60 protein-coding genes and 2 tRNA genes (2 of these 62 only partly in view) are annotated in these 56,032 nt (G+C 67.7%); 43 read left to right on the forward strand and 19 right to left on the reverse strand.

The window, feature by feature from the left end; genetic code table 11:
- The 8 genes from H0B56_RS00490 to H0B56_RS00525 form a co-directional block, all read left to right on the forward strand.
- Positions 1 to 611, forward strand: the 3' end of a protein-coding gene (locus tag H0B56_RS00490; protein WP_180890935.1) for a DUF6049 family protein. The gene continues 1,621 nt to the left of window position 1, outside the view; the window shows 611 of its 2,232 coding nt (coding positions 1,622–2,232); the start codon falls outside the window, past its left edge; it ends in the stop codon at positions 609 to 611.
- 166 nt (positions 612 to 777) lie between these two features.
- Positions 778 to 2,550, forward strand: coding sequence for a murein biosynthesis integral membrane protein MurJ (gene murJ, locus H0B56_RS00495; protein ID WP_246360801.1), 1,773 nt, complete (start codon positions 778 to 780; stop codon positions 2,548 to 2,550).
- A 108-nt stretch (positions 2,551 to 2,658) separates the two neighbouring features.
- Complete coding sequence (locus H0B56_RS00500; RefSeq protein WP_180890936.1) at positions 2,659 to 4,275, forward strand: protein kinase family protein; 1,617 nt, start codon at positions 2,659 to 2,661, stop codon at positions 4,273 to 4,275.
- A 57-nt stretch (positions 4,276 to 4,332) separates the two neighbouring features.
- Positions 4,333 to 4,992, forward strand: coding sequence for an RNA polymerase sigma factor SigM (gene sigM, locus H0B56_RS00505; RefSeq protein WP_180890937.1), 660 nt, complete (start codon positions 4,333 to 4,335; stop codon positions 4,990 to 4,992).
- A complete protein-coding gene (locus H0B56_RS00510; protein ID WP_180890938.1) occupies positions 4,989 to 5,741 on the forward strand; it encodes a hypothetical protein in 753 nt (250 codons plus the stop codon). The genes sigM and H0B56_RS00510 overlap by 4 nt, the downstream gene beginning before the upstream one ends.
- 217 nt (positions 5,742 to 5,958) lie before the next feature.
- Positions 5,959 to 6,990: a thioredoxin-disulfide reductase gene (gene trxB / locus H0B56_RS00515; RefSeq protein ID WP_180890939.1), complete on the forward strand. Its 1,032-nt coding sequence runs from the start codon at positions 5,959 to 5,961 to the stop codon at positions 6,988 to 6,990.
- 68 nt (positions 6,991 to 7,058) lie between these two features.
- Positions 7,059 to 7,388 carry a thioredoxin gene (gene trxA / locus H0B56_RS00520; protein ID WP_089299461.1) on the forward strand — a complete coding sequence of 110 codons (330 nt, stop codon included), beginning with the start codon at positions 7,059 to 7,061 and terminating at the stop codon, positions 7,386 to 7,388.
- A gap of 247 nt (positions 7,389 to 7,635) precedes the next feature.
- Entirely contained in the window at positions 7,636 to 8,787 is a 1,152-nt protein-coding gene (locus H0B56_RS00525) for an N-acetylmuramoyl-L-alanine amidase (protein ID WP_180890940.1), read from the forward strand.
- A 21-nt stretch (positions 8,788 to 8,808) separates the two neighbouring features.
- Here the strand turns inward: H0B56_RS00525 and H0B56_RS00530 are convergent, their stop codons facing one another.
- Positions 8,809 to 9,465 carry a GNAT family N-acetyltransferase gene (locus tag H0B56_RS00530; protein WP_180890941.1) on the reverse strand — a complete coding sequence of 219 codons (657 nt, stop codon included), beginning with the start codon at positions 9,463 to 9,465 and terminating at the stop codon, positions 8,809 to 8,811.
- Positions 9,466 to 9,711: 246 nt separating this feature from the next.
- Between H0B56_RS00530 and H0B56_RS00535 the strand changes: the two genes are divergently transcribed.
- Positions 9,712 to 11,043: an aminotransferase-like domain-containing protein gene (locus tag H0B56_RS00535; protein WP_180890942.1), complete on the forward strand. Its 1,332-nt coding sequence runs from the start codon at positions 9,712 to 9,714 to the stop codon at positions 11,041 to 11,043.
- Positions 11,044 to 11,184: 141 nt separating this feature from the next.
- Positions 11,185 to 12,150, forward strand: a complete 966-nt coding sequence (locus tag H0B56_RS00540) for a D-alanine--D-alanine ligase (protein ID WP_180890943.1) — start codon at positions 11,185 to 11,187, stop codon at positions 12,148 to 12,150.
- A gap of 88 nt (positions 12,151 to 12,238) precedes the next feature.
- Here H0B56_RS00540 and H0B56_RS00545 read toward each other — a convergent pair whose 3' ends face one another.
- The 3 genes from H0B56_RS00545 to rsmG all read right to left on the reverse strand — a co-directional run bounded on the left by H0B56_RS00545 (position 12,239) and on the right by rsmG (position 15,328).
- The gene (locus tag H0B56_RS00545; RefSeq protein ID WP_180890944.1) at positions 12,239 to 13,279 is read right to left on the reverse strand and encodes a ParB/RepB/Spo0J family partition protein; all 1,041 of its coding nucleotides are present in this window, start codon (positions 13,277 to 13,279) and stop codon (positions 12,239 to 12,241) included.
- A gap of 109 nt (positions 13,280 to 13,388) precedes the next feature.
- Positions 13,389 to 14,300 (reverse strand): ParA family protein, encoded by a 912-nt coding sequence (locus H0B56_RS00550; protein WP_245818469.1) that lies wholly within the window; start codon positions 14,298 to 14,300, stop codon positions 13,389 to 13,391.
- 386 nt (positions 14,301 to 14,686) lie between these two features.
- Positions 14,687 to 15,328, reverse strand: coding sequence for a 16S rRNA (guanine(527)-N(7))-methyltransferase RsmG (gene rsmG / locus H0B56_RS00555; protein ID WP_343063694.1), 642 nt, complete (start codon positions 15,326 to 15,328; stop codon positions 14,687 to 14,689).
- A gap of 885 nt (positions 15,329 to 16,213) precedes the next feature.
- Between rsmG and H0B56_RS00560 the strand changes: the two genes are divergently transcribed.
- Positions 16,214 to 16,495 (forward strand): hypothetical protein, encoded by a 282-nt coding sequence (locus H0B56_RS00560; protein ID WP_180890947.1) that lies wholly within the window; start codon positions 16,214 to 16,216, stop codon positions 16,493 to 16,495.
- Positions 16,496 to 16,599: 104 nt separating this feature from the next.
- Here the strand turns inward: H0B56_RS00560 and H0B56_RS00565 are convergent, their stop codons facing one another.
- From H0B56_RS00565 to rpmH, 5 genes are all read right to left on the reverse strand, one after another.
- On the reverse strand, positions 16,600 to 17,160 hold the full coding sequence (locus H0B56_RS00565) for a Jag family protein (protein WP_180890948.1): 561 nt from the start codon (positions 17,158 to 17,160) through the stop codon (positions 16,600 to 16,602).
- Between the two features lie 45 nt (positions 17,161 to 17,205).
- The gene (yidC, locus tag H0B56_RS00570; RefSeq protein WP_180890949.1) at positions 17,206 to 18,582 is read right to left on the reverse strand and encodes a membrane protein insertase YidC; all 1,377 of its coding nucleotides are present in this window, start codon (positions 18,580 to 18,582) and stop codon (positions 17,206 to 17,208) included.
- Between the two features lie 4 nt (positions 18,583 to 18,586).
- Positions 18,587 to 18,958: a membrane protein insertion efficiency factor YidD gene (gene yidD, locus H0B56_RS00575; RefSeq protein WP_343063696.1), complete on the reverse strand. Its 372-nt coding sequence runs from the start codon at positions 18,956 to 18,958 to the stop codon at positions 18,587 to 18,589.
- A 5-nt stretch (positions 18,959 to 18,963) separates the two neighbouring features.
- The gene (gene rnpA / locus H0B56_RS00580; RefSeq protein WP_180890951.1) at positions 18,964 to 19,341 is read right to left on the reverse strand and encodes a ribonuclease P protein component; all 378 of its coding nucleotides are present in this window, start codon (positions 19,339 to 19,341) and stop codon (positions 18,964 to 18,966) included.
- A 116-nt stretch (positions 19,342 to 19,457) separates the two neighbouring features.
- Positions 19,458 to 19,601 (reverse strand): 50S ribosomal protein L34, encoded by a 144-nt coding sequence (gene rpmH, locus H0B56_RS00585; protein WP_089299472.1) that lies wholly within the window; start codon positions 19,599 to 19,601, stop codon positions 19,458 to 19,460.
- A gap of 661 nt (positions 19,602 to 20,262) precedes the next feature.
- On the opposite strand from rpmH, the gene dnaA reads away from it, so the two are divergent.
- The 4 genes from dnaA to recF all read left to right on the forward strand — a co-directional run bounded on the left by dnaA (position 20,263) and on the right by recF (position 26,034).
- Complete coding sequence (gene dnaA, locus H0B56_RS00590; RefSeq protein ID WP_180890952.1) at positions 20,263 to 21,957, forward strand: chromosomal replication initiator protein DnaA; 1,695 nt, start codon at positions 20,263 to 20,265, stop codon at positions 21,955 to 21,957.
- Between the two features lie 831 nt (positions 21,958 to 22,788).
- A complete protein-coding gene (gene dnaN, locus H0B56_RS00595; RefSeq protein WP_180890953.1) occupies positions 22,789 to 23,928 on the forward strand; it encodes a DNA polymerase III subunit beta in 1,140 nt (379 codons plus the stop codon).
- 23 nt (positions 23,929 to 23,951) lie between these two features.
- Complete coding sequence (gene gnd / locus H0B56_RS00600; RefSeq protein ID WP_180890954.1) at positions 23,952 to 24,881, forward strand: phosphogluconate dehydrogenase (NAD(+)-dependent, decarboxylating); 930 nt, start codon at positions 23,952 to 23,954, stop codon at positions 24,879 to 24,881.
- Entirely contained in the window at positions 24,853 to 26,034 is a 1,182-nt protein-coding gene (recF, locus tag H0B56_RS00605; RefSeq protein WP_180890955.1) for a DNA replication/repair protein RecF, read from the forward strand. Before gnd ends, recF begins: the two co-directional genes overlap by 29 nt.
- Positions 26,035 to 26,176: 142 nt before the next feature.
- Here the strand turns inward: recF and H0B56_RS22645 are convergent, their stop codons facing one another.
- On the reverse strand, positions 26,177 to 26,320 hold the full coding sequence (locus tag H0B56_RS22645) for a hypothetical protein (RefSeq protein ID WP_246360897.1): 144 nt from the start codon (positions 26,318 to 26,320) through the stop codon (positions 26,177 to 26,179).
- A gap of 159 nt (positions 26,321 to 26,479) precedes the next feature.
- Between H0B56_RS22645 and H0B56_RS22650 the strand changes: the two genes are divergently transcribed.
- The 7 genes from H0B56_RS22650 to H0B56_RS00640 all read left to right on the forward strand — a co-directional run bounded on the left by H0B56_RS22650 (position 26,480) and on the right by H0B56_RS00640 (position 34,261).
- Positions 26,480 to 26,809 (forward strand): DciA family protein, encoded by a 330-nt coding sequence (locus tag H0B56_RS22650; RefSeq protein ID WP_425432251.1) that lies wholly within the window; start codon positions 26,480 to 26,482, stop codon positions 26,807 to 26,809.
- 161 nt (positions 26,810 to 26,970) lie between these two features.
- A complete protein-coding gene (gene gyrB, locus H0B56_RS00615; RefSeq protein ID WP_180890957.1) occupies positions 26,971 to 28,938 on the forward strand; it encodes a DNA topoisomerase (ATP-hydrolyzing) subunit B in 1,968 nt (655 codons plus the stop codon).
- A gap of 115 nt (positions 28,939 to 29,053) precedes the next feature.
- A complete protein-coding gene (locus H0B56_RS00620; protein WP_180890958.1) occupies positions 29,054 to 30,043 on the forward strand; it encodes an esterase/lipase family protein in 990 nt (329 codons plus the stop codon).
- A gap of 259 nt (positions 30,044 to 30,302) precedes the next feature.
- The gene (gene gyrA / locus H0B56_RS00625) at positions 30,303 to 32,774 is read left to right on the forward strand and encodes a DNA gyrase subunit A (RefSeq protein WP_180890959.1); all 2,472 of its coding nucleotides are present in this window, start codon (positions 30,303 to 30,305) and stop codon (positions 32,772 to 32,774) included.
- A gap of 83 nt (positions 32,775 to 32,857) precedes the next feature.
- Positions 32,858 to 33,583: a DUF3566 domain-containing protein gene (locus tag H0B56_RS23370; protein WP_343063698.1), complete on the forward strand. Its 726-nt coding sequence runs from the start codon at positions 32,858 to 32,860 to the stop codon at positions 33,581 to 33,583.
- 66 nt (positions 33,584 to 33,649) lie between these two features.
- A tRNA-Ile gene (locus tag H0B56_RS00635) sits at positions 33,650 to 33,726 on the forward strand.
- Positions 33,727 to 33,880: 154 nt separating this feature from the next.
- The gene (locus H0B56_RS00640; RefSeq protein ID WP_180890960.1) at positions 33,881 to 34,261 is read left to right on the forward strand and encodes a VOC family protein; all 381 of its coding nucleotides are present in this window, start codon (positions 33,881 to 33,883) and stop codon (positions 34,259 to 34,261) included.
- Positions 34,262 to 34,312: 51 nt separating this feature from the next.
- On the opposite strand, the gene H0B56_RS00645 is transcribed toward H0B56_RS00640, so the two are convergent.
- Positions 34,313 to 35,647, reverse strand: a complete 1,335-nt coding sequence (locus tag H0B56_RS00645; protein ID WP_180890961.1) for a serine hydrolase domain-containing protein — start codon at positions 35,645 to 35,647, stop codon at positions 34,313 to 34,315.
- A 106-nt stretch (positions 35,648 to 35,753) separates the two neighbouring features.
- Entirely contained in the window at positions 35,754 to 36,296 is a 543-nt protein-coding gene (locus H0B56_RS00650; RefSeq protein ID WP_180890962.1) for a GNAT family N-acetyltransferase, read from the reverse strand.
- Between the two features lie 143 nt (positions 36,297 to 36,439).
- Between H0B56_RS00650 and H0B56_RS00655 the strand changes: the two genes are divergently transcribed.
- The 4 genes from H0B56_RS00655 to H0B56_RS00670 all read left to right on the forward strand — a co-directional run bounded on the left by H0B56_RS00655 (position 36,440) and on the right by H0B56_RS00670 (position 37,793).
- A complete protein-coding gene (locus tag H0B56_RS00655) occupies positions 36,440 to 36,913 on the forward strand; it encodes an SRPBCC family protein (RefSeq protein WP_180890963.1) in 474 nt (157 codons plus the stop codon).
- Positions 36,914 to 37,008: 95 nt separating this feature from the next.
- A complete protein-coding gene (locus H0B56_RS00660; RefSeq protein WP_089299483.1) occupies positions 37,009 to 37,203 on the forward strand; it encodes a DLW-39 family protein in 195 nt (64 codons plus the stop codon).
- Between the two features lie 31 nt (positions 37,204 to 37,234).
- Positions 37,235 to 37,307 (forward strand) — tRNA-Ala (locus tag H0B56_RS00665).
- An 87-nt stretch (positions 37,308 to 37,394) separates the two neighbouring features.
- Positions 37,395 to 37,793, forward strand: a complete 399-nt coding sequence (locus H0B56_RS00670; protein WP_180890964.1) for a hypothetical protein — start codon at positions 37,395 to 37,397, stop codon at positions 37,791 to 37,793.
- An 80-nt stretch (positions 37,794 to 37,873) separates the two neighbouring features.
- Here the strand turns inward: H0B56_RS00670 and H0B56_RS00675 are convergent, their stop codons facing one another.
- The 4 genes from H0B56_RS00675 to H0B56_RS00690 all read right to left on the reverse strand — a co-directional run bounded on the left by H0B56_RS00675 (position 37,874) and on the right by H0B56_RS00690 (position 41,096).
- A complete protein-coding gene (locus H0B56_RS00675) occupies positions 37,874 to 38,665 on the reverse strand; it encodes an ABC transporter permease (protein WP_180890965.1) in 792 nt (263 codons plus the stop codon).
- On the reverse strand, positions 38,662 to 39,624 hold the full coding sequence (locus H0B56_RS00680) for an ATP-binding cassette domain-containing protein (RefSeq protein WP_180890966.1): 963 nt from the start codon (positions 39,622 to 39,624) through the stop codon (positions 38,662 to 38,664). The genes H0B56_RS00675 and H0B56_RS00680 overlap by 4 nt, the downstream gene beginning before the upstream one ends.
- Positions 39,625 to 39,654: 30 nt before the next feature.
- Positions 39,655 to 40,500 (reverse strand): DUF4097 family beta strand repeat-containing protein, encoded by an 846-nt coding sequence (locus H0B56_RS00685; RefSeq protein ID WP_180890967.1) that lies wholly within the window; start codon positions 40,498 to 40,500, stop codon positions 39,655 to 39,657.
- A gap of 77 nt (positions 40,501 to 40,577) precedes the next feature.
- Positions 40,578 to 41,096 carry an Arc family DNA-binding protein gene (locus tag H0B56_RS00690; protein ID WP_180890968.1) on the reverse strand — a complete coding sequence of 173 codons (519 nt, stop codon included), beginning with the start codon at positions 41,094 to 41,096 and terminating at the stop codon, positions 40,578 to 40,580.
- A gap of 820 nt (positions 41,097 to 41,916) precedes the next feature.
- On the opposite strand from H0B56_RS00690, the gene H0B56_RS00695 reads away from it, so the two are divergent.
- The 3 genes from H0B56_RS00695 to H0B56_RS00705 are packed head-to-tail and all read left to right on the forward strand — an operon-like array spanning position 41,917 to position 44,138.
- Positions 41,917 to 43,518, forward strand: coding sequence for a matrixin family metalloprotease (locus H0B56_RS00695; protein WP_180890969.1), 1,602 nt, complete (start codon positions 41,917 to 41,919; stop codon positions 43,516 to 43,518).
- The gene (locus tag H0B56_RS00700) at positions 43,518 to 43,775 is read left to right on the forward strand and encodes a hypothetical protein (protein ID WP_180890970.1); all 258 of its coding nucleotides are present in this window, start codon (positions 43,518 to 43,520) and stop codon (positions 43,773 to 43,775) included. Before H0B56_RS00695 ends, H0B56_RS00700 begins: the two co-directional genes overlap by 1 nt.
- A gap of 12 nt (positions 43,776 to 43,787) precedes the next feature.
- Positions 43,788 to 44,138: a hypothetical protein gene (locus H0B56_RS00705; protein ID WP_180890971.1), complete on the forward strand. Its 351-nt coding sequence runs from the start codon at positions 43,788 to 43,790 to the stop codon at positions 44,136 to 44,138.
- A 120-nt stretch (positions 44,139 to 44,258) separates the two neighbouring features.
- Here the strand turns inward: H0B56_RS00705 and H0B56_RS00710 are convergent, their stop codons facing one another.
- Complete coding sequence (locus tag H0B56_RS00710; RefSeq protein WP_219632064.1) at positions 44,259 to 44,750, reverse strand: DUF6789 family protein; 492 nt, start codon at positions 44,748 to 44,750, stop codon at positions 44,259 to 44,261.
- 89 nt (positions 44,751 to 44,839) lie between these two features.
- Between H0B56_RS00710 and H0B56_RS00715 the strand changes: the two genes are divergently transcribed.
- The 11 genes from H0B56_RS00715 to H0B56_RS00765 all read left to right on the forward strand — a co-directional run bounded on the left by H0B56_RS00715 (position 44,840) and on the right by H0B56_RS00765 (position 52,267).
- On the forward strand, positions 44,840 to 45,256 hold the full coding sequence (locus tag H0B56_RS00715; RefSeq protein WP_180890972.1) for an ArsR/SmtB family transcription factor: 417 nt from the start codon (positions 44,840 to 44,842) through the stop codon (positions 45,254 to 45,256).
- A gap of 58 nt (positions 45,257 to 45,314) precedes the next feature.
- The gene (locus tag H0B56_RS00720; RefSeq protein ID WP_180890973.1) at positions 45,315 to 45,629 is read left to right on the forward strand and encodes a hypothetical protein; all 315 of its coding nucleotides are present in this window, start codon (positions 45,315 to 45,317) and stop codon (positions 45,627 to 45,629) included.
- A gap of 108 nt (positions 45,630 to 45,737) precedes the next feature.
- Positions 45,738 to 45,992 carry a SelT/SelW/SelH family protein gene (locus H0B56_RS00725; protein WP_180890974.1) on the forward strand — a complete coding sequence of 85 codons (255 nt, stop codon included), beginning with the start codon at positions 45,738 to 45,740 and terminating at the stop codon, positions 45,990 to 45,992.
- A 59-nt stretch (positions 45,993 to 46,051) separates the two neighbouring features.
- Entirely contained in the window at positions 46,052 to 46,609 is a 558-nt protein-coding gene (locus H0B56_RS00730) for a hypothetical protein (protein ID WP_180890975.1), read from the forward strand.
- 171 nt (positions 46,610 to 46,780) lie between these two features.
- Positions 46,781 to 48,280: a flavin-containing monooxygenase gene (locus tag H0B56_RS00735; RefSeq protein WP_180890976.1), complete on the forward strand. Its 1,500-nt coding sequence runs from the start codon at positions 46,781 to 46,783 to the stop codon at positions 48,278 to 48,280.
- A 158-nt stretch (positions 48,281 to 48,438) separates the two neighbouring features.
- Complete coding sequence (locus H0B56_RS00740; RefSeq protein ID WP_180890977.1) at positions 48,439 to 49,059, forward strand: NAD(P)-dependent oxidoreductase; 621 nt, start codon at positions 48,439 to 48,441, stop codon at positions 49,057 to 49,059.
- Positions 49,060 to 49,131: 72 nt separating this feature from the next.
- Positions 49,132 to 50,079: an AraC family transcriptional regulator gene (locus tag H0B56_RS00745; RefSeq protein WP_180890978.1), complete on the forward strand. Its 948-nt coding sequence runs from the start codon at positions 49,132 to 49,134 to the stop codon at positions 50,077 to 50,079.
- A gap of 61 nt (positions 50,080 to 50,140) precedes the next feature.
- Positions 50,141 to 50,860 (forward strand): TetR family transcriptional regulator, encoded by a 720-nt coding sequence (locus H0B56_RS00750; protein WP_180890979.1) that lies wholly within the window; start codon positions 50,141 to 50,143, stop codon positions 50,858 to 50,860.
- A gap of 182 nt (positions 50,861 to 51,042) precedes the next feature.
- Positions 51,043 to 51,243: a hypothetical protein gene (locus H0B56_RS00755; RefSeq protein WP_089299498.1), complete on the forward strand. Its 201-nt coding sequence runs from the start codon at positions 51,043 to 51,045 to the stop codon at positions 51,241 to 51,243.
- A 150-nt stretch (positions 51,244 to 51,393) separates the two neighbouring features.
- Entirely contained in the window at positions 51,394 to 51,699 is a 306-nt protein-coding gene (locus tag H0B56_RS00760) for a protein kinase domain-containing protein (protein WP_180890980.1), read from the forward strand.
- 358 nt (positions 51,700 to 52,057) lie between these two features.
- Positions 52,058 to 52,267, forward strand: coding sequence for a hypothetical protein (locus H0B56_RS00765; protein WP_219632066.1), 210 nt, complete (start codon positions 52,058 to 52,060; stop codon positions 52,265 to 52,267).
- Positions 52,268 to 52,326: 59 nt separating this feature from the next.
- Here H0B56_RS00765 and H0B56_RS00770 read toward each other — a convergent pair whose 3' ends face one another.
- Complete coding sequence (locus tag H0B56_RS00770; RefSeq protein WP_180890982.1) at positions 52,327 to 53,151, reverse strand: thioesterase family protein; 825 nt, start codon at positions 53,149 to 53,151, stop codon at positions 52,327 to 52,329.
- Positions 53,152 to 53,270: 119 nt separating this feature from the next.
- Between H0B56_RS00770 and H0B56_RS00775 the strand changes: the two genes are divergently transcribed.
- Complete coding sequence (locus H0B56_RS00775) at positions 53,271 to 54,119, forward strand: helix-turn-helix domain-containing protein (RefSeq protein ID WP_180890983.1); 849 nt, start codon at positions 53,271 to 53,273, stop codon at positions 54,117 to 54,119.
- Between the two features lie 149 nt (positions 54,120 to 54,268).
- A complete protein-coding gene (locus tag H0B56_RS00780) occupies positions 54,269 to 54,718 on the forward strand; it encodes a DUF6918 family protein (RefSeq protein WP_180890984.1) in 450 nt (149 codons plus the stop codon).
- Between the two features lie 122 nt (positions 54,719 to 54,840).
- On the opposite strand, the gene H0B56_RS00785 is transcribed toward H0B56_RS00780, so the two are convergent.
- Positions 54,841 to 55,713 carry a hypothetical protein gene (locus H0B56_RS00785; RefSeq protein ID WP_180890985.1) on the reverse strand — a complete coding sequence of 291 codons (873 nt, stop codon included), beginning with the start codon at positions 55,711 to 55,713 and terminating at the stop codon, positions 54,841 to 54,843.
- 170 nt (positions 55,714 to 55,883) lie between these two features.
- On the opposite strand from H0B56_RS00785, the gene H0B56_RS00790 reads away from it, so the two are divergent.
- On the forward strand, positions 55,884 to 56,032 hold the 5' end (the start) of the coding sequence (locus H0B56_RS00790; protein ID WP_089299502.1) for a peptidylprolyl isomerase. Its footprint extends 400 nt past the window's final position; only the first 149 of its 549 coding nucleotides appear in the window; its start codon is at positions 55,884 to 55,886; the stop codon falls past the right edge of the window.

Here is a 56,032-nt window from a genome sequence, read left to right on the forward strand (position 1 = left end):
TCAACAACCTCGCGTCGGTGATCAACGACCTGGACGCGGCCATGTCCGTGGACACCCCGACGCAGGTGGCACCCAGCGAGCTGCTCCGGCCGCTACGCAGCGGCCTGCTCCGCGCCACGTCGGCTCGCGCGCAGGAGGACCCGGCCCAGGCCGAGCGTGCCGTCGCGAAGGTCTCCACCGAGCTCGACCGCCTCCGCGACATGGTCCGGGTGGAGAACCCCGGGCGGACGATCTCCATGGCTTCGGAGACCTCGCCGCTGCCGGTGGTGGTGCGCAACGAGCTACCGGTCGAGGTGACTGTGCGTATCGGTCTGCACAACACCATCGGGGTGCGACCGGAGCCGGTGTCCGACCTCACCATGCCCGCCAACACGTCCTACACCCAGCAGATTCCCGCGACGGCGCTGCGGGCCGGACGGTTCAGCGTGGATGTCACGCTGAGCACACCCGGCGGCACTGACCTGGGTGAACCCGCGCGACTGGAGCTGGCGTCCACTCAGTACGGCGCGATCACCGTTATCGTGACTGCAACCGCGGCCGGTGCACTGCTGCTGCTGGCCGGGCATCGCATCTACCGCAGGGTGCGGTCCGGCGACACCAACAGCGACTGAGCCGAGACACCGGCCCGCGCGACGACGTTGCACGGTATGGCAGGGGATTGGGCACGCGTTGAGCAACCAGACGCCGGAGCGAGGTAGCGGGCACCGTGGCCCGGGACGACCACGGTCCGATCGAGGCGGCGGGCGAGCTCCGTACGCGCATCCCGGCCAGGCTCCCCTGTGGCCGACGGCCGACCCGGATGCCCTGCGGCCCTACGACGAGCTCACCCGGATGCTGCCGCGGGTCGCCCCACCCGGCCCGCCGGGCCGGGGCGATGCCGCTGCCGAACAGCCATCCCCGGGCGCGGGCGAAGCGCCCGGCGACGCGGACCGCTGGGAGACCCCCGACCAGGCCGAGCCACCGTCCCTCGCGCGCTCCGCGGGCACCATCGCGATCGCTTCGCTGATCAGCAGGATCACCGGGTTCGCGTGGAAGGTCATGCTGGTCTGGGTACTCGGCATCGGCGTGGCCAACGACTCCTTCAACGTCGCGAACACGCTGCCCAATATCGTCTACGAGCTGCTGCTGGGTGGGGTGCTGGCCAGCATCGTGGTCCCGCTGCTCGTGCGCTCCCAGGACGACCCGGATGGCGGCCTGGCCTACACGCAGCGGCTGCTCACCGTGGCGCTGACCACGCTCGCCGCCGCCACGGTGATCGCAGTGGTCACCGCACCGGCGTTCACCGCCATCTACGTCGACTCCTCCACGGATCGGGCCAACTCCGAACTGACCACCGCGTTCGCCTACCTGCTGCTGCCGCAGGTCTTCTTCTACGGTGTCTTCGCCCTGCTGATGGCGATCCTCAACGCGCGGAACGTCTTCGGCCCACCCGCGTGGGCACCGGTGGTCAACAACCTCGTCATCATGACCACGATCGGGGTGTACGCCCTGGTCCCGGGCCAGATCTCGCTGGATCCCGTGAGCATGGGCGACGCCAAGATCCTCACCCTCGGTGTCGGTGTCACGATCGGCATCGTGGCCCAGGCCGCGATGCTGCTGCCCCCGCTGCTGCGCAGCGGCTTCCGGTTCCGCTGGCGGTGGGGCATCGACGAGCGGATGAAGGAGTTCGGCACGCTCGCCGCCTGGATCGTCGGCTACGTGCTGGTCAGCCAGCTCGGCTACATCGTGACCACCCGTGTGCTCACCGCGGGTGCGCCCGGCGGGATGACGGCGTACTACAACGCCTGGCTGCTGTTCCAGTTGCCGTACGGCGTGCTCGGCGTCTCGCTGCTGACCGCGATCATGCCGCGGATGAGCCGGGCCGCGGCCGACGGGGACGACCACGGCCTGATCGGGCACCTCTCGTACGCCTCCCGCATCTCCACCGTCACGCTGCTGCCCATCGCCGCGGTCATGACCGTGGTCGGGTCCTCGGCGGGGATCGCGCTGTACTCGATCGGCCAGGGCGCGGAGGGCGCGGGCGCCGAGCGGCTCGGCCAGGCCTTGGCGATCTCGGCGTTCGGACTGCTGCCCTACGCCCTTGTGATGCTGCAGCTCCGGGTGTTCTACGCGCTCAAGGACGCACGCACCCCCACGCTGATCATGCTGGTGATGACGGCTGTGAAGGTCCCGCTGCTGTACCTGTGCCCCGTGCTGCTGGCGCCGCACCAGATCGTGCTCGGTGCGATGCTGGTCAACTCGCTGACCTTCGTGGTCGGCGCGTTCCTCGGCCAGGTGTGGCTGTGGGCCAGGCTGGGTAACCTGCGCAGCCGACGAGTACTCGGAGTGATCATCTTCACGGTGGCCGCCTGCGCACTCGGAGTCGTCGCGGCGGTGGGAGCCGGCATGCTCGTGCCGGGCACGTTGCCGGAGATCGTCGAAGCGTGGATCAGCTTGTTGGTCCAGTCGATCGTCGGTCTCGGGGTGTCCTTCGGCGCGCTGGCCGCTCTCGGCCTCGAGGAGCTCAAACCGGTCACGTCCCGAGTCAGCGCCCTCGTCCGGCGCGGATGACCGCCACACGGAACGTGACCTCGAACTCGGGTGTCGCGTTGAGCCGGAACTCACGGTATGACTGACGTACGCTCGGAAGGGGACAGCGTTGGAGGTCGCGAGATTGCGGTGAACGACGGGCGAAGCGAGCACGGTGGCGTGCCGAGAACAAGTATCAGGGCGAGCAGAGGCGCCCTCGCACCGGGCGGTGTCGTCGGTGACGGTCGTTATCGCCTGCTCGCGCAGCTGGGTGTGGACGAGCGCGTGGGTGCGCACCTGTGGAGGGCCCGGGACGGTCAGCTCCGCAGGGACGTCGCACTCACCGTTCTCGTCGGTGACCCGGCCGATGTCACGGCCGCGCGCGGGGCACAGCGCACCCTCGAACGCGCCGCGCACGCCTCGCAGTTCGGCCACAGGAACGTGGCACGCGTCCTCGACGTGCTCAGCCTCGGCGACGGGATCGCCTCCACCGAAGGTCTGCTGGGGATCGTGGTCGCCGAGTGGACCAAGGGAACCGATCTTGTCGATATGATCGGTGACGGTCCGGTCGCGCCCGCCACGGCCTGCCGCATGCTCGAACCGCTCGCCGAGGCCGTGGACCGCGCGCACAACCAGGGACTCGTCCTGGGGATAGACCACCCGCAGCGAGTCAGGCGGTCGCCGGACGGCACCGTCCGGCTGGTGTTTCCCGGACCGCTGCCGAACGGGACGCTGCGCGACGACGTCAAGGCACTCGGCGCTTACCTCTACCTGCTGCTGACCGGGTACTGGCCGCTCGAACACGGTCCCGCGGCCATACCGGCCGCACCGACCGGCAAGGACGGTGCGCTGCAGCCCCCGCAGAGCCTCCGGCCGGAGGTTCCGAAGGAGCTGTCCGCACTCGCGGCCCGCACCGTCGAGGACAGCGGTGGCGGGGGCGTGCGCACCAGCGCGGCCTTCCTGCGCGTGCTCAGCCAGATCGCGCAGGATGAGGAACACAAGGCATACCTGCGGCGTACAGGAGCCGAGACGGAGCAACCCGGCTACACCGAGGCCGACGGCACCGTCTGGACCACCCGCCGCCCCGTGACCGACGCGGGCCAGCGCAAGAAGCTGGCTTTCGGCGCGACGGTGCTCGTGGTCGCCGCGGTCGGGATCATCGCATGGATCGGCCTGTCGTTGATCAGCTTCTTCAGCGACGAGGACGCGGCCATCGGCCCGGACTTCAACGTGGCCGAGACGACGCAACAGGACGACGAGGACGAGGACTCCGACGAGACGGGGGAGGGAAACGCGGGCAGTGGTCAGGAACCGCCCGAGCCCTCGCTCGTGGAGATCGACCCCGGACACGTCCAGGGATACAACCCGAAGGGGACGGGAGACCACCCGGACCGCGCACCGAACGCCATCGACGGAAACCCGGACACGTCCTGGGTGACATCGCAGTACAAGCAGCAGCTGCCGGCGTTGAAACCGGGAACCGGGCTGTCACTGACCTTCGAGGAGCCGGTCGAGCTGCACAAGGTCGACGTGCTCAGCGAGAGCACCGGTACCGAGATCGAGGTCCGTACCGCGGATCACCCGAACTCGTACCTGGACAGCACAGAGGTCCTCGGGTCGGGAGAGGTCACCGAACGCGAGACGGGGATCGAGCTCGACGAGCCCACCACGGTGACCTACGTGATGATCTGGATCACCAAGCTCGGCGGTCCCGACGGCGCGTTCGAGTCCGAGATCAACGAGCTCACCTTCTACACCTCCGAGTAGGCCGCGAACCGCTGGCACGGCCATGCCGGCTGGCACGGCGCTAGTAAGCTCCGTCGGGTGACCGTCGCAGCTACTGACGCAGATCTGATCGCTGCCCACGCGCGGGGAGACCCGAACGCATTCGGCGAGATCGTCCTCAGGCACCGGGACCGGATGTGGGCGGTGGCGCTGCGCACGATGCGCAACCACGAAGAGGCCGCGGACGCGCTGCAGGATGCCTTCGTCTCCGCGTACAGGGCAGCGGCCAACTTCCGCGCGGAGTCGCAGGTCAGCACCTGGCTGCACCGGATCGTGGTGAACGCGTGCCTGGACCGCATCCGCAAGCAGCAGGCGCGCCCGACCGTTCCGCTTCCCGAGACCGACGAGTACCGCGAGCCCGCCGCTCCCGGCGACTCCATGGCGCAGCGCGAGACCAACCTGATCATCGCCGACGCGCTTCGCGAACTCCCCGAGGATCAGCGCGTGCCGATCGTGCTCGTGGATGTCGAGGGCTACTCGGTCGCCGAGACGGCCGAGATGCTCGGCATCGCCGATGGCACGGTGAAGAGCCGGTGTGCGCGGGGCCGGGCGAAGCTGGCGCACCTTCTCGGGCATCTACGGAACCCGGATGCGAATGCAAACGTCCCAGCTTCAGGCGGCACGGCGGATGCCGAACGACCTTCGCACCCGAGCGAGCAGGTGCACCCGACGCCGCCACGCCGAACGGAGGGACGATGAGTGACACGCGGAGGGGGGCGGACAGTGCGTGGGGAGGGCCGTGGTCCGTCGACCTGCTCGCCGATCTGCATGCCGGCGTACTCGACGAGGGCGAGGCCGCCGGGTTGTGGGAGCGGGTACGTCATGACAGCGAGGCGATGGACGTCCTCCGGTCGCTGGAGGCCACCACGGACGACCTCGCGCATTTCGGAGCCCAGCGCCCCAAGTCGGTACCGCCCGAGGTCGCCGCACGCATCGACGCCGCACTCGCGCACGAGGGCGCGGTGGCTCCCCCGGCTCCCGTCGTGGATCTGTCCGCTGCCCGCGCCAAGCGAAACAAGCTACTCGGGTGGGCAGGCGGACTGGCCACGACAGCGGCGGCGGCGATCGCCGCGCTGGCCATCCTCATGCCGGAGCAGACCACGACCGGCACCCCCATCGCCTCCGACACCGTGCAGGGCACGGACCGTCCCCCGGTCACGCTGCACGCGGAACGGCCGGAACTCGCCCTGGACAACACCTTCGGTATGTGGGATTACGGGCCGCTGGAGGATCGCGTCACGCTCGACGCGTGCCTCGAGGAGAACGGCATCGACCCCGATGTCCGACCGGCAGGGGTACGGCAAGGCACGGTCGACGGCGAGCAGGCCGTTCTCGTGGTCCTGACCACCGGGAACGTCGCGGAGTACCGGCTGCTGGCGCTCGCGCCGACCTGCGGTCAGAACGGCACAGGGCTGCTCTACGACGAGGTGATCGGCGGCACCGGCTGAATCGGTACGGTCGCGGAAGCCGGGCATGACGCACGCCACGGAACAACGCGTGTGTGTGTTCGTGTTGACGACAGTAGCGGCGATGGCAGAGTGAATCTCGGGCCACACCCGGTCGGGCCACCGGTCCGGCCGGTGCTCTGTGACACTGGAGTGCCTGGCCGTCGAGAACGAGACAGTCATTGCCCATACGCGAGGGGAACGTTAGCGGAGGTACCGGGTGTCAGCGGAAGGCATACGTAACCTGATCATCGTGGGCTCCGGGCCCGCCGGCTATACCGCGGCCGTGTACGCGGCCCGTGCGGACCTGCAACCACTGGTGTTCGAGGGTGCGCAGTTCGGCGGCGCGCTCATGACCACGACCGAGGTGGAGAACTACCCCGGTTTCCAGGACGGTATCCAGGGCCCCGAGCTGATGGACGAGATGCGCAAGCAGGCCGAACGTTTCGGCGCCGAGCTGCGCGCGGAGGATGTGGAGGAAGCCGACCTCACCGGCGATATCAAGTACGTCACCGCCAACGGCACGCGCTACGCGGCACACGCGGTGGTACTGGCGATGGGCGCCGCCCCGCGCTACCTCAACGTTCCCGGCGAGCAGGAGTTGCTGGGCAGGGGAGTTTCCTCCTGCGCGACCTGCGACGGCTTCTTCTTCCGCGACCACGACATCGCCATCGTCGGCGGGGGTGACTCCGCGATGGAGGAAGCCACCTTCCTGACCAAGTTCGCGCGCAGTGTCACGATCATCCACCGCCGCGAGGAGTTCCGCGCATCCAAGATCATGCTCGACCGCGCCAAGGCGAACGAGAAGATCCACTGGAAGCTCAACTCGCAGGTCACCGAGGTGAACGGCGAGGGGACCGTGAAGGGGCTCACGCTCACCGACACCGTGACCGGCGAGCGGTCCGAGCTCGCCGTGACCGGGTTCTTCGTCGCCATCGGCCACGACCCGCACAGCGCGCTGGTCCGGGGCCAGGTGGACACCGACGAGGAGGGCTACGTACTCGTCAAGGGTCGCAGCTCATACACCAATCTCGATGGGGTTTTCGCGTGCGGGGACCTCGTCGACAGCACCTACCGGCAGGCCGTCACCGCTGCCGGTACCGGCTGCACGGCCGCCATCGACGCGGAACGGTGGCTTGCCACCCGCGGCGAGTCCGAGGCCGCGCACCAGGCCGCCGATCTGGTCGGCGGCGGTTACGGCGCACCAGTCACGGCTGGCGCCGGTGGCACCAACCAGGGGTCGGGCGCCTGACGTACGACCCGTCCACCGTACGTACCCGGTGACAGACCCGACCTTCGAACACGATGCAGGGAGACAAGATGGCCGATACGCCAGTCAACGTGACCGACGCCAGCTTCGGCGACGACGTACTCAAGCACGACAAGCCCGTGCTCGTCGACTTCTGGGCAACCTGGTGCGGACCGTGCAAGATGGTGGCGCCGGTGCTGGAAGAGATCGCGGCCGAGCACGGTGACAAGATCACCATCGCCAAGCTCGATATCGACCAGAACCCGGGGACGGCGCGCGACTACCAGGTGATGTCGATCCCTACCCTGATCCTGTTCTCCGGTGGCGAGCCCGTGAAGCAGATCGTCGGCGCCAAGCCCAAGGCTTCGCTGCTGTCCGAGCTCTCCGACGTCATCGGCTGACGCACCCGAGGGCAGCGCTCGCCCGTGCCCGGCCGCGTACCGTGGCCATAGTGGGCGAGCGCTGCCGTACGTTCCTACACCCACCGGGTGAGCCGGATAGCGTACCCTGACCCCGCATCTCGGCACACCCGGACTCCCGGCGCAACCACCGCCCGCTCACAAGGCACAATAGGACTCCCCGGACCCCTCCCGGGGTCGCCCGTCGAGACCGGGTGAAATGTGGTCGGCGAGGAAGAGCGAGGAGTGCATGCGGGTACTCCGCCGCGGTGACGTCGGCGCTGATGTCGCCGAGATCAGATCACTACTCACCGCTGTGAACATGCTGCCCCCAGCGAGCGACTCGACACACACGCCAGGGGACCAGCAGTTCGATGCCGTCGTCGAGGAAGCCGTGCGCACCTTCCAGCAGCACCGTGGACTGATGACCGACGGCGTGGTGGGGCCTGCGACCTATCGCGCGCTGCGTGGCGCCAGCTTCCACCTGGGCAGCAGGCCGCTGGCATACATGATGTCCGCGCAGGTGCACGGCGACGACGTGTTCACCCTCCAGGAGCGGTTGACCGAGCTCGGTTACGACGCGGGCCGTCCCGACGGCGTCTTCGGCCCCCGCACCGAGGCGGCGTTGCGGAACTTCCAGCGGGACTACGGCCTGGTGATCGACGGGATCTGCGGCCCGGGCACGGTCCGCGCGCTCCGCCAGCTCTCCCCGCGCGCGAGCGGCGGTCGCCCCGTGCTGCTCAGGGAGCAGGAAGAGGTCCGCAAGGCAGGACCCCGGTTGCGCGGCAAGCGGATCGTCATCGACCCGGGGCACGGCGGTGAGGACCCCGGCATCGAAGTCCACGGTGTCCGCGAGGCCGATATCGCATGGGACCTCGCGCGCAGGCTCGAAGGTCGCATGGCGGCCACCGGGATGGATGCGTTGATCTCCCGCGGTCCCGACCAGACACCGTCCGAGGCGGACCGGGCCGCGTTCGCCAACGAGGCGAGCGCCGACATGCTGCTGTCCCTGCACTGCGACTACAACACCTCACCACGCGCGCAGGGCGTCGCCAGCTTCCACTTCGGTACCGGCAACGGGACCACGTCCACGGTCGGGGAGCTGCTCGCGGGTTTCATCCAGCGGGAGCTCGTCGCACGGACCGGTCTGCTCGACTGCCGCACCCACCCGCGCACCTGGGAGCTCCTACGCCTGACCAGGTGCCCGGCCGTGCGAGTGGAGATCGGCTACCTCTCCAACCAGGAGAACCGCAGCCGCATGGCGGACCCGCACTTCCGGGATGTGGTAGCGGAGGGTTTGCTTGTCGCGGTCAAGCGCCTGTACCTGCTCGGCGAGAACGACCAGCCGACCGGCACCTTCACCTTCGCCGACGTGCTCCGTCACGAGCTGACCAAGCAGTAGGCCCGCCCGGCCCCACACGGCTCACACCCTGCCGAGGCTGCGCTCCGCGCTTCCCACGGTGGACACCGAGACCTGACCGAGCAGCTGCTCGAGTGCGGCCTCCACATCCTCCTTCCACGACATGCCGGCACGCAGCTCCAGGCGCATCCGTGGCCACCGGGCATCCGCGGCTACGGTCTTGAAGCCCACACTGCGCAGGAAGTCCGCAGGAACGACACAGTTGTGGTCGAGCGCGTTCTGCGCGGCATCGGCGGCCTCCTCGTCACCGAACGCCTCGACGGCCTTCACGCCTCGCCGGGTCAGATCCTGCACCGCGGCCTGCACCAGCATCCTGCCCAGCCCGCAGGAACGGAACTCGGGCAGCACGAAGAAGCTGGTCAGCATGATCGCGTCCGCGCTGACCGGGGCCGTGGGGAACGCCGAAGCACGCGGCACGGCATTCGGCGGCGCGTACAGCACGAACCCGACAGGGAGGTCCTCGCTGTAGGCGATGCGACCGCAGGATCCCCACTCCAGCAGCACAGCCGAGATCCAGGCTTCCTTCTCCACCTCGGTCTCGCCGTACTCCTCCACCTGCTCGCGCATGTGCGGGGCGAGCTCCCAGTAGACACACCGGCGGCAGCGCAGCGGCAGGTGCTCGAGGTTGTCCAGCGTGACACCGACGACGTGTCGTGACACGGGACCTCCCAGGGGTCGGCGCATCGGACTGTTCGCGGCGCGCTGTCGCCGCGCCGTGATCAAGCAGCTCACCACCGAGGATATGTCCTCGGCACAGGGGACGTAAGCGGGTGCCCCGTTGCGGGATCGGATGAGGTGTGACCCACGTCCGCGCGCTGGCCGTGTCCGTACCCCACCTGGTTACACTCAGATGACGTGCCGCACACGGCGGTAGCCCTTGAAGCCATCTCTTGCGAAAAGTGCCACATGAACCCCTCCGGACCCACGCAGCCCAGTGACGAGCACGACCCGAGCCGTCACAACCTCGATCCTCACCTGGACCGCTACGCCGCGCGGACAGCGGGGATGACCGCATCGGAGATCCGTGCCCTCTTCGCCGTCGCGAGCAGGCCCGAGGTCGTCTCGCTGGCCGGAGGCATGCCGAACCTCACGGCGCTGCCGCTGGAGTCGCTCGCCGCGCAGATGTCCGACCTCATCCGCGAGGAGGGGCTCACCGGGTTGCAGTACGGCTCGGCGCAGGGTGTCCCGACGCTACGCGAGCAGATCTGCGAGATCATGGCGCTCGAGGGGATCTCCGCGCACCCCGATGACGTCGTGGTCACCGTCGGCTCCCAGATGGGCCTGGACATGGTCACGCGGCTGTTCTGTGACCCGGGAGACGTGGTGCTCGCCGAAGGGCCTTCCTACGTCGGCGCCATCGGCTCGTTCACCGCGTACCAGGCCGAGATCGAGCATGTCGCGATGGATGACGACGGGCTCGTCCCGGAGAATCTCCGCGAGGCCCTCGCCCGCACCGAGCGCGAGGGCAAACGGGTCAAGTTCCTCTACACGATCCCGAACTTCCACAACCCCGCCGGCGTGACACTGGCCGTGAACCGGCGCAGCGAGATCCTGGAGATCTGCCGCCAGCACGGCGTTCTGGTGATCGAGGACAACCCGTACGGGTTGCTCGACTTCAACGGCAACATCTACCCGGCGCTACGGGCATCCGACCCGGACAACGTGATCTACCTGGGGTCGTTCTCCAAGACCTTCGCCTCCGGCCTGCGGGTCGGCTGGGTGCTGGCCCCGCACGCCGTGCGGGAGAAGCTCGTGCTGGCCGCCGAGTCCGCGACACTGTGCCCGCCGACCCTCAACCAGCTCGTGGTGTCCCGCTACCTCTCGAGCCACGACTGGATGGGGCAGATCAAGACGTTCCGGGAGAACTACCGGGAACGCAGGGACGCGATCCTCGGCGCACTCGAGCAGCACATGCCGCCCGGCTGCAGCTGGACACATCCCTCCGGCGGTTTCTACGTGTGGCTCACCGTCCCGGAAGGCGTGGACGCCAAGGCGATGCTCCCCCGTGCGGTGACGGCACGGGTCGCCTACGCTTCCGGAACGGGCTTCTACGCCAATGCCGAGGGCAGCAGCCAGATGCGGCTGTCGTACTGCTACCCGACACCGGAGCGCCTCCGGGAAGGGGTCCGCAGGTTGGCGGGCGTGCTCGAGTCCGAAATAGAGCTCGTGCACACCTTCGGTACGGTGCATGCACGCACGAGCTCCGGACCCGAGACGCCGTCGCCGGACACCGCGTGACCGGTGCCGGGACGGCGAACGTTCGCCCGGGACGGCGAAGCTCCGATGCACTGTCCACTACCGATACCGAGGAGGGACTGTTGCAGAATCACGCGGCAGCTCACCCGGTGACAGCAGAGCAACCGATACAGGAGTAGTCCCGTGGGAGACAGCACCAAGGCCGAACGAACCGTAGCCGTGCTCGCCGGCGGGCTCTCCCACGAGCGCGACATCTCGTTGCGTTCCGGACGCAGGCTCTCCGCCGCGCTGCGCCCGGAAGGGTTGCACGTCGAGGAATGGGACACCGACGCCTCGTTGATCACCAGGCTGCGCGATCAGCGGCCGCATGCGGCGATCGTGGCGCTGCACGGGGGAGAGGGGGAGAACGGGTCCATCCAGGCCGTGCTCGAGATGCTCGACGTACCGTATGTCGGTACGAGCGCACACGCGTGCCGGCGTGCCTGGGACAAGCCCACGGCCAAGGCGGAGATCGCCGAGGCCGGGTATCCCACGCCCGGCTGGGTCGTGCTCCCGCACAGCACGTTCCGGGAGCTGGGCGCACCGGCCATGCTCGAAGCCATGGTGGACTGCCTGGGTCTGCCGCTGATCCTCAAGCCTGACCAGGGAGGGTCCGCACTCGGCACGCAGGTCGTACGCGACAAGGCCGAGTTGTCCACAGCCATGGTCGGCTGCTTCGCCTACGCCGACGCCGTGCTCGCCGAGCGGTTCATCGAAGGGGTCGAGGTCGCGGTCACCGTCGTCGAGCGGGACGGTGAGCTGGAGGCGCTGCCACCGGTGGAGATCGTTCCGGAAAGCGGTGTATACGACTACACCAGCCGGTACACGGCGGGACTGACCGATTTCTTCGCCCCTGCCCGGTTGACCGACGAGGTCGCCGCCGGAGTCGCCGAACTCGGGATCTCGGCGCACAAGCTGCTCGGCCTGCGCGACATCTCCCGCACCGACGCCATGATCGACGGCGACGGAACGGTGCACTTCCTCGAGGTCAACATCTCGCCGGGACTCACCGAGACCTCCACCGTCCCGATGGCCATCGAGGCATCCGGACGCACACTCGGCATGATCTACTCTGACCTTGTCGACCAAGCGACAAAGCGCTCCAGGTAACGATTGTGGCGAGCCGAGGGACTCCTTCGACACCACATATGTACCGAGGGGGTCCTTGGGCTCGCCACCATCACCGTGACGAAAAGGGCTAGTCCGATGGGCCGTGGATGTTACGTGCCTGGCGGGCGCTTTCCGGGTCCATGATCCCCACGATCCGCTCCAGGTCGTCCACCGAGCCGAACTCCACGACTATGCGTCCCTTGCGGCGACCCAGATCCACCTTCACCTTCGTGTCGAAGGTGTCCGACAGGCGATCGGTCAGGTCCTTCAGGCCGGGAGCCTGCATCGGCTTGCGCGCCGGGGTCTGGTCCTTCGACTCCTGCTCCGGCTCGGACCGGGTGAGCGTGACAGCCTCCTCGGTAGCCCGCACCGACAGGCCCTCGGCCACGATCCGAGCAGCGAGCTCCTCCTGACGTTCCGGGTCCTCGAGTGCCATCAACGCCCGGGCATGTCCAGCGGACAGGACGCCGGCCGCGACCCGGCGCTGCACGGGGAGGGGCAGGCGCAGCAACCGGATGGTATTGGTGATCACCGGCCTGCTACGGCCGATACGGCTCGCGAGCTCCTCGTGCGTCACCTCGAACTCCTCGAGGAGCTGCTCGTAGGCCGCGGCCTCCTCGAGCGGGTTGAGCTGCACGCGGTGAATGTTCTCCAGCAGCGCGTCACGCAGCATCGCGTCGTCGGTCGTCTGCCGGACGATGGCGGGCAAGGTAGTCAGCTCGGCGCGTTGTGCCGCGCGGAGCCTCCGCTCACCCATGACGAGCTCGAACTCGTCATCGGGTAGTTGCCGCACCACGATGGGTTGCATCAGGCCGAACTCGCGGATCGAGTGCTCTAGCTCGCCCAGCGCCTCCTCGTCGAAGACCTGGCGCGGCTGACGCGGGTTGGACCTGATGGACGCGACCGGGATCTCCCGGTAGACGGCCCCGGCGACTTCCTTTCCCGGCGCACCTCCCGCCGGGGCATCACCGGCCGGCACATCGATGGACCCGTTCGCTGCGAACCAGTCAGTGCCGATCGAGCCGGTACCGGGTACTGGATCCCGGCCGTCCTGCGCTTCCTCCTCGACGGGTCCGGTGGGAATCAACGCGGCAAGCCCTCGTCCGAGTCCGCCCTTGCGATCTGTCATGCCGTCTCCTTCAGTATCCCAAACTGCCCTTCAGCGCCCCGTGGTTCACGTGTCTCATCGCCGGCACTCGCTGTGCCCCGAGAACGGCCGCCCGGTTCGACCGCGCTCATCAAGCCGCCACACCCGCACCTCGTTCAGCCAGCTCCCGCGCGGCATCCACGTAGCTCATCGACCCACGGGAGCCGGGGTCATAGGCGAGGACGGTCTGGCCGTACCCCGGCGCCTCGGAGACCTTCACGCTTCTCGGGATGACCGTACGAAGCACGATCTCGCCGAAGTGCTGCCGGACCTCGTCGGCGACCTGATCCGCCAGCTTGGTTCGCCCGTCGTACATCGTGAGCACGATGGTGGAGATCTCCAGCTGCGGGTTGAGATGGGACTGCACCAGCTCGATATTGCTGAGCAGCTGGCCCAGCCCTTCGAGCGCGTAGTACTCGCACTGGATCGGGATCAGTACCTCGTGCGCGGCGACCAGTGCGTTCACGGTCAGCAGGCCGAGCGACGGCGGGCAGTCGATAAAGACGTAGTCGACATCGACCTCGTCCAGCGCCTCATTCGTCAGCGCCTCCTTCAACCGCGCCTCCCGGGACGCCATCGACACGAGCTCGATCTCGGAGCCGGCCAGGTCGATGGTCGCGGGAACGCAGAGCAGGTTGGGGGACTGGTGGCTCGCGACCACGGCGTCCGCCAGGGCGACCTCACCGATCAGCAGCTCGTAGACCGACGGAGTACCGGAACGGTGGTCGACGGTCAGCGCGGTACTGGCGTTTCCCTGCGGGTCCAGATCGATCACGAGAACCCGGAGGCCGTGCAGCGCCAGCCCGGCGGCGAGGTTGACGGCACTGGTCGTCTTGCCGACGCCGCCTTTCTGGTTCGCCACCGTCACCACACGGCGTCGCCGAGGCCTCGGGAAGCTGTACTCCTCGGGATGCAGCACCCGCGCCGCGCGCTCGGCCTCTTCACCGATCGGCGTCCAGTCCGGCCTGTTCTCGGAGTCGTCCGAAAGCGTTGACGGATTCACTTCGGTATCGCACCTTCCCGACGTCCCAAGACGTCGCTCTCTCACGAGTTCGCGCTGTTTCACGTGGAACATGCCAGTGCCCCGCCGGCACTGCGCGCTCCATACCCTGGTCGGATCATCTGCGTCGGCCCACCGTCGCTCGCGGCACCGGCGCAGTGCACCCATGCCTGATTGGTCGCCCACTCGTCGTTGCCGCCCCAGCGGTCCCCCGTCCACTGGATTGCCAACAACCTGCCACGCCTCACGTACCTACCGCCCGCTCGCGCCCGGTACGTCCCTCTCGCTCACTCGCGACCACGGACGGCCCCGGCACGAACGTACGTGTCTTATCATTCCATGCCTGCCCGCGTCCGCGTCGACACCTGTGCTCTTCCTCCCACGGCGTGTCATGAGGCCCGGCCACGTCGAGTCGACCGCGACCGAGCGGAGGTGCGCTTCTTCGAGCTACTCGGAGTGCTCACCTTCGGCACCACGACCACCGTTGCCGGATCGTCAAGGAGACCGGAACCGCACGCCACGATCGCGGGCTCGCCCCCTCCCAGCCGGTACAACTCCGCACGGTCCCGCTCGACCTCCTCCGCGGCGCTGGCTCCCTTCATCGCGAGCAACCGCCCCTCGAGCCGTAGTAGCGGCAGGCACCAACCACCCAGCTTCGCCATCGGGGCCACGGCTCGCGCGATCACCACGTCCGCGCCGCCGACGCCACACGCCTCCGCGCGCGCACGCACGATCTCGACATTGCCGAGCCCCAACGCGGCTGCGACCTCCTCCAGCCACTGCACCCGGCGCGCCATGGACTCCACCAGAACGACCCGCAGGTCCGGGCGCGCCAGCGCCAGGGGGATACCGGGTAGTCCCGCTCCGGAGCCCACGTCCACGACCGTCGACCCGTGCTCGACGAGCTCGGCAACTACCGCCGAGTTGAGCACGTGACGATCCCACAGCCGCTCAACTTCGCGCGGCCCGATCAACCCGCGGGCAACCCCGTGCTCGGCGAGCAGCTCGACGAAGCGGCTCGCTCCATCCACACCCGGTCCCAGTATCGTGGTCGCGACTTCCGGTGCCTCTCGCACGGTCCGCACTCTCCTGACTCCATCGGTGCCCGCATCGCGCCCCTGGCGACGTAACGGGGTAGGGGCGGGGTCAGTATCTCGCGCGGAAAGGACCCCGGAGACGGCGCATCCGTTTCACGTGAAACCGGGCACCCGAATCACCGCTCGACAGACGGTCGCCGGGTTTCACGTGAAACCGGCACGAGCTCTGGAGGAATGCCGGACCCGACCCGGTTTCACGTGAAACGCGACAAGTAACCCGGTGCGCTGTCTCCCGACCGCCGCTCCGCCGCAACATCGATGCCGCTCGCGGCCCAGCGGTGCGCTGTCTCCCGACCGCCGCTCCGCCGCAACATCGATGCCGCTCGCGGCCCAGCGGTGCGCCGCTCGACCGGCCGCCGTGCCCGCACCACCGCGCACGCCGCGCGAGCGGCACATCACCGTCCCCGGACCCGGCGCGCACATCTCGCCGCATTCGGTAACCAATCGCCCGGTGGTGTCCGGTGGCAACCCGCCGGACACCGTCCCCGCGATACCGGCCAACGAGCCCCGCCAGCGAGCCCCGCCAACCAGCCACCGGGCCCGACGCGGCCCGGGCGCACCCGGTCCCGTACACGGTGGCGGTGGCGTGGTGCCGACGCGCGGAGAACCCCCGGGGGGCGTGACGCATCGCTTGTCGATGGCAGCAGCATCACGCGGCGGCCGCCGTGTCCCGGCGTCATGCCGGGACCGGGTTCGAGGTGCACCGGCTGATCGTGCACAGGCACCGTGCCCGGCCACCGGAGGCGCACATCGTTACGGCGATCGGACTCTCTCGGAGGTGCGTGGACACCCGGCTCGCCGGTCATCACGCACACGGCGATGCCGGTCCGGCGATCGCTCGTCGCGACCGCGAACGCCGGAGCCGATGACCGGGACCGTGGTCCGGCGCCAACCGCCGGCAGCGTGTCGGCCTACCGGCTGGTCCGCACCAGCGGCGCCGGACGAGCGGCTGCCCGCGCGCCCCGGCTGGGGCAGGACGACACCCACCAACCGCAGGCGACCGGCCTTCCGGCCAAGTACATCCGGGGCGACACGTTGGACAGCGGGACCGGCGCGATCCGGCTACGGGTGCCGGTGGCTGACGTCCCCGGTTTCACATGAAACACGTCGCCGAGCCCCACCGGTCGCACCCCGTCTCCCGCTGCCAAACAAAAGGCGGCCCGCCCCTGATGGGGGTGGGCCGCCTCAGGCTCCTACGGGCTCCGTCAACCATCTCCGGCCGGGACCACGACCACCCGGCGCTTGGGTTCCTCGCCCTCGCTCTCACTCGTCACGCCGTCCATCTCCGCAACCGCGTCATGCACGACCTTGCGCTCGAAGGGGCTCATCGGGTGAAGTCGTTCCCGATCGCCGCTTTCCAGTGCCTTGCGCCCCGCGGACCTGCCCAGCTCCATCAGCTCCGCACGCCGGTCCGCGCGCCAGCCCGCGATATCGAGCATCAGCCTGCTCCGCACACCGGTCTGCTGCTGCACCGCCAGCCGCGTCAGCTCTTGCAGCGCCTCGAGCACCGACCCCCGGGAACCGACGAGCTTCTCCAGATCATCGCCGCCATCGATGCTGACCATCGCTCGCCCGCGCTCGACGTCCAAGTCGATGTCGCCGTCGAAGTCGAGCAGGTCAAGTAACCGTTCCAGGTAGTCTCCCGCGATATCGCCTTCCCGGACCAGCGCGTCCTCGTTCGTCGCCGGAGGCCCCACGTCGCTCTCCTCCGCGGACGCGTCGGGTTCCTCGGCCTCTGCATCAACCGGCTGGATGGTCTCGGACATCATCTCTCCTTCCACAGCGTGCGGAACGCATCGCCGCTCGATGCTTCAGCCGCGTTTGCGGCCCGACTTCTTCTTGGCCGCACCCGTCCCGGCTCGGCCGGTCCCGCTCGCCTTCGCTCCGTTCTTCTTGGCTTGCCCACCCGTCGACTTCGCGCCGCTCGCGGACTGGCCGGTTCCGGAGGAGCCCGTCTTGGACCCGGATGACTTCGCCTTGCCGTTCGTCGACGGGGCTCCGCCCTTGCTCGCCTTGGCACCGCCTGCCGACGACCCCCCAGAGGTCTTACCCGAGCCGGACGCGCCCTGCTTCCCGGTCGACGACTTGGCCTGCTTTCCGGGTTGCTTCCCGGACTGGTTCCGCTGCTTGCTTCCTTGGCCGGACCCCGATCGGTTCTGCTTCGCTCCCGATGTGCCTGCCTTCTTCGGGGCCTGCTTCTGGGGCGCCTGCTGCTCGGTCGTTTCCTGTGCGCCGTCGGCCTCGCCCTGGCTCTCGTGCACGCCGTCATCCGACTCGGAGTCGCCGTCCTCGCTCGTCTGGCCCGCGGTGCCCTTCTTCTTGTCCGGCCGCTGACCCGGCTTCGGCGCCAGATCGGTGCGTTTCTGCGAGGCCTGTTCCTTCTTCTGCTCCTCTTCCCGGTCGATCCAGCGGTAGACCAGACGCTGCTGCATCAGCGTCCACGTGTTGTTCGCCAGGAAGTAGATCAGCAGCCCGAGCGGCATGAACGCACCGAACACCAGCAGACCGATCGGGAAGATGTACTGGGTCAGCTTGTTCATGATCGCGGTCTGCTGCGTGGCCGTAGCGGGATTCTGCCGCTGTACGGAGTGCCGCGCCGTCAGGTGCGTCAGGATGGAAGCCAGGATCATCATGGGCACGCCGACCGGCAGCGCCGCACTGTGGAAACCGGCGTTCACCGCCTCGGCACCGGTACCGACGGTGGCCATCTGGGTGTTGTAGATCGCCTGACCGAGGTTCGAACCGAAGATGTCCGCCTCGATGTACTGGCTGACGCCTTCCGGGCTGAAGAAGTAGTTGCCCGATCCCTCTTCATTGCTGCTCGCGAAGAGGCGGAGCACGTGTACCAGACCGATGAAGACCGGGATCTGCAGCAGGATCGGCAGGCACCCGCCGACCGGGTTGACGCCGTGCTCACGTTGGAGCTTCTGCATCTCCTGCGCCTGGCGCTGGCGGTCGTTCGCGTACCGCTTCTGGATCTTCTTGATCTCCGGCGCGAAGTCCTGCATCTTGCGCATCGAGCGCACTTGGCTCACGAACGGCTTGAACAGGATCGCCCTGACCGTGAAGGTGAGGAAGACGATACCCAGTATCCACGACACCGCCTGTGTCTCGCCCAGCACGAACCCGAAAGCCTTGTGCCAGAACCACAAGATGAACGAGACGGGGTAATAGATGAAGTCGAGCACTGAGCTACTCCTCGATTGAGCTACCTGATCTCTGGGCGCGCACCGAGAACCGGTCCGGAACAGGGTCCAGACCTCCAGGGTGCCAGGGTCCGCACCGTCCGAGCCTGCACAGGGTCATGACCGACCCCTTCACCGCACCGTGCCGTGCCAGCGCCTCCAAAGCGTAAGCGCTACAGGTCGGGTAGAAGCGACAACTCGGGGGAAGCAGCGGTCCGATAAGCAGCCGGTACAGCCGTACCGGCAACTGGACGAGCCAGGCGAGCGGGCCCGGGCGCGCCCACGACGCCGAGGATGTACTGCGCTGCGCGTCGCAGGCATCGTCCTCGGACTCGTGGCGCTGCTCCGACTTGCCCGTCGGCTTCTGGCTCTCGTTCACACGGGTCATCCGTCGTCGTTATCGCTGCGCCGGCTCGGAGTCAGTCCCAGCCGGCGCAGCGCGCTGTCAACATCGTTCGCGAGTTCTCGGCTCGTGGCGGAAGCAGCCGCGGGTAAGGCTCGTATCACCAACGAACTCCCCGGCGGCAATGTTCCAAGTCGCGCTCGCGTCACGTGACGCAATTTTCGCGTCACCCGATGCCGCACAACCGAGTTCCCCACCGCCTTGCTGACGACGAACCCCGCCTTCGACGGAGTCGACTCAGCCATGTCCTGTCCGGGTATGGCGTGGACCACAAGGCGCCGTCGACCCGCTTTGACGCCCCGCCGCATGATGTGCCGGAACTCCTCGCTCCGCCGTACCCGAGCTTCCTTCGGTAACACGACGCGCTATCCAACATTCCTGGTCAGGACACCGAAGCAGCCGAACGGCACGGAGAGCACCCTCTCCGTTGCGGTGCGATCCACAACGAACACGGCGTGGTCGGCCGTGGCACGGCTCAGGCGGACAGCCTCGCGCGACCCTTGTGGCGACGAGCGGCGACCACGGCGCGCCCCGCACGAGTGTGCATACGCTGGCGGAACCCGTGCTTACGCGCCCGCCGACGCTTGTTCGGCTGAAATGTGTGCTTACCCTTGCTCACGGCTGCCCGCTCCTCAACTCACGGTTGTTGAACTGCCTACTCGGTGTCCTACTCACGGATCGGGTCCTTCACCCGTCCGCCCTGACGCTGTCCTCCGCTGCACTTCGCAGTCGTCCGCAGTCGCGCGCCACCGTTCCATACGGTTGCCGCTCAACCCTGACCCGGCGACCACGTTGTGCAGGGCCGGACTCGGGCACAACAAAGGCGCCCGTTGTCGACGGGGGACCTTACGAGCGTACGCACTCCTTACCCGGTCGTGTGCACTGCCCCCCGGATGTCGCCCGGGTGGACGCACCTCGCGTCATCCACCTGGCCGAGTGAATACCCGGCCGTTCCGGCTGGCGACACGCCGTATGCCGTGAAATCCTTGCCGTCATGCAACTCTTGTGGCAGGTCCTGGGCCTTGTTACCGTGCTCCTTCTCGGGCGGACCAATCAAGCAGCGCCACACTGAGCGCGCTGAAGAAGTGTGCGAAGCTTTTCGGCGCAGCCTTGAGCCGATGGCGATCCGAACTGCGCGTGACCGTACATTAGTGCACAGTTGTGGATAACTATGTGGACACCTCCCGTGTGAGTGACCGCATGCCGCGCTTGATCAGTCGTCGGCTGCGCGAGTCGACCGTGACGTAGAGGGTCTCTTGGAGGGGAGGGGAGCGGTACACGTGTCCGAGAACCAGATCAACCTTGCTGAGGTGTGGGAACAGGTCGTTCGGGAGCTGTCCACCGGAACGTTGTCCCCACAGCAGCGTGCGTGGATGCGTGTGACGCGCCCGATCGGGCTGCTGGACGGTACGGCTTTGCTGGCCGCGCCGAGCGACTTCGCGAAAGACGCCATCGAGCGGGCCCTGCGTGACCCGATCACCGACGCGCTTTCCCGGCATGTCGGCCAGAACGTGTCGCTGGCCGTCAAGGTCGACACCGTGGACGAAGCCGACGGGGTCGGCTCCGAACCGGTTCCGCCTGCGTACGGCGCTACCGTACCCGCCCCCGCGAACGCCGCGAGTCCCAGCAGCGCACCCAGCAGCACACCCGGTGGGGGTCCCGGTGGGGGCGCGGGTGCGAGTGTCGGCGGGGGCGCCGGCACCAGCGGGGGAACCACCGGCCGCACCGAAGCGTCCGGCACGCTCACCGCGCCGCCGTCACCGGCGTCGACCGCCGTCGCCGCCACCGGGGACAGCCCCGGTGCCGAGAACGACAACGGTGAGGACGAGGTCGATGAAGAGGGCGAGGCGCTCGCGGCCGTCCACGAGATCTGGCCGACGTTCTCCGGCCGGCCGGTAGCAGGGCAGCCCTATACCGCCCCAGCCCAACCACAGACCTCCAAGACGCGGCTCAACGAGAAGTACACCTTCGACACCTTCGTGATCGGTGCCTCCAACCGCTTCGCGCACGCCGCCGCGGTCGCCGTCGCCGAAGCCCCGTCGCGGGCGTACAACCCGCTGTTCGTGTGGGGAGAGTCCGGACTCGGCAAGACCCACCTGCTCCACGCCGTAGGCCACTACGCGCAACGGCTGTTCCCCGGTATGCGCGTGCGCTACGTGTCGACGGAGGAGTTCACCAACGACTTCATCAACTCGCTGCGTGACGACCGCAAGGTCGCGTTCCAGCGGCGTTACCGGGACATCGACATCCTGCTCGTCGACGACATCCAGTTCCTCGAAGGCAAGGAAGGGACACAGGAGGAGTTCTTCCACACTTTCAACACGCTGCACAACGCCAACAAGCAGATCGTGGTGTCCTCCGACCGCCCACCGAAGCACCTGGAGACGCTGGAGGACCGGCTGCGAACCCGGTTCGAGTGGGGACTGATCACCGATATCCAGCCCCCCGAGCTCGAGACGCGCATCGCGATCCTGCGCAAGAAGGCGGCCCAGGACAGGTTGGCCGTACCCGGTGACGTCCTCGAGTTCATCGCCGCCCGCATCGAGGCGAACATCCGCGAGCTGGAGGGCGCGCTGATCCGCGTCACCGCGTTCGCCTCGCTCAACCAGCAGGCGGTCGACCTCGGTCTGGCCGAGATCGTGTTACGCGACCTGATCCCCGACTCGCAGCCGCCCGAGATCAGCTCCTCCACGATCATGGGTGTGACCGCCGAGTTCTTCGGCGTATCCATCGAAGACATCTGCGGGCCGGGTAAGACCAAGGCGCTGGCCACCGCCCGGCAGATCTCCATGTACCTGTGCCGCGAACTCACGGACATGTCGCTGCCGCGCATCGGGCAGACCTTCGGCGGCCGTGATCACACCACGGTGATGCACGCCGACAAGAAGATCCGCAAGGAGATGGCCGAGCGTCGCCGCATCTACGACCAGGTACAGGAGCTCACCTCGCGCATCAAGCAGCGCGCCAAGCAGTAGGGCGGGCACCGGGCAGCGCGGGCTGCCCGGTGGTGCACGGCGCCGTGTGCCCGCCTCGCTGTCATCCACACGTATCGATCGGCCCGGCCCCGCACACCACCGGCGTGTGCGGGGCTTGCGGCGCCGTGTGGCGCCGTCCGTCCACCGCCGGGAACCCGCGGATTCCGAGACTCCCTCCCGCGGCGACTGTCGGCGCGCGGCCGCCGTCGGTTCGACACAGGGTCGTTGCCTGGTCGCTGCCTGCGGGCTCGGCACCGTTACGCGCCGCCATCTGGTTCCCCTGAGCGAGTGATCTGCGTTACCCGTTCAGCTCGCAGCCAACTTGGGTACGAATCGGCACACAACTGGGGAGAGAACTGTGGATAACTGTGGACTACCGGTGGACCGTCTTGTGCGGTTTCGAGTTCTCCACCGATCGCACGATCCGTCCACCGGAACCACCCCCAAGGAGTCCACACCATCGCGCCTCTGGCGAACTGCGACGAAGCCGCTTGTCCACACAACCCACAACCCTTACTGCTGTTACGGGTTTATCTCTTTTCCTCAAGAACTCTTGAACACCAACATCCGTCCCTGTTGGGGACAACCCGCTTCGACACGGCTCGTACCGCTCGCCGTGTCTGGTGAACCCGGATGACGCGACCGCACGCAACGTTCTAACGTGGGTGCTCACACGGATGGTTCGCACCAAGTTGCGTCTCGCACCTCGCTGGCATGCGCCTGGTACGGATACCACCGGTGCATCATGAGCACGTTGTCGCAGCGCAGCGCGCTCTCCTAGAGCTGCATGGCTTCCGAGAACCGAAGTCTCGGCTGTCGAAAGGATGGGGCATGAAGATCCGCGTGGAGCGTGATGCTCTCGCCGATGCCGTCGCCTGGGTCGCGCGCAGCCTGCCGTCACGACCGCCCGTTCCCGTACTCGGCGGAGTGTTGCTCGACGCCGGTGGGGAATCCGGTGGTGACGCGGACGCGCTGACCATCTCGGGGTTCGACTACGAGGTCTCGGCCACCGCCGGTATCGCGGCCACGATCGCCGACGGCGGACGTGCGCTGGTGTCCGGCAGGTTGCTGGCCGACATCACGAAGGCGTTGCCCGCACAGCCGGTCGACCTGTCCGTCGAGGGCTCCCGTGCGACCATCAGCTGCGGGTCCGCCAAGTTCAGCCTGCCGACGATGCCTGTGGAGGACTATCCCCAGCTGCCGAGCCAGCCGACGTTCGCTGGCGAGCTCGCGGGCGACGCGTTCAGCAGCGCCGTGGCGCAGGTGGCTGTCGCGGCGGGCAAGGACGACACGCTCCCGATGCTCACCGGGCTACGGATCGAGATCTCCGGTGACACGCTGACCATGGTCGCCACCGACCGCTTCCGGCTGGCGATGCGGGAGTTCACCTGGCAGCCTGCCGAGGAGGTCACCGACGCGGCGGTGCTCGTCCCGGCACGGACCCTCGCAGAGGCAGCCAAGTCGCTCGGTTCGAGCGGGGCGACGTTGCGCCTCGCGCTGGCAAGCGGGGACGGCATGCTGGGGTTGTCCGGTTCGGGGCGCTACACCACGACCCGGTTGCTGGACGCCGAGTTCCCCCCGTACCGGCAGCTGCTTCCGGACCAGCACACGTCCCGGGCCGTTCTCGACGTCTCCACGCTCGCCGACGCGATCAAGCGCGTCTCGCTCGTCGCCGAGCGCGGTGCGCAGGTGCGGATGGAGTTCGGCGACGAGACGCTGCGGCTGTCGGCGGGCGGCGACGACGAGGGAAGCGCCGAGGAAGAGCTCGCCGTGGAGTACGAGGGCGAGCCGGTCACGATCGCGTTCAACCCCGGGTACCTCACCGACGGGCTGGCGGCGTTGAGCTCCGACCGTGTCGAGCTGACATTCACCACGCCCAACCGGCCCGCCCTGATCAAACCCGCCGACTCGGATGGCACGGTGATTCCCGGGTATCTGTACCTGTTGATGCCGGTACGGCTGCCCGGTTAGTGGCAGTCGAGCAAGGAGGCGGCATGACGCAGCTCGGGCTGATTGGCCTCGGCAAGATGGGCTCCTCGATGCGGGATCGGTTGCGTGCGGCCGGTCACGAGGTGGTCGGATACGACAGGGACGCCGACCTGTCCGACACCGGTTCGCCGGCCGAACTGGTGGCGCGTTTGGACAGTCCGCGAACGGTGTGGGTGATGGTGCCGCACGGTGAACCCACCAAGCAGACCGTCGCCGAGCTCGCGGAGCTGCTCGATGAGGGCGATCTCGTCATCGAGGGGGGAAACTCGCACTTCGACGAGGACAAGGTGAACGCGGACCTGCTGGGTGCGCGCGGGATCGGGTACCTCGACGTCGGGGTGTCCGGTGGTGTCTGGGGCCGCGACTACGGGTACGCGCTGATGGTCGGTGGCCAGGCGGACGACGTCCGGCGCGCGATGCCGCTGTTCGACGCGTTGCGTCCCGAAGGTCCGCGGGAGGAGAGCGTTGTGCACGCGGGTTCCGTCGGTGCGGGCCACTTCGCGAAGATGGTGCACAACGGCGTCGAGTACGGGCTCATGCAGGCCTACGCCGAGGGGTTCGAACTGCTTGCCGCGTCCGAGGAAATATCCGATGTGGCCGGTGTGCTCACCGCCTGGTCGCGCGGCACGGTGGTGCGTTCCTGGTTGCTCGACCTGCTCGTGCGTGCTGTCTCCGACGACCCCGATATGGGGGATATCCAGGGCTATGTGGAGGACTCCGGAGAGGGGCGCTGGTCGGTGGAGCAAGCGGTCCGGCATGCGGTTCCCGCCCCTGTCATCACGGCAGCCCTGTACGCACGGTTCGGCTCACGTCAGGATGACTCGCCCGCGATGAAGGCCGTGGCCGCGCTGCGCAACCAGTTCGGTGGGCATGCGGTCGCACGCAGCTCGCACGAAGTAACGTCCGATGCATCTACGCCACCTTCAGCTGACTGACTTCCGCTCGTGGGAGCACGCGGACCTGGAGCTCGGCCAGGGGCCGATCGTGCTGATCGGGCGCAACGGCAAGGGAAAGACGAACGTTCTCGAGGCCGTCGGCTACCTGGCGACGCTCGGCTCGCACCGGGTGTCCACCGACACCCCGCTCGTGCGGCACGAGCGCGAGCGGGCACTCATCAGGGCAGCCGTGGTCAACGGCGATCGCGAGCTGGTCGTCGAGCTGGAGATCAGCCCGGGCAAGAGCAACAGGGCGCGTATCAACCGGGGAGCGGTGGGACGGCCGCGTGACGTGCTCGGAATCGTCCATACTGTACTGTTCGCTCCCGAGGATCTGTCCTTGGTGAAGGGGGATCCCGCGGAACGGCGCCGCTTCCTCGACGATTTGCTCGTGCAGCGTTCGCCCCGGTACGCGGGTATCCGGTCGGAGTACGACCGGGTACTTCGCCAGCGCAACGCGCTGCTGAAGTCGACGGGCAAGCGGGGGGCGCGTGCCGCGGCGGAGGATCCGTACGCGCTGAGCACCCTGGCTGTCTGGGACTCCCAGCTCGCCGAGCTGGGAGCGCAGCTGCTCGCCGCGCGGTTGGATCTGGTCGCCGACCTCGCGCCGCACACCGCGGCGGCTTACGCTGGCATCGCGGGGAGCCCGGAAGGGGACGGGGAGCCCGGCAAGAGCGCCGGGATCACCTACCGGTCGAGCCTGGGTGCGGCGTTGCCTGCCGACTACGGCACCCCGGAAGGACAACGTGCCGATGTCGACATATTGACCAAGGCATTGGGAGACGCGGTGGTCGAGTCCCGGGAGAGCGAGCTGGAGCGCGGGGTGAGCTTGATCGGCCCACATCGCGACGACCTCGAGATCACCCTCGGGGGCTCGCAGGCGAAGGGCTACGCCAGCCACGGCGAGTCCTGGTCGCTCGCGCTGGCGCTGCGGTTGGCCTCCTACGAGCTGCTGCGCGACGAGGCAGGCGAGCCGATCCTGCTGCTCGACGACGTGTTCGCCGAGCTGGACCGGCACCGGAGGGCGCGCTTGGCCGAGGTCGCCTCCCGCGCGGAGCAGGTGTTCGTCACCGCGGCTGTGGATGCGGACGTGCCCGGTGAGCTGGCCGGTGTTCGCTATACCGTCGACGAGGGGAGGCTGGTTCGTGAGTGACGGGCGAGAGGACCGGCCCCGAGCCCGGGGAGAGGGGCAGCATCCCCGGGGTGACGCGGTCGGAAGCGATCATCACCCACCTGGGGATAAACCTGTGGATAGTGTGGATAACATTGCGTCCACGTCATCACTGAGAGCAACGTCACACGGTGAGACCGTTGCCCGTTCTGCTGATGACCGTCGCCGATCCGGCGAAGAACGCGGCGCCGAGCAACCTGTTGCCGGCGCGGGTGACGAGCCGTCCGGGGACGAGGAACAGCAGGTCAGCGGGCGGGATCTGGCACACGCGGCACTGCGCTCGGCGCAGGAGAAGGCGCGTGCCCGAGGCACCCGGCCCGGGCAGCGCCGCGGTGACCGGTCGGGTGGCGGGGGGCGCTCGCGTTCCAACCGGCGCCGGTGGTCGTCCTCGGGGGTGGACGACCGCGATCCACAACCCTTGGGACGGGTGGTCTCCCAGCTGGCCAAGCAACGCGGCTGGCAGGAACAGCTCGCTACCGGTCAGGTCTTCGGCCAGTGGGCAGCGCTGGTCGGGTCCGACGTCGCCGAGCACGCTCACCCGGTGTCGCTGTCCGAGGGTGAGCTCACCGTGCAGGCCAGCTCCACGGCGTGGGCGACCCAGCTGCGCCTGCTGCAGGCCCAGCTGCTCGGTAAGATCGCTGCCGGCGTGGGAAACGGCGTGGTCAAACGCCTGCGGATCCAGGGGCCGACCAGGCCGAGCTGGCGCTACGGACCACGGCACGTTCCGGGCAGGGGACCGCGTGACACGTACGGTTAAAGATCCGGTACAGCGGGTTGTTGACCAGCGACGACACGGGTGTCCTTACGGCGGTGCCGTGATGCCCCAAGCGTAGACTGGACCTTCGAGGTGGGTGTGGGTCTTGGGGAGGATCCGCCCGTGCAAGCGTTCGCTGATGCAAGACAGGAGACGCCAAAACGGTGGCAGCCAAGAAGAACGAGTACAGCGCGTCGTCGATCACCGTCCTGGAAGGGCTCGAGGCGGTTCGCAAGCGCCCCGGGATGTACATCGGATCCACCGGTGAGCGCGGTCTGCACCACCTGATCTGGGAAGTTGTGGACAACGCCGTCGACGAGGCGATGGCGGGATACGCCAGCAAGGTCGAGGTGAGCCTGCTGCCGGACGGCGGGGTCCGTGTCACCGACGACGGTCGCGGTATCCCGGTCGAGGAGCACCCGGTCGAGAAGCGCCCCACGGTGGAAGTCGTGCTGACCATGCTGCACGCGGGCGGCAAGTTCGACGGCAAGTCGTACGCGGTCTCCGGTGGGTTGCACGGCGTGGGTGTCTCCGTGGTCAACGCGCTGTCCTCGGCACTCGAGGTGGAGATCCACAGGGACGGGACCGTCTGGACGCAGCAGTACAAGACGTCCGCTCCGGTAGGGGCGCCGCAGAAGCACGGTTCCACCAAGCGCACCGGCACCACCGTGACCTTCTGGGCGGATGACTCGATCTTCGAGACCACCAACTACAACCTGGAGACGGTCGCCCGCAGGCTGCAGGAAATGGCGTTCCTGAACAAGGGGCTGACCATCACGCTGCGCGACGAGCGGGAGCCGGACGAGAACGGTGAGGACGCCTCGGGGGAGAAGGCGCGGCTGACCGAGCAGACCTACCACTACCCGGGTGGGCTGTCGGACTTCGTCAAGCACATCAACAGCACGCGCGACCCGATCCACCGCAACGTGGTCTCCTTCGAGGCCGACGGGGACGGGGTCCAGGTCGAGGTCGCCATGCAGTGGAACAGCGGCTTCACCCCGTCCGTGTACACCTTCGCCAACACCATCAACACCCACGAGGGCGGCACGCACGAGGAGGGGTTCCGGGCGGCGCTGACCCGGGTGGTGAACAATTATGCGCGGGACAAGAAGCTGCTCAAGGAGAAGGACGCGAACCTGACCGGCGACGACGTCCGGGAGGGGCTCGCGGCGATCGTGTCGATCAAGCTGGCCGAACCGCAGTTCGAGGGTCAGACCAAGACCAAGCTGGGCAACAGCGACGCCAAGACATTCGTGCAGGCCACCACGCACGAGTGGCTGTCGGACTGGTTCGAGCGCAACCCCAGCGACGCGAAGGCGATCATCTCCAAGGCGGTGTCCTCGGCGCAGGCCCGGCTGGCCGCGCGCAAGGCGCGTGAGCTGGTGCGCCGCAAGGGTGCTCTGGACGTGGGTGGGCTGCCCGGCAAGCTCAAGGACTGCCGGTCGACCAAGCCCGACGAGTGCGAGCTCTACGTCGTCGAGGGCGACTCGGCAGGCGGCTCCGCCAAGGAAGGCCGCGACTCGATGTACCAGGCGATCCTGCCGATCCGTGGCAAGATCATCAACGTCGAGAAGGCCCGCATCGACAAGGTGCTGAAGAACAACGAGGTGCAGAGCCTGATCACCGCCCTCGGCACCGGCATCCACGACGAGTTCGACCTCAGCAAGCTGCGCTATCACAAGGTCGTGTTGATGTCCGACGCGGACGTGGACGGCCAGCACATCCAGACGCTGCTGCTGACGCTGCTGTTCCGGTTCATGCGGCCGCTCGTCGAGCACGGGTACGTCTACCTCGCCAAGCCCCCGCTCTACAAGATCAAGTGGCCGCGCGGCGAGCCGGATTACGTCTACAACGAGCGGGAGAAGGAAGGGATACTGCAGGCGGGCGCCGAGGCGGGCAAGAAGCTGCCCAAGGACGACGCCATCCAGCGTTACAAGGGGCTCGGCGAGATGAACGCCGACGAGCTGTGGGAAACCACGATGGATCCGGCGAACCGGCTGTTGCGCCAGGTGACGCTGGATGACGCGGCCACGGCCGACGAGCTGTTCTCGGTGCTGATGGGCGAGGACGTCGAGGCACGCCGGTCGTTCATCACCCGTAACGCCAAGGACGTGCGGTTCCTGGACGTGTAACGGAGATCAGGGGATCGCAATAAAGTGGTCAGAACTCTGACCACTTTATTGCGATCCGGTCTCGATGTCGCCCAGCCGCCTGGTGCGCGACTGGGCTGCGGGCTACTTTCCCGCCATGACGAGGACATACAGATTCGGCACCGTGTTTGCCGCTGCCGCGATGTTGCTCGGCCCGGGCGGCGCCGTGCCTGCCATGGCCGAACAGGATCCCGGTCCGCCGCTCGAGCAGTCGCCCGAGGAGCTGGACGCGACGCTGCACTGCGACAGCGCCATAGACGACCCTGACAAGCAGCCCGTGCTGTTCGTTCCCGGTACCACGGCAGAGGGCTACGAGAACTTCTCGTTCAACTACATCCACGCGCTGCGCGCCGAGGGGTACTCGGTGTGCTGGATGGACTATCCGCACCGTGGCTGGCGGGACATGCAGACGTCGACCGAGAACGCCGTGCACGCGATCCGCACCATGTACGAGCGCAGCGGTGGTCAACCGGTGTCCACGCTCGGGCACAGCCAGGGTGGCCTGCACCCGGCGTGGGCGGCGCGGTTCTGGCCGGACATGGCCGACAAGCTGGACGACGCCATCAGCCTCGGTTCGCCGTTCCAGGGGTCGGTGGTGGCCAACGCTTACTGCGAAGGGCTCGGCCTCTTCGGCAGCGGGTGCCAGGAGTCCTTCTGGCAGTTCACCAAGGGGTCGAGCTGGACGGAAGCGCTCAACGCCGAGCCGCTGCCCGACGGCCCGTCGTTCACCTCGATCTACACGGAGTTCGACGAGGCCGCCGCGCCCGGTGCCGAGGCGAGTGCCCTTGCCGGTTCGTCGCACGTGGCGGTGCAGGACGTCTGCACGGCGCGGGCCGTCGAGCACTTCGGCCTGGTTGTGGATGCCGCGGTCTATGCGCTGGTGCTCGACGCCCTGGAGAACCCCGGCGGGGCGGACCCGGAACGGGTGGACGGCTCGGTCTGCACCGAGGTGTTCATGCCGCTGGACTACGGCGAGCTCGCCACACAGCTCCCCGAGCTGCTGGCGATGCCTGCCCGCGCGTGGCTGGAGAGCCCGTCGTGGACGTGGGAGCGGGAGGAACCGCCACTGCGGGCCTACGCCCGGTGAGACTCCCTGTCAGCGGCCTTCCCGCGTGCCGGGTCCGTCCCAGCTGACCAGCACCGATAAACTGGATGGGATACCCGCGCCCGCCGCAGCGCGAGCACAGGTTCCCGAGGGGTATGCACGATCCGGCCGGTGTGGCCGCCTGCGGGTGGTCGCACCGGCCGGCGCGACGAGCACGTGGGATGCTTGTCGCACCAGCCACCGTGAATAACCCGGCTCTCACAGGAGACTCGGACTCTGGGTCGGAAGGATACCGCGCACCGTGACTGAAACCCTGCCTCCGGAGGAAGACCGGATCGAGCCGGTCGACATCCAGCAGGAGATGCAGCGCTCGTACATCGACTACGCGATGAGCGTGATCGTCTCCCGCGCTCTACCCGATGTGCGTGACGGCCTCAAGCCCGTCCACCGCCGGGTGCTGTACTCCATGTACGACAACGGCCTGCGTCCGGACCGTTCGTACGTGAAGTGCTCCCGCGTCGTCGGCGACGTGATGGGTAACTACCACCCGCACGGTGACTCGGCGATCTACGACGCCCTCGTGCGGCTGGCCCAGCCCTGGTCGATGCGGTACCCGCTGGTCGACGGCCAGGGCAACTTCGGTTCGCCTGGTAACGACCCAGCGGCCGCGATGCGGTACACCGAGGCCCGGCTCGCGCAGCCCGCGATGGAGATGCTGCGCGACATCGACGAGGACACCGTCGACTTCTCGGACAATTACGACGGCAAGACCCAGGAACCGGATGTCGTCCCGTCCCGGATACCGAACCTGCTCGTCAACGGCAGCGGCGGGATCGCCGTGGGGATGGCGACCAACATCCCGCCGCACAACCTGCGCGAGGTCGCCGACGGCGTCATGTGGGCGCTGGACAACTGGGAGGCGTCGGAGGACGAGACCCTCGCCGCGATGATGCAGCGGATCAAGGGTCCCGACTTCCCGACCAGCGGGCTGATCCTGGGGAACCAGGGCATCGAGGACGCCTACCGCACGGGCCGGGGCTCGGTGAAGATGCGGGCGGTCGTCGAGATCGAGGAGGACGCCAAGGGGCGGCCGATCCTGGTGATCTCGGAGCTGCCGTACCAGGTCAACCCGGACAACCTGATCGAGACCATGGCGACGCTGGTCCGGGACGGCAAGGTCGGTGGCATCTCGGAGATCGCCGACGAGACCAACAGCCGCCGCGGGATGCGGATCGTGGTCACGCTCAAGCGTGACGCGGTGCCCAAGGTCGTGCTGAACAACCTCTACAAGCACACCCAGCTGCAGCAGAGCTTCGGTGTGAACATGCTGGCCATCGTCGACGGCGTCCCCCGGACGTTGCGGCTGGACCAGCTGGTGCGGCACTACGTCAAGCACCAGGTCGAGGTCATCGTGCGCCGCACGCGGTACCGGCTGCGCAAGAAGGAGGAGCGCGCTCACATCCTGCGTGGTCTGGTCAAGGCACTGGACATGCTGGATGAGGTCATCGCGCTGATCCGGCGTTCCCCGACGGCCGACGAGGCACGGACCGGGCTGATGGAGCTGCTCGAGGTGGACGAGGTCCAGGCCACGGCGATCCTGGACATGCAGCTGCGCAAGCTCGCGGCGCTGGAGCGCCAGAAGATCACCGACGAGCTCGCGGAGATCGAGCGGGCCATCGCCGACCTCAAGGACATCCTGGACCGGCCCGAGCGCCAGCGCCAGATCGTCAAGGACGAGCTCGCCGAGGTCGTCGAGAAGTTCGGCGACGAGCGCAAGACCAAGATCATCCCCTATGACGGGGAGGTCTCGGTCGAGGACCTCATCGCGGTCGAGGACGTGGTCGTCACGATCACCCGCACCGGATACGCGAAGCGGACGAAGACCGACCTCTACCGCACGCAGAAGCGTGGTGGGAAGGGTGTCCAGGGGGCCACGCTCAAGCAGGACGACATCGTGCAGCACTTCTTCGTGTGCTCCACGCACGACTGGATGCTGTTCTTCACCAACAAGGGCAGGGTGTACCGGGCGAAGGCCTACGAGCTGCCCGAAGCCAACCGCAGCGCGCGCGGCCAGCACGTGGCGAACCTGCTCGCCTTCCAGCCGGATGAGGAGATCGCCCAGGTCATCCAGATCTCCAACTACGACGAGGCGCCGTACCTGGTGCTGGCGACCAAGAAGGGGTTGGTCAAGAAGAGCAAGCTGACCGACTTCGACTCGAACCGTTCCGGTGGTCTGATCGGCATCAACCTGCGGGATGGCGACGAGCTGGTCGGCGCGGTGCTCGCCGCCGCGGAGGACGACCTCCTGCTGGTCTCCTCCGACGGCCAGTCGATCCGGTTCCATGCCACCGACGAGGCGCTGCGGCCGATGGGCAGGGCCACGTCCGGAGTGCTCGGGATGCGCTTCAACGAGGGCGACGAGCTGCTCAGCATGGGCGTCGTGCAGGAAGGCACCTACCTGCTCGTGGCTACCGACGGCGGGTACGCCAAGCGCACGTCGATCGAGGACTACCCCGTTCAGGGCCGCGGTGGCAAGGGTGTGCTCACCCTGCAGTACGACCGCAAGCGCGGGCAGCTGATCGGCGCGCTCATCGTCAACGACGAGGACGAGCTCTATGCGATCACGTCGACCGGCGGGGTCATCAGGACTCCTGCCAAGCAGGTTCGCAAGGCCGGAAGGCAGACCAAGGGTGTTCGCCTGATCAACCTGGAGTCCGGCACGTCGCTGCGCGCGATCGCGCGTAATGCGGACGAGCCAACGGAATCGGCATAGTGGGGAGTACGTAGGCAGGGGACTCGTTCGGCACTGTGGGCGCACACGGCGATCGCGCTCGCGACGGAGGTGAACGATACGCGGTGACATCACACGACGACGCCGACCCGGACGGTGAGGGGTCCGATGCTCGGCACGATCCCTCCGAACCGGCGCCCGGTCAGGACCGGACCGGTGCGCTCGACGACGCCGACGAGGAATGGCACTTCCCTCGTGCTGCGGGGAGTTCCTCGTCCGGCGAGCTGTACGCCTCGACCGAGTACACGGCCGGGGCGTGGCCGGACGAGCCGATGGGGATGTTCGGTCACCGGTTCGACGACTCGTCGGCGCGAGGGGCCGGCGGCGCCGAGAGACCAGTGAAGGAGACAGCGAGGGTGAACGTTCCTGGCACGGAGTCGCTTGGTAGGGCTGAGCCGTCCGCGCTGCGCAGGCCGGGGCGTGGCCCGAGGCGTGCGAGCCTGCAGCTCAAGCGGTTCGACCCGTGGTCGGTTCTGAAGCTTTCGATGGTGCTCGGCGCGGCGATGTTCTTCGTCTGGCTGGTCGCTGTCGGGCTGTTGTACACCGTGTTGGACGGTATGGGCGTGTGGGACAGGCTGAACGGCACGTACGCGTCCCTGGTCGCAGGGGAGCCTGCCGACGCGCCGGTGGAACCGCTGATCACCGCGGGGCGGGTGTTCGGATTCTCCGCCGTCATCGGGATGATCAACGTCGTCCTGCTGTCCGCGCTGGCGACGGTGGGCGCGTTCATCTACAACGTCTCCGCGGATATGGCTGGTGGCCTGGAACTCACGCTCTCTGAGCGGGAGTAGGCCCCTGCCGGCCCGGCCCCGGTGTCACGGTCGCCCCGACCGTGAGGTAACCTTTACAGGTGCTGAGGGCCTATAGCTCAGACGGTCAGAGCGCTTCGCTGATAACGAAGAGGTCCCTGGTTCAAGTCCAGGTAGGCCCACCAGGACAGCGGCCCGGCTCGTCGAACTGCGAGCCGGGCCGTTCTGTATCTCGGTGACTTGCTGCGAGCCCTCGCCCATGCGCGAGTCGGTGTACGGGCCGCCGCGGGGGTCCGTGATCGGGGCGGAACTGTCGTAGCTCGCGGCTAGTATCCGGCCATGCTCGATCACGTCGGTGTTCAGGTAGCGGATGTCCCGGCTTCGCTCGACTTCTACCTCCGTGTCTTCGCGCCCGTCGGCATGCGGGAGGTGATGCGCTTCGGGGATGCCGACGGGCTCGTGGTCGGCCTTTCCGGGCCCGATGGGGTACCCGACTTCTGGCTCAGTCCGGCCGGTGGTGGCGAGACCAGGGAGCTGCACGTGGCCTTCCGTGCCGCCGATCGGCATGCGGTCGACGCGGTGCACGAATCGGCCGTGTCGGCAGGCGCGGACGTGTTGCACGCCCCGCGTGAATGGCCGGAGTACCACCCCGGCTACTACGGAGTGTTCTTACGTGACCTCGACGGACACAATGTGGAGGCGGTGTACCACGGCGACTGACTCCCCGCACGGGGTTCCGGACGGCTGGGTTCCGGCTGATCGCCCGCGCCGTCAGTCGCCACTCCTTCCCCTCTCGCACCCGCCGAGCTCTTCGGCGACCGCGCGGTACGCGGCTCCCCACTCGCCGTTTCCGCTGGTGACATCGAATCCGTCGCTGCCGGGATCGTCGTCGTTCGAGCGGGCACGCACACCGAGGTTGTGTGCGAAGCGAACCCCGGTGAGGCAGTCGTCCGGTGATACCTCGATGCGCTGTCCCTGGAATCCGGACGCGGCATACCCGCCCGGGGCGACGCCGCGCCACCACTGGTAGCCGTACTGACCGTCGGACGTGTCGGTCATCGTCGTGGCTTCCCGCACCCACTTCCTGGACACCACGCGGGGCCCGCCGGCGACCCTGCCGTCGTTGCGGAACAGCTCACCGAGGCGGGCAAGGTCGGCCGTCGTCGCGTACAGGCTCTGCGATGCGATCGCGTCGCCGACGCGATCGGTGAGTATCTCCGCGTCGGCGGCCATCCCGGCCGGTTTCCACAGCTCGTCGGTGAGCAGCTCGCTGAACGGTTGGTCGTACACGGTCTCCACCAGCCACGCGAGGACCTGGGTGTTGCCGCTGTTGTAGGAGAACTCGGTGCCCGGCTCGGCCGTGCGCGGCAAGGACATCAGGAACTCGTTGCGGGTCTTGCCGAGCGTGCCATCGGTGTACAGGTCGAGAGCCAGCTCGATCCACTGCTGTACCTGGGTGTTCTCGGCCAGTACGGGGGTGCTCTCGTCCCAGTGCACCCCGCTTTCCATCTCGAGCAGGTTCTCGATGGTGACGCCTTCCCAAGCGGTGCCGTGCAGCTCGTCGATGTAGGCCTCGATCGGGTCGTCGACGGAGCGCACGAGCCTGTCGTCGACCGCCTTGCCGACCAGCGTCGACGTGAACGACTTGGTGACCGACCATGCCTGGTGACGCTGGTCCGCTGACCACCCGTTGGTGTAGTAGTCGGCGACGAGGCGGCCATCGTGCACGAACGCGACGGCGTCCGTCTCGGTGTCCCGCAAGAAGTCCTCGACGGTCTTCGTCTTGCCGCGCCACTCGTAGTCCACACCGAGCAGGTCCCGCTCGCGGCGCGGCAGCTCCCAGACGTCATCGCCAGTGGAGACGGGGTCGGTCGGCAGGTACATCTCGGGCTTCACCACATCGATCGGTACCGGTAGGACGAGGGTGCCGCCGACGAGAAGCTCGTGTACGTAGTTGAACCAGTACCCGGGGTCGAGCACGATCTCCGCACGGTCCCGGACAAGATCCTCCGGCGACTCCTGCGCGATCGCCTGCCCCGGTAGCTGCACGGCGGCGAGGAGGGTGACGAGTGCGAACAGTGTGGTGAACCGTCGTGCCGGCGACATCCTGCTCCCTAGCGAACAACGAACCGGAAAGTGAACGATATTCTGATTCGCTCGCGGGCTCAAGACGTAATGCGGCGTAGGCAGGCCGGACGGGCGCCGCGAGTCGTCACGTACCGGGCGTCGATCCGTCCCCGGCGAGGCTGCGCTGCATGAGCACGGTATCCAGCCACTGCCCGTGCTTGTAGCCGACCCCGGTGAGCCTGCCTGCCTCGGTGAAGCCGCATCGCCGGTGCAGGCGGAGGGAGGCATCCATGGTGCTGGTGATCACCGCGATCAGCTCGCGAACGTCGGCCCGGCCCGCCTCCGTGACCAACGCTTCGAGCAGCGTCCGGCCGATCCCCTTACCTGTCGCGGACGGTGCCAGGTACACGGAGTTCTCCGCCGTGCGCCGGTAGGCCGGTCGCGCTTTCCACGGAGCGCAGTAGGCGTATCCGACGATGCCGGCCGTGTCCGATCCCGTCTGCGGGAGGTCGGCGACGAGGAACGGAAGCCCGTGCTCGCGGATGGTCTCGTACCGCTGGCGCCACTCGTCGGGTTCCGGGACGTCCTGCTCGAACGTCGCCACGCTGTCGCGTACGTAGTCGGCATAGATCTCGCGTGCCGGTTCGAGGTCGGCCGGGGTCGCCGAGCGCACCACGATATCGATCATGCGGTGATTGTCGCCGGTTGCCGGGTACCGGCCGTCGTTACCCCATCCGGAGGTCAGTTCCCGGTGTCCAGCCTGTCACCTGGCACGAGGTGGGGCGGGGGAGCAGAATCAGGGGCGCAGGGACGCTCAGTGAGGTGGTAGCGATGAAGCCGCCTGAGGTTTCAGCGGCCATCGACGCGCCGCAACGAACGGTCTGGTCCGCACTAACGCGGCTGTCCGACAGGTCGCGAGTGCTTGACGACGTCCGGAGCGTCGAGTTCCACACCGACGACTCGTTCCAGGTCGGGGCGCAGTGGCGTGAATGGCGACGGGCCACCGGCAGGGGAAGGACCGAGACACTCACGGTGATCGCGGTGCACGAGCCCGTCGCCTACAGCGTGCGCGCGGAACGGCACGGTCTGGAGCTCACCAGAACGACCGAGCTCGTCGCCCTTTCGCCATGGCGAACACAGGTGACCACCAGGCTGATGCTGCAGCCGTCCCGATCGCAGGGCCGCTTCAGGCGCATGCTGATGCGCCTGTTCGGTTTCGTCGAGGCGAGACGGCTGGTGAAACGCGCCCGGGTCGATCTGGATGACCTTGCCCGGCATATCGGTGGTGACCAGCGTGAGCGGTAGCGGGCTCGTGTGATCTCGCTCCCTCTGCGAAGCGGCAGGTGGCGTGCAGTAGGATGGCCTAGGTCATTGGCGCGGGTTGCGAGGAGGCTTGCCAGATGAAGAAGGTCGTGCTCTTGGCCGCCGTGGTCGCCGGGGTACTGTTCGCTGTCAAGCGCAGCAAGAGCGCCAGGGACGAGGCCGAGCTGTGGCGTCAGGCGACCGCTCCGTCCAGCGGCCCGGCCGCGGGACCGAGTGCGAACGGTACGGCACCCACCGCGGGGAGCAAGCCGGACATCGCACGGAACAACTGACGGTGCGGGCCCGCAAGGGCCCGGCACACGCGGGGCTGTAGCTCAATCGGTAGAGCGCTGCTTTTGCAAGGCAGAGGTCAGGGGTTCGATTCCCCTCAGCTCCACAGGGTTTGACCTGGGGTTTCCCTACGCTAGCGCTTCGTGATCTAGCTACGATGGGAATCATTGTGGGTGCGGGTGTCCTGGTAGGCGTGGCCAGGCGAGCGAACGGACGGTCCAGCAGTCGGGGAACCATCGAGCGCCGAGGCAACTCGCTGCGCGTGAAAGTGTATGCCGGTGTCGATCCACTGACCGGTCGGCGGCTGTATCTCTCGGAGCCGACGACCGACGAGAAAGAGGCCGAGCGGATCCTCAACCGGTTCCGCGCTCAGGTCGACGAGCAGTGCAGTGCGCAGACTCGCGCCGACGTTCGTGTGGCGATCGGGGAGTGGCTCAAGGTCCACGAGCTGGACGACTCCACTCGCGAGGCTTATCGGATCTACGCCCGGAAGTACATCTACCCGGCGCTTGGCAGAACCGGTCAGCACGGTCTCGGTGCGCGTCCTCGAGCAGTTCTACTCCGAGCTTCGCCGCTGCCGCGCTCGCTGTGACGGCTGCCCCTACATCGAGCACCGCACCAACGAGCCGCACGGGTGCCGCACTGTGCGGCACGAGCGGCCATATCGCTGAGTCACGTCTTGCGGTTGTACAGCTTTTTCGCCCATACGTAGCCGAGCAGCGCAATGCCCGCACACCAGGTCAGCGCGATCCACAGGTCGTCGCCGACCGGGTTGTCCATCAGCAGTGCCCGGATGGACTCCATGATCGGGGTGAACGGCTGGTACTCGGCGAACCAGCGCAACCCCCCGGGCATCGAGTCGGTCGGAACGAACCCGCTGCCGAGGAACGGCAGGAACATCAGCGGCATCGGCAGGCTGCTGGCCGCCTCGACGCTCTGCGAAGTCTGGCCGATCGCCACGGTGAGCCAGACCAGCGCGAACGCCACGGCGGCGAGCACACCGACGAGGGCGAGCCAGCCACCGAAGCTTGCACGCGGCTCGAAACCGATCAGCAGCGCCACACCGATCACCACCGCCATGCTCAGGAATGCCTGGATGAGACTGCCGATCACGTGCCCGGTCAGCACAGACACCCTGGCGATGTTCATGGTGCGGAACCGGGCGATGATTCCATCGGTCATGTCCATGGCCACGGACACCGCGGTTCCCTGGACGGTGGTCGCGATGGTTATCAGCAGGATCGCGGGCACCATGTAGTTGATGTACTCGGCTCGACCACCGGAGGGCCCGCCGACCCCAGCTCCGAGCGTGCCGCCGAACACGTACACGAACAGCAGTAGCAAGAGGATCGGCATTGCGATCAGTTGCACGGTCATCGACGGGTATCGCACCATCCGCTTCAGGTTGCGACGCACCATCGTCGTCGAATCGCGTAACGGGTGGGTCGTGGCCGCGGCGTTCATCGGTCGATCACCTTCTCGTTGTCGGAATCGCCCGTGAGGGCGAGGAAGACGTCGTCGAGGTCGGGGGTGTGCACGGAAAGGGTGTCCACGTCGATCGACTCATGGTCGAGCCGGTCCAGTAGTGCCTTCAGCGAGTGCAGGCTGCCGTCGTTCGGTACCCGAAGGGCCAGCGCGTCGCCGTCTGAGTGTGCGTCCTGGCCGAGAACCCGTTGCGCGGTCTGGAAACCGCTGGGTTCGGAAAACTGGAGTAGGACGTGGCCGCCGGGAATTCGGCGTTTCAATTGCTCGGCGGTGCCCTCGGCGACCAGCCTGCCGTCCTCCAGCACGGCGATCCGGTCGGCCAGTTCGTCGGCCTCCTCCAGGTACTGGGTGGTCAGGAAGATGGTCACGCCGTCGGCCACCAGTTCCCGCACGATCTGCCACACCCCGCGCCTGCTACGCGGATCCAGCCCGGTGGTCGGCTCGTCCAGGAAGATGACGCGGGGATTCCCGACCAGCGTCATCGCCAGATCCAGCCGCCGCCGCATACCACCGGAATACGTGGACGCCGGTTTCCGCGCCGCCTCGGTCAGATCGAACCGCTCAAGCAGATCGGCCGTCCTCCGCTTACGATCCTTCTTGGATAGATGGTTCAGGTCCGCCATCATCCGCAGGTTCTCCTCACCGGTGAGCAGGTTGTCCACGGCGGAGAACTGGCCGGTGACACCGATCGCAGCCCGCACCGAATCCGGATCGGACGCCACATCATGCCCCGCGACCTCGGCCCGGCCGCCATTGGCGGCTATCAGCGTGGACAGGATCTTGACCGTCGTCGTCTTGCCAGCGCCGTTCGCACCGAGCAGGGAGAAGATCGTTCCCTGCGGCACGTTCAGGTCGATTCCGTCCAGCACTGTCTTGTCGCCGAACGACTTCCGCAACCCGCTCACGGATATCGCGAGTTGTGCGGCGTTATTCATCATTGCCAATTCCCTTCACCGTAAGATCCGGGTTCAGGCCCGGTGGATCGTGATGTCGCCGAATCCGGTGCGTGCGCGCACTTCGACCGTCTCGCCGGTCTTTTCCGGCGGCTCCGTCGTCTCGTCGAGCGCATTGCGCACCTGTCCGAAGTTGGTCTTCGCGTCCAGCCAGGCCGACGTGCCGGCACCGATGCCGATGTCCAGGTCGCCGGTCGAGGTTTCCAGCACAACGGAACCGCGAGCGACCTCACCGACCCGGATCGACCCGTTGGCGGTCTTCGCGTCCACATCGCCGCCTGCCCAGTCCAGCGCAATGTCCCCGTTCGCCGAACGCACTCGCGCTTCGCCGTCGATCGTGCCAAGCTCGGTGTTGCCGTTGGAGTTCTTGATCGTGGCGCCGCCGGTGACCTCACCGATCCGAACCCGGCCGGTCCCTGTGGTCACCTCTGCGTCACCCGCGACGCCCTCGACCGAGATGTGCCCGGCGGACGTGTTCAGCCGCAGCGGCCCGGTCCGGTCCAGCCGCGCGTGCCCCGCGGAGGACTTGAACCGGCACTCGCCGAGCCGGCCGGTCGACTGGAAATCGCCGACCGTGTCCGCCTGCACCTGCGAACCCTCGGGCAGTTCGACGGTCACGTCGATGGACCAACTCTTGGCGGAGAAGTCGAATGGCCGTGGCTTCTTGCCCTTGATCAGTAGTGTGCCGCTGGAGTACTCGACGCGGACCTGCTCGGCCGCCTTCACGTCCGAAGGCTCATTCTCGTCGGACGGGCGCACCTCGACCACGGTGTCGGTGCGCTGGCTCGCGAGGAACCGTACGTTGGCCACGCTGACATCGAGGGTCACGATGATCGGCTCCGGCGTATCGAAAGTAGGCATGGTTGTCCCCTTCTGATCGGTGAAATCGGCGTTCTCGCTGATGAGAACGGTGAGGTATTCGGGCGCTTCCAGCGCGGCTAGCCGATCCAGCCGGTGTAGCGCTGCTTACCCCGGCCGCCGCGCTGATCCGGGGCCTGCTCCTTGGCGGGTTGCCGCAACGTGGCCGAGACGACCTGGCCAAGCCACGCGTTGACCGAGCGGCCTTCCTTCGCGGCCGCCTCCTCGATCGCGGCCTTGAGGTGTTCCGGGAGTCGGAAGTTGATCCGCGCGGTGGCGGCGTCGTCGGTGCCCGCGGGATCGACATCCGGTACCGGCTCGGGTTCCGGTGCAGCCGCGGCGTATGCGGCCTCGGATGGTGGCGGCGTCACCACGAAGTTCGGGTCGCGGCCCCGCAGCCGGACCTCGACCGAACCAGGCGCGAGGTCACGGGTGATTTCGTCGGCGGCAGCCGACAGCGCCTCCAGCAGCGTGAGGCGTACCGCCGACTCGACCGGCCCGGCCAGCCGCTCAGCCAACGCACGAGCCTCCTCGCCCCCGGCCTCGGCGGCGGTTGCCAGCTCCCTGCTGAGGAAATCCACATACGGTGTCAAGTCCATGGCGCCACTATGGCACATATATGGCGCCACTACAAGCAATAGTGGCGCCGTTTGTCGCCATCGTGGCGCTTCAGATGGTCAGAGCGGACCAGTACTCGCCGTAGTCGCGGTGTGCCCGACTGACTTATGATCGAACATAAGTGCGAACACAGCGGGTCGCAGTGCGAGTTCGGGCGGATCGTGCCGTTGTACCTGTTCCCGACGCGGCGTCGATGCCCGCGCGGTCACCGACTCGAGGTGGGGGTCGGTGCTGGTTGTCGGTGATGACGAACTGGTCGATCAGGGCCTGTAGCTCGGCCACGGTGGTTGTTGTGCGTGCTTGTCGTAGGTGTGCGGGGATCGTGTACCGCTCAGAGATGATCGTTTTGGCCTGGGAACGGTAACGGGGCGAGGAGTTCATAGACCCACGAGCGGGAGAGGCCGTCGTCGGCCACAATGTCGGCGACTGACTGGTTCTCCACAACAACGGCAGTGATGACCAGGCGTGCCTTCGACGTGCCCGAGCATCCAGCACCACTCCGGCATGTCCTGAGACACGCGTCCGGGATGTCCTGAGACTGGACACCCTCAGCTCCACTTTCGTGATGCCCCGGGGACGCCGGCCAACGGTGCCCCCGGGGCATCGTCTTGTGTGCGGGCTTGTACGGACGATTCTGTACTCAGCCACACGACGTATCCGGAGGAAGCGTTCCGAGGTTGGCTTTGCCTTCGCCGCGCAGGATGCCCCGATCCGGCGCTTGACCGAACGTGCCGGATGGGGTCACGCTGAGTTTCTGCCCGGTAGCGCCCCGAGTCAGCACGACCAGGGGGTTTATGCCATATGTCCGCCGCACGCCAGCGTCTGGAACACAATCCACCGGCAGATGCAGCCGAGCGGACCGGCCGCGTCGACTGGGGTGACGACGCGCGCGGGCGGCCCGTCGAGCCGGTGCAGGCGGAAGGGAAACGGGCGAGGGAGAACGTCGAGGTCACGATCGAGCTCGCGGGGTTCGATGACGTCGCAACGGATGATGCCGAGCTGACGATGCTCGAAACGCATCGGCCCCGTAACGCTTCAGCACGCCATATCGAGCGCCGATGGAAACCGGCCGGCTCGGTGCAACAAGTGGAGGTACCGCCGGGGGACCATGTGATCGTCGTGGCCAGAACGGGGTATCGACCGTACGCGACGATGGTCTCGGTTCGCAGGGCGCAGCAACGGATCCGGATCGCACCACCGCGACTACCGCTCGGTGCGGGTGAACGGGCCGACGAGCTGCTGCGCCCCGGGGAACGCCACTCGTTCGTCGATTCCGTCCGCACGTTCCTCCATCACTTCGGGTACCTGGAAACGCGGTGTGAATGCCGTCCAGACCAGATCTGCCAGCACGTCGAGGTGGCGTTGCGGCGCTTCCAGCGTGCCTTCGGCATGGCGGCAACCGGTGGGTTGACCATCGGCGTGCTGCGGTCCATGCACCTGCCGCGCTGTGCGGTCCCGGACGTGTCCACGTCCGGGACCGGCGAAGGGTCCCGGACCGCGGCCGCAGGCGCGGGCGAGGCGGTCTCGGGGCCAGGTGGCACGACGGAAGAGGATCCGATCGTGTTCAGCGCGAACCACTGGGACGACCACGAGTTGACGTACCGGAAACTCGGCGGGACAGCCGATGTGACCAACGAGTGGTCGATGATCCGTGCCGCCATGCAGTCCTGGGCCGATGTCAGCCCGTTGAACTTCACAGGAACCACGGTCGCACCGTCGCATCTCGAGTTCGACTTCCGGGATCCCAGCGAGGACGACTACCCGTTCGATAAGGGTGGTTCGAAGGACTACAACACCTACGCACGGGGGTTCTACCCCGGCAGTGGCCTTGTCGAGTTCGACGACCACGAGGACTGGGGCGATCTCAGCCTGGAAGCCACCGCGGCCCACGAGATCGGCCATGCGATCGGCCTGCGGCACTCGTCGGTCGAGGACTCGACGATGTACCCGTATTACCACGAGGGATGGAAGGACCCCAAGGAGGTCGACATCCGGGGCGTGAAGAGCCTGTACGCGCCGGTGGTGCGTCGCGACGGGCCCTTCATTTCCTATCCCATGTGGGCGGTGACGGCGACCGGCGGAACCGACACGGTCACGATCGATCTGGGGCGGCCACGGAACTTCCTCGCCTGGGGCGTGATCACCCTTGTCGACGCGCAGATCGACCTGGACAGAGACAACATGTGCTTCATGGACATCTTCGAGGTCGACGGTGTGCGTACCGATTGGCGTGCCGCACAGGGTGACCACTTCGGATCGCCGAGCTCGCCGGCCAACCCGCACCAGCCGGCCTACTCGGGGCGCGGGCGCAACGTCATGTTCCGGCTCGTCGCCGGGCACGTCGCCGACCTGGAGATCGGCGGCTACGCACTGGTACTCGTTCTCGACGAAGGGGTCGACTGATGCCTGTCTACATGCTTTACGACACCGGCAGCGGTGAGGTGGTCGGTGTCCACAGCGAGGTGCACGCCGGTGAGGGCGAGCAGACAGTCGCGCTCACGGATGCCCAGGTGCTCGCCGACGCGATGCCTGAGGGCTCCGGCCGGGATATCGGCGTCCTGGAGGTCGCCGAGCGGCCGCGGCCCCGGCGCGGATACCGGCTCGTCGTCGATCCCGCCCTCGGTGAGGTTGCCGAGGTCGAGACACCGGCCGCGACCTGATCGGAGGTCAGCATGCAGGCGTTCACCGTCAACCTCGCGTCGGTCGACAGCGCGGGCGGGGAGACCGTCACGGTCGATCTCGGTACCAGGCGGACCTTTTACGCGTGGTGCCAGATCACGGTGATCGACTCGCTGGCCGACTTCGACAGGGACAACGCGGCCGCGATCGATATCGTGCGGGTCGACGGCACCCTGACTCCGTGGCGTGCCGCGGGAGGGGACCACTTCGGTCCACCCGGTGCCGTGTCCAACGTTCGCGAAAGTGCGATGTCCGGAGCCGGGCAGCGCATCACGTTCCGGCTCCGGGCGTTCCACAAGGCCGACCTCGCGGTGCTCGGTGTCGGCATGGTCCTGGTGCCGTGAGTGACGTCCGGTGGCAGCCGTGCCGGGGTGCGGTCTCGCGGGGCCGGACAACCGGCCGCCCGGCGGCATACCCCTCGAGAAGCCGCCGGGCAGCCGCCCGGGTATCCGCGGTCCCCGTGCCTACTGGGTTGCCGGCGCCCGCTCGGTAGCGGGTTTGCGGTCGAGGAGCAGACCCAGGATGGCGCCGTAGATCAGGTGCAGCAGCAGTGTCGCTGCCGCGATCTTGACCGTGATCGCGGTGCCGAACGCACCCCAGCCCACATAGGGCAGCCATGCCAGGCCCATCAGCGCCCACAGCCCGGCACCGTAGCCGAGTGCCTTGCCCAGGGTGACCCGCCGCAACAACCCGGCGAGGATCGCGCCCGCGATCGCGCCGTAGGCGAGGTGTGTCAGGGCCGCAAGCGCCATCAATGCCGGTTCGGGCAGTGGCCCCAGCGTGTGCGCGACCAGCGCCGCCGGAACCGGCTTGGGCATCGGTGACGCCCCGGTGAGCACGGTGGTGAGCATCACGGCACTCATCGCCAGCGTGGCCACCGCGCCCGCCCCGGCGCCCGCGGCCAGCCGCCGCGCACCCGGAAGGGCTGGTGCCGAGCTGTCCTGCCCGTCCGTCATCACAACCTCCAGTAATATTCGGACTAACGAATGAGTGCGTGATATTATTCGGAGAAACGAATGGATGCAAACCGAGGAGGCGTGCCGCGATGAGCGTGGATACCGTCGGCGAGGCGGGTGACTCCGCGACACAGCTCGATGACCTGGACGACGACCTGCGGGTGCAGGTGGTGACCAAGGCCGCGGCGGCGCTCGCCGATCCGGTCCGGCTGCGGATCCTGTGGCTGCTCCGCGAGAAGGGCGAGCTGACCGTGGGCTCGTTGACCGAGGCGGTGCCGGTGAGCCAGCCCCGCGTCTCGGTGCACCTGCGCTGCCTGACCGACTGCGGCTACACCGAGGTTCGCCGCGAGGGCCGCCGCTCGTTCTACCGGCTGGCGACGCCGGAGATCGGTGGCTTGCTCGACCGGCTGACGGCGCATGCCGCGGGTTCGGTCGACGGGCTGCTGGCGTGCCTGTCCTGCACTCCCGACGGAGAGCCCACGACCGACGCGGCAGGCTGCTGCTGACCGCTCCGTCCTCCACGACCGCCACGCACCAAACAACCGTGTCAGGGAAGTGATCACTGTGCCCGATCCCGAGACGCCTACCAGCTCCGCTGACACCGGTCACCGGCAACCCGGATCCTCCGGGTCGAGCGGTGGCTGGTGGGCCGGGGCGATCGCCCTGCTGGCGGTAGCCTGCTGCGCGGTTCCGGTGCTGCTGTCCGGCGGTGTGCTCGCCGGGATCGCCGGGATCGGCATGGGTGGCGTAGCGGGGACAGTGGCGCTCGTCGCCGCCGTGGCGATCCTCTCCGCCGCCGTGGTCATGTTCGCCCGCGGCCGACGGGCCTGCTCGCGTGGTGATGGGCAGGCCGATCGCACCGACGACCACCGGGCCTGAGGGGTCCGGTACCGAGCGCGGACCGCGATGCGGCGACTCCGAACCTCGACGTCGCTTCGCCTGCCTGCCGCGACGATGCCCGAAAGGCACAAGGAAGGGATGGTGAGCGTGAACGAGGTAGAGATCGAGTACTGCGAGCCGTGCGGCCTGTTGCCCGCGGCGGAGAAGACCGGGCACGCGCTGCTGACGACGCATGCCGGCCGCATCCACGGCCTGCGGTTTACCCCGGGGCATGGTGGGGTGTTCCGCGTCGACGTTGACGGTGAAACGGTCTTCGACAAGGCCTCCGAGGAGGACTTCGATGTGGACGTCATCGTGGCGCGCGTCGGTGCGCGGCTGACACCACCGACCATCCAACTGTGACGCGTGTCGTTGCGACGCTTCACCGTGTCATTAGGTCGCGTGCCGTACGCTACCGCACAATGACTACAGATAGCGCGACGAACGCGACCTCTCCCGGGAACGACTCCGAGGGCGAGCCGGAAGACGCTCCGGCCACCGACCAGGTCCAGGAGTCGTCCTCCGAGGCGAGTACGGGTGAATCGGCAGCCGCAGGCACGGGTTCCGCGGGCGGTTTCGCGGCCGGGGCCGGCGCCGTCATCAGCGCGGGGCTCGGCGTTGCCTCGCTCACCGGAACCTCGCTCGGCGAGATGCTGAAAACGCGCAAGGAGATCATCGGCCAGATCGAGTCGGGTACCGGCGGCGGTGGCGGCGACCAGATCGAGGCGTTCTACGGTGCGCCGTGGGACGTCGCGGCGCTCGTCAACGGGGTCATCGGCCTGGTCGCCGTCGTTCTCGGCGGCGTGCTGCTGGCCGCGCTGGCCCGCCGTGCCGAGGCGCACACGTGGGTGAAGGCGGTGGCACTGGGCGGTGCGGTCCTCGGTGTGCTCGGACTGCTCGTCGCAGGCGGCATGTACTTTGATCTCTTCGCCAGCGCGCCGGAGCTTCCCCAGCAACCCGCTCCCGGTATGGGCGGCTGAGGCACGTGCGTTAACCGCGCGGCCGCCTTCGATCCCGAAGCGGCCGCGCGGCACGGGCAGGCCCGGGCAGTACAACCCGGTGGCGGCACGGCCCGCCTCCGGCCGTTCCGGCTGCCCGCGGCTCCACACCGGATGCTCGACCTGGGTTATACAAGCGTCTAGTGTGGTGCCATGAGTGAGCTGGAGCACGTGGACGTCCTGGTTGTCGGTGCCGGACTATCGGGAGTCGGCGCCGCCTGTCACCTGCGGAGCACCTTCGGCGACAAGACTGTCGCGATTCTCGAGGCTCGCGACGACATCGGCGGTACATGGGATCTCTTCCGGTACCCCGGTATCCGGTCCGACTCCGACATGTTCACCCTCGGCTATCGCTTCAGGCCGTGGCGCGAGCGGGAAGCGATAGCCGACGGGCCCGCGATCCTGAGCTACGTCCGGGAAACCGCGCACGAGTACGGGGTGTACGACGCGATCCGGTTCAACCACCGCGTCGTGCGCGCCGAGTGGTCGAGTGCGGACGCCGTCTGGACGGTCACCGCCGAGCGCACCGACACGGCGGAAACAGTCCGGCTCACCTGCGGTTTCCTGTTCTCGTGCAGCGGCTACTACCGCTACGACGAGGGGTACACGCCCGAGTTCCCCGGCACCGAACGCTTCGCGGGGCGCATCGTGCACCCGCAGCACTGGCCCGAGGACCTCGACTACGCGGGCAAGCGCGTTGTGGTGATCGGCAGCGGCGCTACCGCTGTGACGCTGGTACCGGCGATGGCCCCGGACGCGGCGCACGTGACGATGCTGCAGCGGTCGCCGAGCTACATCATCACGATTCCCGGGCAGGACGCCATCGCCACCGGCCTGCGCAAGGTGCTTCCGGACCGGGCAGCGTACATGCTCACGCGATGGAAGAACGTGCTCCTCCAGGTCGCGATATTCCAGCTCAGCCGCAGGCGCCCGGCCATGGTCAAGGCCTTGCTGAAGAAGCTGGTCCGGATGCAGCTTCCGAAGGGCTACGACGTCGAGACCCACTTCAACCCGGACTACAACCCGTGGGACCAGCGCCTGTGCCTGGTACCGGACGGGGATCTGTTCAAGACGATCAGCGAGGGCGCGGCCTCCGTGGTCACCGACCACATCGACACCGTCACCGAGTCGGGTATCCGGCTCACCTCGGGTCAGCATGTGGCTGCCGACGTCATCGTCACCGCCACCGGCCTGAACCTGCTCGCCTTCGGTGGCATGGAGCTGGTCGTGGACGGGCGTGAGATCAGCCTGCCGGAGACCATGGCGTACAAGGGCATCATGCTCACGGGCGTACCGAACTTCGCGTACGTTATCGGCTACACGAACGCGTCGTGGACACTCAAGGCCGATCTGGCGTGCGAGTACCTGTGCCGGCTACTGGCGCATATGGACACCCACGGCTACGACAGCTGTGTCGTGGAACGCGACCCCACCGTGGCTGAGGAGCTGTTCCTCGACCTGTCCTCCGGGTACGTGCGACGCGCCCTCGACAGGCTGCCTGCGCAGGGTGACCGCCTGCCGTGGAAGCTGCGCCAGAACTATCTCCGGGATGTCGTGGACCTGCGGCACGGGAAGTTGTACGACGACGCGATGACGTTCTCCACCGTGAGCGCGGGTTCCGCGGCCACCGGAGCCGCGGGCCGTCGCCGGTGAGTCGGCTGCCGCCCGGGCCCGGGGACCCGGGTCACGTTTCACGTTGAACACGCTCCCGGCGGACGATCGGATATGCGTTCGGGCGATCCGGCCATGGCACGTCCCCGCCTCACCGGGATTGACTGGACTCACCTCGACGGCGAGAGGGGTGGGCGGCCATGAAGATCGTGGTGTTCGGAGCGACCGGAAGTGTGGGTCGGCATGTGGTGCGGCAGGCGCTGTCGCGTGGCTACTCGGTGACCGCGTTCACCCGCGACGCGGACAGGGTCACCGGCCACGGTGACAGCCTGCGGGTCGTGCAGGGCGACGTCACCGATCCGGCCGCGGTACGACCGGCAGTGGCCGGTCACGACGCGGTGATCGTCACGCTCGGGGCGGGCAGGAAGGGCGGCGTCCGGGAGGCCGGAACGCGGACGATCGTCCAGGCGATGGAGCGCGAGAGCGTGCGGCGTCTGGTCTGCCAGTCGACCCTCGGCGTGGGCGAGAGCCGCGGCAACCTGAACTTCCTGTGGAAGTACGTCATGTTCGGGCTACTGCTACGGCCCGCCTTCCAGGATCACGTGCGGCAAGAAGAACTCGTTCGGCACAGCAGGCTGGACTGGACCATCGTGCGGCCGAGCGCCTTCACCGACGGCCCGCGCACGGGCCGGTACCGGCACGGCTTCGACGGCGCGACCGCGACCTCCCTGCGGATCGCCCGTGCCGATGTCGCGGACTTCCTGCTCGAGCAGCTCGGAGACGAGAGCTATCTACGTGGCACCCCCGCGGTCTCGTACTGACGAGCCGTGTCCCGTCCGGCGAGCCGGTCGACCGGGCCGGCGGTACGCCCGCGCGACCCTATGATGGCGGGCATGGACGTGCTTGCGGGGTTGCTCGACGGCCCGCGAGCTCGCGGGGCGTTCCTGCTGCGTTCCGTGCTGGATCCGCCGTGGGCGTTGCGAGTACAGGACCGGGCACCGCTCACCCTCGTCGCCCTCGTCCGGGGGTGGGCGTGGATCCTGCCCGAGCGGGACGAGGCGGTCCGGCTGGACGCGGGCGACGTCGCCGTTGTCCGGGGACCGGATCCGTACACGATCGCCGACGACCCCGCTACCGCACCCACGGTAGTGATACACCCGGGTCAACTCTGCACGAGTGCTTCCGACGGCAGGAGCCTGCGCGAGGAATGGGATCTCGGCGTACGCACCTGGGGGACGGGCCGCGACGGCGCCACGACGATGCTCACCGGCACCTACGAGCGAGCAGGCGAGATCAGCCGGTCGCTGCTGGCGGCGTTGCCTCCGGTACTGGCGATGCGGCGCGCTGACTGGGACTCACCCCTCGTCACGCTGCTTGCTCACGAGATCGTCACCGACACGGTCGGGCAACGTGCGGTACTGGACAGGCTGCTCGACGCGCTGCTCATCGCGGTACTCCGCACCTGGCTGGCCGGGCAGGAGGAGAGCGCTCCCGGGTGGTACCGGGCGCAACGCGACCCGGCGGTGCGCAAGGCGCTGCAACTGGTGCACAGCGCGCCGGAACACCCGTGGACCGTCGCTGGGCTGGCGACGGAGTGCGGGGTGTCGCGCACCGTTCTCGCCCGGCGGTTCACCGAACTGGTCGGGCAACCGCCGATGTCCTACCTCACCAGCTGGCGGCTCACGCTTGCCGCGGACCTGCTGTGCCGGCCCGGCAGCACCGTCGCCGGGGTCGCGAGGCGGGTCGGCTACGGCACCGCCTTCGCGCTCAGCGCTGCCTTCAAACGCGAGCGCGGTATCAGCCCCCGGGAGTATCGCGCCCTGGCCGACCGCTCTTCGTAGGTCCGGGCTGGCGTTGGTGGCGCGGCTGACGAGACCGTCGGGGGATGCGTAACCTGGAACGGTGCCTGAACAGCCGAGTAGCAGTGCGGCGAGGGACGGCCGGGTAGCCCGCTGGGCCGGCCAGCGCTGCAGGCGGCGCGCCGAGATCGTGGACGCGGCCGTCGACGCGATCGGCGCGTACGGACCCGGGGTGTCCATCGACCAGATCGCGGCCCAGGCCGGGATCGCACGCCCTCGCCTGTACCGGCACTTCGACGATGTCGAGGATCTCCGCCGCGCGGTCGCGCGGCGCGCGGGCAGGGAGCTTTTCGGCGCCGTGACACCCGTGTTGAGTAACCCGGTTGGTACACCGTGGAGCCTCATCGAGTGCTCGGTCGAGATGTTCGTCACATGGCTGGATGGGAACGCCGACCTGTATCGCTACGTGAAACGGAGCACAGGATCGAGTAAGAGCGAAGCCGACGACGTGGTCACCGACATCCGCGGGAAACTCGCCCGGTGGATCGGGAGAATCCTCGCGGACTACTTCGCGGTGTTCGAATTGGACACGCGAACGGCCGACTCGATAGCGTTCGGCCTGGTCGGCCTGGTCGAGTCGGCGACGAACCGGTGGATGAGCGAGCCGGCCGAGTTGACGCGGGACGAGTTCGTCGCGACTGTCGCGCGATGTGTCTGGGGGGTCATCGAGCACACCCTGCAGGGCGGCGGAGTCCGGTTGGCCCCGCACGAGTCCCTTCCGCCGCTACCTCTGAATGAACCTGATGGGGTGAATGGTATGTGATCCAGGACACACTGCTGTAGCGATGTGTGGTACACTGATGTACCCGTTACTCTGAAGTAGCGACAGTGACGAGGGGTTGCGCAGGGGAGTCGGATCGGTCGTTGGAGTGGATGCCCCATCGTCCGATCGTCATGCGACCCTGGAGGTGCTTGTCGCGTGAGGAAGAAGGGCACGGGTAACCATTGCCTGAGACAACCGAGTACCGCGAGTGGCTGGACGAGACCGAGCAGGAGGCCTACGAGCTGATCGCTCGCCGTTACGACGAGGGGCGTGCGGCCTTGGACACGCGGACTACAGAGGGCCTGGCCGAGCAGATCGAGGCCGAGTCCGAGAACGGCTCCGCGGAAGAAGCGGAGCAGGAGACAGACGGCGGCACAGCCTAGCGTGCCGCCGAACCGGTGAGCAGGGACGAGGACGCCGCTGAGCGGCCGGGCGGCACCAGGCGGTCTGGCAGGTGAGTGCGGCGCGCACAGCGCTGTGATGTGCTGGCGCCGGACTCACACGAACGTGGGTAAAGCGGTACCGTTCGGCGCGTGCGCGGGTCGACGGTTCTTGGCGGGCGCGTTACGAGCCGGGTCGACGTGGATGAGGCCCTCGGCATCACCCGCGCGGTACGCGCCGCGCTTGCCGCCGCACACCAGCAGGGCTTCGTGCACCGGGACGTGAAGCCCTCCAACATCCTGCTTCCCGACTCCGGCGGTGTGAAGCTGGCCGACTTCGGCATCGCCACGGCGCTCGGGGCTGTGGCGACCCGGCTGACCGGGACCGGGTTGATGGTGGACACGCCGCGCTATGTCGCTCCGGAGCAGGCGGCCAGGAACCCCCACGCCGGCCTGTGACGTCTACTCGCTCGGTGTCGTGCTATTCGAATGCCTGGCAGGGCGGGCACCGTTCGAGGCGGGGTCCCCGCTGGCCGAGGCACTCGCGCACCAGAGGGACCGTGTCCCGTCGCCGACGGGGCTGGCACCGCACGTGCCTGCGGGGATCGCCGCGGTGGTCCAGCGCGCCCTCGACAAGGATCCCGGTAGGCACTACCCGGACGCCGCGTGGAGGACGCCGACGAACTCGTGGATGAGCTCGAGGAATGGGTCGAGGACGCGGAGATCGATGCCGAGCGCGGCCGGCGTGCGATGTCGGTGTTGCGCCCCCTCGGCGAGGATGACTGACCGCCTCCGGTGAGGGCTACGCTGGATGGTGATGAACGGACCGATCATCTGCTCCGCGAAGGGCTGCACCAGTAGCGGCGCCTACGCGGTGATCTGGAACAACCCCAAGATCCACGATCCCGAGCGGGAGAAGACGTGGATCGCCTGCGAGGAGCACCGCGAGTGGCTCGCGCACTTCCTGGACAAGCGCGGGTTCCTACGCCGGGTCGACAACCTGGCCGACACGGCCGGCAACGAGTAGAGCCGAAGGGATCCTCGGGAGTCGCACAGGTACCCGAGGATCCCTTCGGCTCGCCCGCGCTAGACGAGCGCGAGCTGTCGCGACTGCGCCACGAGCACGCCTCGCGAGTCCCAGATCTCGAAGTCCTCCTCGTGGAATCCGTTCAGCAGGTTGCGGGTACTGGCTCGGCATGCCAGCCAACCGGGTTCCGGACGCTCGCGCACGTGCAGCGTCAGCTCGACCGTGGAGGACTGCAGCTCGCCCAGCTCCCAGACAACCGGCGGCGCGGCATCGACAAGCAGGGGTAGGGTGAGTACGTCGGCAGGGGTCCCGTCGGCGAGGCGCATCCAGAACTCCGCCGAGGGCGTGCCGTCCGCGCGTCCCTGCCGCCATCCGGGTTGATCCGCGAACCGCACCTCGACCCGTTCGGCGATCGTCGCCCCGTTGAGGTCCATCCCGCGCGTCGGGGACACACAGCGTTCCGGCGCGGGTAGCGCGGGCGGCTCGGTGAGCATCTCCGTGCGCCCGGTTGCCCGTTCCAGGTCGGTGAAGGTGGCGACGGCGTGCACGATGTCCCGTCCCTGCTGACGTAACGTGCTCTCGCCGGTGCTCATGCGTGTGCCTTCCCTCAGCATCTCGGTTTCCACTTCGGCGTCGGCCACCTGGCCGGGGCGCAGGAAGAATCCGGACACGGCAAGCGGATCCGGGTGCGGCGCCACGTCCGCGAGCGCCCGCACGCAGATCGCGAGCAGGTAACCGCCGTTCGGCGTTCCGGGGCGGATGCACCACCGGTCCGACAGCCACGCGCTGCGTCGCGTACCCCCCACCGGTTCGCTGCGCGTGTCGATGTCGAACACGCTCTCCTCCCGGGCGGCTGTGGTGTCCGGGTAGCCGAGGTCGGTCATGATGCTGTCCTCCACAGGTGTGCGGTTGTCACTGCTGCGAGCATCGTCCCCGGAACGTCGCCTGTCCATTACCTCCGAGGTAATGGACCGCGGGAGGTCGCGTTACGTAGCGTCTTGTCATGGCCGTTGGTGAAGCTCACGGGGGACTACCGGTGCCGTCGGGCGCGGGGGAAGCGATCCGCGCGTGGCGGGCACGAAGAAGAGTCAGTCAGCTCGACCTGGCACTGCGGACCGGAGTGTCCACAAAGCATATTAGTTTCATCGAGACCGGCCGATCGACTCCCACCCGCGACATGATCACAAGGTTGGCCGAACAGCTCGACATCCCGCTGAGAGATCGCAACAAGCTGTTGCTCCTCAACGGCTACGCACCGGCGTACCCGGAGCGCGACCTCGACGATCCCGAACTCGAGTCCGTTCGCGGCGCGCTCCACCAGGTACTGCGTGGCCACGAACCGTACCCGGCTGCACTGGTCGATCGAGTGTGGAACCTCGTGGATGCCAACGAAAGCCTCGCGCTGTTCACAGTGGACGTATCAGCTGAGCTGCTGGAAGGGCCGGTGAACGTGTTGCGGCTGAGTTTACATCCGGACGGTATGGCTCCCCGGATCGACAATCTGCCCGAGTGGCGCGCGCACGTTCTCGATCGGCTGCGCCGCCAGATCGATGCCACAGACGACCCGGAACTACGCGACCTGCACAGCGAGCTGCGGACCTACCCCTGCGTGACGAGCGGCCACGATATGTCCGCAATGGACCGCCGATCTATCGCTGTTCCGTTGCGCTACCGGTCCGAACGGGGCCGGCTGACTTTCGTGAGTACGACGGCGGTGTTCGGCACGCCACTGGACGTCACGGTCTCGGAACTAGCCGTGGAAGCGTTCTTCCCGGCCGATGCGGCGACCATGCGCGCGCTCGCCGGAGGCGTTACCGGCGCGGGCGAGCCGGCGTTCGGCGATCCCGTGTAGGCCGCGTGCCGCGAGGGTATAAGGTTCCGGCGTACTTCGTTCGCCGCGGTAATCCCCGCTGCGGCCACGGTCGTGACGGCAGGGGTCCGCACGGACGGGAACGCGACTTTCGAATCACGAAGACACGTAGCGGAAAGGACTCGGTACACGTGGCAGCAACACTGAAGGAGATCCTGCTCGACGACAGCAAGCGTCCGGGCGTCGTCGCGGACATGCGGCAGGTTGTCGATGACGAGGTCGCTTCCAAGAGCGGAATGTCCGGAACGGCCATCAAGAGCGGCTACGGGCTGGTGAACAAGATCAAGCCGGACATCATCGGCGAGGCTGTGGACAGCTTGCTCGATGACTTCACCGCGCGGCTGGAGCCCTTCTACGCCGACTACCGCGAGAAAGGGGCCGGCTCGCTGGCCGAGTACTTCGACGGGCGTTCGGACGAGGTCGCCGACGCGCTGCTGGGCGTTACCGACGCCCGTGCCGAAAGCTCGCAGCGGGAGTCCATCAAGAAGGTCTACGACAAGCTGCGGCCGCAAGGGAAGAAGAACGTGGAGGAGGCCCTCCCGCGCGTCGCCGAGGTGCTGACCAAGCACGGTGCCCAGTAGAGGCACCCGGTAGAGGCGTCACGTGACGCCGCCCGGCTGAACGTGACGGGGGGCCGGCGTCAACGGGGCCGGGGACCCGCGTGCGGATCCCCGGCCCCGTCGTCACCGTCCGGTGGTGCGGCTCAGCTCTTCTTGTTCGTGCTGGACTGCTGATCCTGGTCGGCGCTGCGCTGCTGCGGCGTCTTGCTGCCCGAGCCACCTCCCGAGGAGGATGCGCTCGGGGTCGAGGATCCTGTGGATCCGGCCGAGCCGGTCGACGTGGCGTCGGTGCGCGCCTCGGTGGCCGCTGCCGATCCGTCGCCGGAGGCCGCCGATGTGGGCTGCGCCGAACCAGCCGCGGAGGTCCCGGAGCCACCGGCCGACGCGGTTCCCTGCTCGTCGGCGCGCGGCGGGACAGGAGCGAGTGGCGGTTCCGGCTTGGGGCGCATCGCGTATGCGGTTCCGGCGGCGACAACGCCGAGGCCGACGACCCATGGCCAACGGCGCTTCGATCCGCCCTTGGCCTGCGCCACGACGGCCTTGGCTTCCTTCTTGGCGAGCTTGGCCTGCTTCTTGCTGTCCTTGAAGTCCTTCTTGGCCTGCTTCTTCGAAGTACCTGCCTTCTTGGCGGATTTGATCGCGGACTTCTTGTCCTTGCGCGTGGGCTTTGCCGCGTCGGCCTTCATGGCCTCGGCTTCCTGCATTGCGGCTTCCTTTCGTGCCTTCTCCGCACTGCGTGCGAGGTCCTTGCGCATCTGCTCGGACTTGCGTTCGAGCTTCTTACGGGCACGCCGACTGGATTTCTTGACCTCGCCACGCGCCGATTCCGCCCCTTCAGCGACTGACTCAGCCACCTGTGCAGGGCTCATACCGTGCTCGGCAAGCTTTCGCTCAGCGACGACGGCCGCGTTGGACGTCACCTCTGCGCCGGCCTTGCTGGCTTCGGAGGCCCGCTTGCGGACCGTGTCGAATCCGCTCTTGACCGACTCACCCATCGAATCTGGGCCCCGAGTCATGGTCTTCACCTCGTCAATCGAATTACAGTGGTGTTGTTCGTCACCATACTGCCCCGTTCGTACGTACATCGCCCGCCAGGGGTTGCACGTCGGGTCGGCGGCGAAACGTGCCGGGCGTGCCGTCGGTAGCCCGACTATGAGGCCACGATACAAGGTGGCACGATGTTCGGGTGACTGAAAGCAATGAATCCCCCGTCGGATCGTCCCTTCAGGCGACACTGCACACCAGCCAAGGCGACATTCGGCTGTGGTTGTTCAGTGATCACGCCCCGAAGACGGTCGCGAACTTCGTGGAACTGGCCGAGGGCACCAAGGAGTA

This window comes from Haloechinothrix aidingensis (assembly GCF_013450155.1).
In the GTDB taxonomy this organism is placed as follows: Bacteria; Actinomycetota; Actinomycetes; order Mycobacteriales; family Pseudonocardiaceae; genus Haloechinothrix; species Haloechinothrix aidingensis.

Excerpts from the sequence above, each read along its gene's own strand:
- trxA (WP_089299461.1), top strand. The coding sequence starts at position 7,059 with ATGGCCGATACGCCAGTCAACGTGACCGACGCCAGCTTCGGCGACGAC.
- H0B56_RS00770 (WP_180890982.1), bottom strand. The coding sequence starts at position 53,151 with ATGACCGACCTCGGCTACCCGGACACCACAGCCGCCCGGGAGGAGAGC.
- H0B56_RS00680 (WP_180890966.1), bottom strand. The coding sequence starts at position 39,624 with ATGATGAATAACGCCGCACAACTCGCGATATCCGTGAGCGGGTTGCGG.
- H0B56_RS00775 (WP_180890983.1), top strand. The coding sequence starts at position 53,271 with ATGGCCGTTGGTGAAGCTCACGGGGGACTACCGGTGCCGTCGGGCGCG.
- H0B56_RS00710 (WP_219632064.1), bottom strand. The coding sequence starts at position 44,750 with ATGACGGACGGGCAGGACAGCTCGGCACCAGCCCTTCCGGGTGCGCGG.
- H0B56_RS00655 (WP_180890963.1), top strand. The coding sequence starts at position 36,440 with ATGAAGCCGCCTGAGGTTTCAGCGGCCATCGACGCGCCGCAACGAACG.
- recF (WP_180890955.1), top strand. The coding sequence starts at position 24,853 with ATGCATCTACGCCACCTTCAGCTGACTGACTTCCGCTCGTGGGAGCAC.
- H0B56_RS00650 (WP_180890962.1), bottom strand. The coding sequence starts at position 36,296 with ATGATCGATATCGTGGTGCGCTCGGCGACCCCGGCCGACCTCGAACCG.
- H0B56_RS00565 (WP_180890948.1), bottom strand. The coding sequence starts at position 17,160 with ATGTCCGAGACCATCCAGCCGGTTGATGCAGAGGCCGAGGAACCCGAC.
- H0B56_RS00735 (WP_180890976.1), top strand. The coding sequence starts at position 46,781 with ATGAGTGAGCTGGAGCACGTGGACGTCCTGGTTGTCGGTGCCGGACTA.
- H0B56_RS00740 (WP_180890977.1), top strand. The coding sequence starts at position 48,439 with ATGAAGATCGTGGTGTTCGGAGCGACCGGAAGTGTGGGTCGGCATGTG.
- H0B56_RS00730 (WP_180890975.1), top strand. The coding sequence starts at position 46,052 with ATGACTACAGATAGCGCGACGAACGCGACCTCTCCCGGGAACGACTCC.
- H0B56_RS00620 (WP_180890958.1), top strand. The coding sequence starts at position 29,054 with ATGACGAGGACATACAGATTCGGCACCGTGTTTGCCGCTGCCGCGATG.
- H0B56_RS00765 (WP_219632066.1), top strand. The coding sequence starts at position 52,058 with ATGAACGGACCGATCATCTGCTCCGCGAAGGGCTGCACCAGTAGCGGC.
- H0B56_RS00700 (WP_180890970.1), top strand. The coding sequence starts at position 43,518 with ATGCCTGTCTACATGCTTTACGACACCGGCAGCGGTGAGGTGGTCGGT.
- H0B56_RS00690 (WP_180890968.1), bottom strand. The coding sequence starts at position 41,096 with ATGGACTTGACACCGTATGTGGATTTCCTCAGCAGGGAGCTGGCAACC.
- H0B56_RS00715 (WP_180890972.1), top strand. The coding sequence starts at position 44,840 with ATGAGCGTGGATACCGTCGGCGAGGCGGGTGACTCCGCGACACAGCTC.
- H0B56_RS00785 (WP_180890985.1), bottom strand. The coding sequence starts at position 55,713 with ATGACTCGGGGCCCAGATTCGATGGGTGAGTCGGTCAAGAGCGGATTC.
- H0B56_RS00525 (WP_180890940.1), top strand. The coding sequence starts at position 7,636 with ATGCGGGTACTCCGCCGCGGTGACGTCGGCGCTGATGTCGCCGAGATC.
- H0B56_RS00510 (WP_180890938.1), top strand. The coding sequence starts at position 4,989 with ATGAGTGACACGCGGAGGGGGGCGGACAGTGCGTGGGGAGGGCCGTGG.
- H0B56_RS00695 (WP_180890969.1), top strand. The coding sequence starts at position 41,917 with ATGTCCGCCGCACGCCAGCGTCTGGAACACAATCCACCGGCAGATGCA.
- H0B56_RS00645 (WP_180890961.1), bottom strand. The coding sequence starts at position 35,647 with ATGTCGCCGGCACGACGGTTCACCACACTGTTCGCACTCGTCACCCTC.
- H0B56_RS00560 (WP_180890947.1), top strand. The coding sequence starts at position 16,214 with ATGCCGGTCCGGCGATCGCTCGTCGCGACCGCGAACGCCGGAGCCGAT.
- H0B56_RS00545 (WP_180890944.1), bottom strand. The coding sequence starts at position 13,279 with ATGACAGATCGCAAGGGCGGACTCGGACGAGGGCTTGCCGCGTTGATT.
- H0B56_RS00745 (WP_180890978.1), top strand. The coding sequence starts at position 49,132 with ATGGACGTGCTTGCGGGGTTGCTCGACGGCCCGCGAGCTCGCGGGGCG.
- H0B56_RS00705 (WP_180890971.1), top strand. The coding sequence starts at position 43,788 with ATGCAGGCGTTCACCGTCAACCTCGCGTCGGTCGACAGCGCGGGCGGG.
- H0B56_RS00660 (WP_089299483.1), top strand. The coding sequence starts at position 37,009 with ATGAAGAAGGTCGTGCTCTTGGCCGCCGTGGTCGCCGGGGTACTGTTC.
- H0B56_RS00535 (WP_180890942.1), top strand. The coding sequence starts at position 9,712 with ATGAACCCCTCCGGACCCACGCAGCCCAGTGACGAGCACGACCCGAGC.
- H0B56_RS00675 (WP_180890965.1), bottom strand. The coding sequence starts at position 38,665 with ATGAACGCCGCGGCCACGACCCACCCGTTACGCGATTCGACGACGATG.
- dnaN (WP_180890953.1), top strand. The coding sequence starts at position 22,789 with ATGAAGATCCGCGTGGAGCGTGATGCTCTCGCCGATGCCGTCGCCTGG.
- gnd (WP_180890954.1), top strand. The coding sequence starts at position 23,952 with ATGACGCAGCTCGGGCTGATTGGCCTCGGCAAGATGGGCTCCTCGATG.
- H0B56_RS00640 (WP_180890960.1), top strand. The coding sequence starts at position 33,881 with ATGCTCGATCACGTCGGTGTTCAGGTAGCGGATGTCCCGGCTTCGCTC.
- H0B56_RS00685 (WP_180890967.1), bottom strand. The coding sequence starts at position 40,500 with ATGCCTACTTTCGATACGCCGGAGCCGATCATCGTGACCCTCGATGTC.